Annotated in this window: 50 protein-coding genes, 1 pseudogene and 1 riboswitch; of the genes and pseudogenes, 12 read left to right on the top strand and 39 right to left on the bottom strand. The window is 45.8% G+C overall.

Annotated features, from left to right (window positions below):
• Window positions 1–193 precede the first annotated feature (193 nt).
• Both CBF27_RS04845 and CBF27_RS04840 read right to left on the bottom strand, forming a co-directional pair.
• Complete coding sequence (locus CBF27_RS04845) at window positions 194–688, bottom strand: YtxH domain-containing protein (protein WP_126812957.1); 495 nt, start codon at window positions 686–688, stop codon at window positions 194–196.
• A gap of 17 nt (window positions 689–705) precedes the next feature.
• The gene (locus tag CBF27_RS04840) at window positions 706–1,140 is read right to left on the bottom strand and encodes a DUF948 domain-containing protein (protein ID WP_126812955.1); all 435 of its coding nucleotides are present in this window, start codon (window positions 1,138–1,140) and stop codon (window positions 706–708) included.
• 124 nt (window positions 1,141–1,264) lie between these two features.
• On the opposite strand from CBF27_RS04840, the gene CBF27_RS04835 reads away from it, so the two are divergent.
• A complete protein-coding gene (locus CBF27_RS04835) occupies window positions 1,265–2,158 on the top strand; it encodes a mechanosensitive ion channel family protein (RefSeq protein WP_126812953.1) in 894 nt (297 codons plus the stop codon).
• Between the two features lie 42 nt (window positions 2,159–2,200).
• Here the strand turns inward: CBF27_RS04835 and CBF27_RS04830 are convergent, their stop codons facing one another.
• The 21 genes from CBF27_RS04830 to CBF27_RS04730 form a co-directional block, all read right to left on the bottom strand.
• Complete coding sequence (locus CBF27_RS04830; RefSeq protein WP_126812951.1) at window positions 2,201–3,343, bottom strand: N-acetyldiaminopimelate deacetylase; 1,143 nt, start codon at window positions 3,341–3,343, stop codon at window positions 2,201–2,203.
• A 26-nt stretch (window positions 3,344–3,369) separates the two neighbouring features.
• The gene (gene cbpB, locus CBF27_RS04825; RefSeq protein ID WP_126812949.1) at window positions 3,370–3,873 is read right to left on the bottom strand and encodes a cyclic-di-AMP-binding protein CbpB; all 504 of its coding nucleotides are present in this window, start codon (window positions 3,871–3,873) and stop codon (window positions 3,370–3,372) included.
• Between the two features lie 140 nt (window positions 3,874–4,013).
• Window positions 4,014–4,532, bottom strand: coding sequence for a metallophosphoesterase (locus tag CBF27_RS04820; protein WP_126812947.1), 519 nt, complete (start codon window positions 4,530–4,532; stop codon window positions 4,014–4,016).
• Window positions 4,510–5,883 (bottom strand): ribonuclease PH, encoded by a 1,374-nt coding sequence (gene rph / locus CBF27_RS04815; RefSeq protein ID WP_126812945.1) that lies wholly within the window; start codon window positions 5,881–5,883, stop codon window positions 4,510–4,512. Before rph ends, CBF27_RS04820 begins: the two co-directional genes overlap by 23 nt.
• 16 nt (window positions 5,884–5,899) lie before the next feature.
• Window positions 5,900–6,703: a glutamate racemase gene (gene racE / locus CBF27_RS04810; RefSeq protein WP_126812943.1), complete on the bottom strand. Its 804-nt coding sequence runs from the start codon at window positions 6,701–6,703 to the stop codon at window positions 5,900–5,902.
• A gap of 113 nt (window positions 6,704–6,816) precedes the next feature.
• On the bottom strand, window positions 6,817–7,848 hold the full coding sequence (gene tsaD, locus CBF27_RS04805; RefSeq protein WP_126812941.1) for a tRNA (adenosine(37)-N6)-threonylcarbamoyltransferase complex transferase subunit TsaD: 1,032 nt from the start codon (window positions 7,846–7,848) through the stop codon (window positions 6,817–6,819).
• The gene (rimI, locus tag CBF27_RS04800) at window positions 7,848–8,309 is read right to left on the bottom strand and encodes a ribosomal protein S18-alanine N-acetyltransferase (RefSeq protein WP_126812939.1); all 462 of its coding nucleotides are present in this window, start codon (window positions 8,307–8,309) and stop codon (window positions 7,848–7,850) included. The genes tsaD and rimI (CBF27_RS04800) overlap by 1 nt, the downstream gene beginning before the upstream one ends.
• Window positions 8,296–8,841 carry a ribosomal protein S18-alanine N-acetyltransferase gene (rimI, locus tag CBF27_RS04795; protein WP_126812937.1) on the bottom strand — a complete coding sequence of 182 codons (546 nt, stop codon included), beginning with the start codon at window positions 8,839–8,841 and terminating at the stop codon, window positions 8,296–8,298. Before rimI (CBF27_RS04795) ends, rimI (CBF27_RS04800) begins: the two co-directional genes overlap by 14 nt.
• Window positions 8,825–9,553, bottom strand: a complete 729-nt coding sequence (gene tsaB / locus CBF27_RS04790) for a tRNA (adenosine(37)-N6)-threonylcarbamoyltransferase complex dimerization subunit type 1 TsaB (RefSeq protein WP_126812935.1) — start codon at window positions 9,551–9,553, stop codon at window positions 8,825–8,827. The genes rimI (CBF27_RS04795) and tsaB overlap by 17 nt, the downstream gene beginning before the upstream one ends.
• Before the next feature lie 169 nt (window positions 9,554–9,722).
• Window positions 9,723–10,226 (bottom strand): cupin domain-containing protein, encoded by a 504-nt coding sequence (locus CBF27_RS04785; protein ID WP_126812933.1) that lies wholly within the window; start codon window positions 10,224–10,226, stop codon window positions 9,723–9,725.
• Window positions 10,227–10,314: 88 nt separating this feature from the next.
• Complete coding sequence (locus CBF27_RS04780; protein WP_126812931.1) at window positions 10,315–11,322, bottom strand: LacI family DNA-binding transcriptional regulator; 1,008 nt, start codon at window positions 11,320–11,322, stop codon at window positions 10,315–10,317.
• Between the two features lie 15 nt (window positions 11,323–11,337).
• The gene (gene galT, locus CBF27_RS04775) at window positions 11,338–12,819 is read right to left on the bottom strand and encodes a UDP-glucose--hexose-1-phosphate uridylyltransferase (RefSeq protein ID WP_126812929.1); all 1,482 of its coding nucleotides are present in this window, start codon (window positions 12,817–12,819) and stop codon (window positions 11,338–11,340) included.
• Window positions 12,819–13,823 carry a UDP-glucose 4-epimerase GalE gene (gene galE, locus CBF27_RS04770; RefSeq protein WP_126812926.1) on the bottom strand — a complete coding sequence of 335 codons (1,005 nt, stop codon included), beginning with the start codon at window positions 13,821–13,823 and terminating at the stop codon, window positions 12,819–12,821. Before galE ends, galT begins: the two co-directional genes overlap by 1 nt.
• A 16-nt stretch (window positions 13,824–13,839) precedes the next feature.
• Window positions 13,840–15,003: a galactokinase gene (locus tag CBF27_RS04765; protein ID WP_126812924.1), complete on the bottom strand. Its 1,164-nt coding sequence runs from the start codon at window positions 15,001–15,003 to the stop codon at window positions 13,840–13,842.
• Between the two features lie 115 nt (window positions 15,004–15,118).
• The gene (gene nagB / locus CBF27_RS04760) at window positions 15,119–15,829 is read right to left on the bottom strand and encodes a glucosamine-6-phosphate deaminase (RefSeq protein ID WP_126812922.1); all 711 of its coding nucleotides are present in this window, start codon (window positions 15,827–15,829) and stop codon (window positions 15,119–15,121) included.
• Between the two features lie 168 nt (window positions 15,830–15,997).
• Window positions 15,998–17,809: a glutamine--fructose-6-phosphate transaminase (isomerizing) gene (gene glmS / locus CBF27_RS04755; protein WP_126812920.1), complete on the bottom strand. Its 1,812-nt coding sequence runs from the start codon at window positions 17,807–17,809 to the stop codon at window positions 15,998–16,000.
• A gap of 366 nt (window positions 17,810–18,175) precedes the next feature.
• Window positions 18,176–18,979, bottom strand: a complete 804-nt coding sequence (locus CBF27_RS04750; protein ID WP_126812918.1) for an ABC transporter ATP-binding protein — start codon at window positions 18,977–18,979, stop codon at window positions 18,176–18,178.
• Between the two features lie 12 nt (window positions 18,980–18,991).
• Complete coding sequence (locus tag CBF27_RS04745) at window positions 18,992–19,879, bottom strand: ABC transporter permease (RefSeq protein WP_126812916.1); 888 nt, start codon at window positions 19,877–19,879, stop codon at window positions 18,992–18,994.
• A gap of 21 nt (window positions 19,880–19,900) precedes the next feature.
• Entirely contained in the window at window positions 19,901–20,863 is a 963-nt protein-coding gene (locus tag CBF27_RS04740; protein WP_281273661.1) for an ABC transporter substrate-binding protein, read from the bottom strand.
• Window positions 20,864–21,318: 455 nt separating this feature from the next.
• A complete protein-coding gene (gene fumC / locus CBF27_RS04735; RefSeq protein WP_126812912.1) occupies window positions 21,319–22,677 on the bottom strand; it encodes a class II fumarate hydratase in 1,359 nt (452 codons plus the stop codon).
• A 121-nt stretch (window positions 22,678–22,798) separates the two neighbouring features.
• Entirely contained in the window at window positions 22,799–23,764 is a 966-nt protein-coding gene (locus CBF27_RS04730) for an asparaginase (RefSeq protein ID WP_126812910.1), read from the bottom strand.
• Between the two features lie 183 nt (window positions 23,765–23,947).
• A riboswitch (TPP riboswitch) is annotated at window positions 23,948–24,054 on the top strand.
• 51 nt (window positions 24,055–24,105) lie between these two features.
• Here CBF27_RS04730 and CBF27_RS04725 point away from each other — a divergent pair.
• The 4 genes from CBF27_RS04725 to CBF27_RS04710 are packed head-to-tail and all read left to right on the top strand — an operon-like array spanning window position 24,106 to window position 27,389.
• Window positions 24,106–24,864, top strand: coding sequence for an ABC transporter permease (locus CBF27_RS04725; protein WP_126813200.1), 759 nt, complete (start codon window positions 24,106–24,108; stop codon window positions 24,862–24,864).
• The gene (locus CBF27_RS04720) at window positions 24,857–25,870 is read left to right on the top strand and encodes an ABC transporter substrate-binding protein (RefSeq protein ID WP_126812908.1); all 1,014 of its coding nucleotides are present in this window, start codon (window positions 24,857–24,859) and stop codon (window positions 25,868–25,870) included. The genes CBF27_RS04725 and CBF27_RS04720 overlap by 8 nt, the downstream gene beginning before the upstream one ends.
• Window positions 25,870–26,619, top strand: a complete 750-nt coding sequence (locus tag CBF27_RS04715) for an ABC transporter ATP-binding protein (protein ID WP_126812906.1) — start codon at window positions 25,870–25,872, stop codon at window positions 26,617–26,619. Before CBF27_RS04720 ends, CBF27_RS04715 begins: the two co-directional genes overlap by 1 nt.
• Window positions 26,620–26,624: 5 nt before the next feature.
• Window positions 26,625–27,389: a TatD family hydrolase gene (locus CBF27_RS04710; protein ID WP_170175006.1), complete on the top strand. Its 765-nt coding sequence runs from the start codon at window positions 26,625–26,627 to the stop codon at window positions 27,387–27,389.
• 35 nt (window positions 27,390–27,424) lie between these two features.
• Here CBF27_RS04710 and CBF27_RS04705 read toward each other — a convergent pair whose 3' ends face one another.
• The 6 genes from CBF27_RS04705 to CBF27_RS04680 form a co-directional block, all read right to left on the bottom strand.
• Window positions 27,425–28,258, bottom strand: coding sequence for a carbohydrate ABC transporter permease (locus tag CBF27_RS04705; protein ID WP_126812902.1), 834 nt, complete (start codon window positions 28,256–28,258; stop codon window positions 27,425–27,427).
• Entirely contained in the window at window positions 28,255–29,172 is a 918-nt protein-coding gene (locus CBF27_RS04700; RefSeq protein WP_126812900.1) for a carbohydrate ABC transporter permease, read from the bottom strand. Before CBF27_RS04700 ends, CBF27_RS04705 begins: the two co-directional genes overlap by 4 nt.
• A 51-nt stretch (window positions 29,173–29,223) precedes the next feature.
• Window positions 29,224–30,522: an ABC transporter substrate-binding protein gene (locus CBF27_RS04695; RefSeq protein WP_126812898.1), complete on the bottom strand. Its 1,299-nt coding sequence runs from the start codon at window positions 30,520–30,522 to the stop codon at window positions 29,224–29,226.
• Window positions 30,519–32,144: a glycoside hydrolase family 43 protein gene (locus tag CBF27_RS04690; protein ID WP_126812896.1), complete on the bottom strand. Its 1,626-nt coding sequence runs from the start codon at window positions 32,142–32,144 to the stop codon at window positions 30,519–30,521. Before CBF27_RS04690 ends, CBF27_RS04695 begins: the two co-directional genes overlap by 4 nt.
• Before the next feature lie 360 nt (window positions 32,145–32,504).
• Window positions 32,505–33,176 (bottom strand): HAD family hydrolase, encoded by a 672-nt coding sequence (locus CBF27_RS04685; protein ID WP_126812894.1) that lies wholly within the window; start codon window positions 33,174–33,176, stop codon window positions 32,505–32,507.
• A gap of 7 nt (window positions 33,177–33,183) precedes the next feature.
• Window positions 33,184–34,344 (bottom strand): ROK family transcriptional regulator, encoded by a 1,161-nt coding sequence (locus tag CBF27_RS04680; RefSeq protein ID WP_126812892.1) that lies wholly within the window; start codon window positions 34,342–34,344, stop codon window positions 33,184–33,186.
• A gap of 163 nt (window positions 34,345–34,507) precedes the next feature.
• On the opposite strand from CBF27_RS04680, the gene xylA reads away from it, so the two are divergent.
• Complete coding sequence (gene xylA, locus CBF27_RS04675; RefSeq protein ID WP_126812890.1) at window positions 34,508–35,815, top strand: xylose isomerase; 1,308 nt, start codon at window positions 34,508–34,510, stop codon at window positions 35,813–35,815.
• Window positions 35,816–35,871: 56 nt separating this feature from the next.
• Window positions 35,872–37,350 (top strand): xylulokinase, encoded by a 1,479-nt coding sequence (xylB, locus tag CBF27_RS04670; protein ID WP_126812887.1) that lies wholly within the window; start codon window positions 35,872–35,874, stop codon window positions 37,348–37,350.
• A 105-nt stretch (window positions 37,351–37,455) separates the two neighbouring features.
• On the opposite strand, the gene CBF27_RS04665 is transcribed toward xylB, so the two are convergent.
• Entirely contained in the window at window positions 37,456–37,995 is a 540-nt protein-coding gene (locus CBF27_RS04665; protein WP_126812885.1) for a biotin transporter BioY, read from the bottom strand.
• An 81-nt stretch (window positions 37,996–38,076) separates the two neighbouring features.
• Window positions 38,077–39,054, bottom strand: a complete 978-nt coding sequence (locus tag CBF27_RS04660) for a biotin--[acetyl-CoA-carboxylase] ligase (RefSeq protein WP_126812882.1) — start codon at window positions 39,052–39,054, stop codon at window positions 38,077–38,079.
• Between the two features lie 129 nt (window positions 39,055–39,183).
• Between CBF27_RS04660 and CBF27_RS04655 the strand changes: the two genes are divergently transcribed.
• A complete protein-coding gene (locus CBF27_RS04655; RefSeq protein ID WP_126812880.1) occupies window positions 39,184–41,370 on the top strand; it encodes a GH92 family glycosyl hydrolase in 2,187 nt (728 codons plus the stop codon).
• Between the two features lie 75 nt (window positions 41,371–41,445).
• Here the strand turns inward: CBF27_RS04655 and CBF27_RS04650 are convergent, their stop codons facing one another.
• From CBF27_RS04650 to CBF27_RS04640, 3 genes are read right to left on the bottom strand one after another with little or no spacing between them, the layout of a single operon-like run.
• On the bottom strand, window positions 41,446–43,158 hold the full coding sequence (locus tag CBF27_RS04650; protein ID WP_170175005.1) for a sensor histidine kinase: 1,713 nt from the start codon (window positions 43,156–43,158) through the stop codon (window positions 41,446–41,448).
• A gap of 17 nt (window positions 43,159–43,175) precedes the next feature.
• Window positions 43,176–44,834, bottom strand: a complete 1,659-nt coding sequence (locus CBF27_RS04645) for a protein O-GlcNAcase (protein WP_126812876.1) — start codon at window positions 44,832–44,834, stop codon at window positions 43,176–43,178.
• A 4-nt stretch (window positions 44,835–44,838) separates the two neighbouring features.
• The gene (locus CBF27_RS04640) at window positions 44,839–45,912 is read right to left on the bottom strand and encodes a GntR family transcriptional regulator (protein WP_126812874.1); all 1,074 of its coding nucleotides are present in this window, start codon (window positions 45,910–45,912) and stop codon (window positions 44,839–44,841) included.
• A gap of 146 nt (window positions 45,913–46,058) precedes the next feature.
• On the opposite strand from CBF27_RS04640, the gene CBF27_RS04635 reads away from it, so the two are divergent.
• Window positions 46,059–47,384: a glycoside hydrolase family 125 protein gene (locus CBF27_RS04635; protein ID WP_126812872.1), complete on the top strand. Its 1,326-nt coding sequence runs from the start codon at window positions 46,059–46,061 to the stop codon at window positions 47,382–47,384.
• Window positions 47,377–50,082 (top strand): alpha-mannosidase, encoded by a 2,706-nt coding sequence (locus tag CBF27_RS04630; RefSeq protein ID WP_126812870.1) that lies wholly within the window; start codon window positions 47,377–47,379, stop codon window positions 50,080–50,082. The genes CBF27_RS04635 and CBF27_RS04630 overlap by 8 nt, the downstream gene beginning before the upstream one ends.
• Window positions 50,083–50,120: 38 nt before the next feature.
• On the opposite strand, the gene CBF27_RS04625 is transcribed toward CBF27_RS04630, so the two are convergent.
• From CBF27_RS04625 to CBF27_RS04605, 5 genes are all read right to left on the bottom strand, one after another.
• The gene (locus tag CBF27_RS04625; RefSeq protein ID WP_126812868.1) at window positions 50,121–51,542 is read right to left on the bottom strand and encodes a response regulator transcription factor; all 1,422 of its coding nucleotides are present in this window, start codon (window positions 51,540–51,542) and stop codon (window positions 50,121–50,123) included.
• Window positions 51,543–51,565: 23 nt separating this feature from the next.
• A complete protein-coding gene (locus CBF27_RS04620; protein WP_126812866.1) occupies window positions 51,566–52,195 on the bottom strand; it encodes a DUF624 domain-containing protein in 630 nt (209 codons plus the stop codon).
• Between the two features lie 61 nt (window positions 52,196–52,256).
• Window positions 52,257–53,735, bottom strand: a complete 1,479-nt coding sequence (locus CBF27_RS04615; RefSeq protein WP_126812864.1) for an ABC transporter substrate-binding protein — start codon at window positions 53,733–53,735, stop codon at window positions 52,257–52,259.
• A gap of 38 nt (window positions 53,736–53,773) precedes the next feature.
• Window positions 53,774–54,694 carry a carbohydrate ABC transporter permease gene (locus CBF27_RS04610; RefSeq protein ID WP_126812862.1) on the bottom strand — a complete coding sequence of 307 codons (921 nt, stop codon included), beginning with the start codon at window positions 54,692–54,694 and terminating at the stop codon, window positions 53,774–53,776.
• A gap of 13 nt (window positions 54,695–54,707) precedes the next feature.
• On the bottom strand, window positions 54,708–55,640 hold the full coding sequence (locus CBF27_RS04605; RefSeq protein WP_211334619.1) for an ABC transporter permease: 933 nt from the start codon (window positions 55,638–55,640) through the stop codon (window positions 54,708–54,710).
• A 393-nt stretch (window positions 55,641–56,033) separates the two neighbouring features.
• On the opposite strand from CBF27_RS04605, the gene CBF27_RS04600 reads away from it, so the two are divergent.
• Window positions 56,034–57,017 (top strand): FIVAR domain-containing protein, encoded by a 984-nt coding sequence (locus tag CBF27_RS04600; protein ID WP_126812860.1) that lies wholly within the window; start codon window positions 56,034–56,036, stop codon window positions 57,015–57,017.
• Window positions 57,018–57,064: 47 nt separating this feature from the next.
• Window positions 57,065–57,671: pseudogene (locus CBF27_RS04595) on the top strand (FIVAR domain-containing protein); the annotation flags it as partial.

Raw genomic sequence — 57,671 nt, 5'->3', positions numbered from 1 at the left:
TTCGCGCTCATGATTTTCATTTTTTTTACAAAAAAGACCGAACACTCGAATATTATACATGAAAACACAGTCCGTGTAAAACCTTCTTTTTTAGAACAAACAGCTCTGCTGCAAGGTTTCGACAAACAAAAAACAGAGAGCATGACACTCTCTGCCGTTTGTTTCACCAGCTGTTCACCCAGATCGCTGTCCTTTAGATGTTCTGTTGTTCATCTTCTTCGCTGATTTCTTCTTGGATGTCTTGTTTTTCCTCTTCTATCGCATCGGCAACGTCATCAGCAATCTCTTCCACATCCAGTACGATATCCTCGACTTGTTCCTCTGTTTCTTCTTTTAATTCAGCTGATGTTTGTTTGAAGTCTTCTGACAAGTCTTCGGTTTTATGCTTGAAATTAGCCAGGATGTCGCTGGAAGTTTCTTTCGCTTTATCAAAGGTTTCGTCCACTTTGTCAGCAATCCATTCATATTCTTTCGTCTTGTCTTTGGCTAATTTTGTCCACTCATTGCTTTTCTGAGTAGCCGTCTTCAAACAATTTGAAGCTTTGCCGTCGGACAGGTCATCTAACTGATGCAGCAAATCCTGTCTTGTTTCTTTTCCTGATTTTGGTGCCAACAATAATGCCGCAGCCGCTGCTGCAGCCCCGCCAATCACCGCACCAATCAAAAAGCCACATGATTTCTTGCCCATTTTAATTCCTCCTTGATTTAAACACTTGGTTTTCTTTTAAAGAAGCGGCCGGCAGTTTTGGCTGCTTTGGATGCAACTGTCGCTGTTGCCGCATTTTTACCCACAATACCTACTTTGGAAGCCATCTGTCTGCTGCTGCGATTCAAATCAGAAACACTTTCACTTAAATCCGCAACTGCATGGAACAGCGGATCTATGGTCTCGACTTTTTCCGATACATCTTCCAACAAAGCGTTGGTCGTTGTCAGCACTTCTTCCGTCTGGTGCAAAAGCACGTCGACATCCTTTGTCAAGATTGTCACAGTTTTATTGGTTTCATCCAGTAATTTATTGACCCTGCTGACAGCCCCGTTGATATTTTTATTTAATTGCGTGATAAAATAAATCAAGACAATAACAAAAACAACAAAAGCTACAGCGGCGATAAGCGCTGCTAATTCTGAACCGGACATATTTATCATCTTCCTTTCGACAAACCGCTTTTCTTTAGAATAACATTTCCTTAAAAATTTCTCAATTATTAATTAAAACATGATACAATAGACTGGCAATCTCAAGCAAAGGAGTTCGTTTTCTGTGTCCATATTACTTTCAACGACTGAGTCCGGTATCGTCAGCGAAACAGGCAAACAGCTGAATGCCTTTTCCAGATACTGGCAAAACATCGACTGGAACAATCTGATTTCCCTCGCTGTTTCAAAAACAGTCATCATTATTTTGATTTGTGTCTTATTGCTGATTGTCAGAAAAATCGGCACGAATATTCTGAAAAAAATGTTCCAAAAACATAACATCAAGCAGGACTTCAGCGAACGCCGTCTGCAGACGCTGTATACACTGTCGCATAACTTCTTCCAATATTTTTTGATTTTCGTCTGGGCGTATTCAGTACTGACAGTCATCGGCGTGCCAGTCGGTTCGCTGATAGCCGGTGCGGGGATTGCCGGGATTGCGATTGGCTTAGGCGCGCAAGGCTTCATTAACGATGTCATCACCGGCTTTTTCCTCATTCTTGAAAGTCAGCTTGACGTGGGAGACCATGTGATTATCGACAACATCGAAGGCACTGTCTCGACAATCGGGCTAAGGACCACGCAAATAAAAAGTTTTGACGGAACGCTTCATTTTATTCCGAATCGCGAGATACTGATTGTCAGCAATCTTTCCCGGGGCAATTTGCGCCTGGTCATCGACATTCGGATAAAACCCGATGAAGACCTGGAACACATCAAGCACATTCTTCAGACAGTGAATGAAGAGAAACTGGCTGACTATAGCGAAATCAAATCGCAGCCGAATGTCATCGGACTGGTTGACCTTGGCAACGGGACATTTGCTTTCCGGACGGAAATGTTCGTGCTGAGCGGGTCTCAAGCAAAGATTAAAACCGAGTTCATGACAGCTTACGTCACCGCATTGACTCAATCCGGCATTATGATACCTGAGTCGCCGCTGAATTTGAAAGTGTAAAAAAAACCAATGAGACTTTCTGTTCTCATTGGTTTTTTTACATTATATTGAGTCATCCCGCTTGGTAAAATAGGCAGCAAGCAAATCAACAGCCTGCTGAATCGAACGCTCATCCGGAGCCATCCGACTGTTGTGAAGACCATACGGACTGTCGACCCCCAACCAAAACATAGTGCCGGGTATCTTCGTCAGCCAGTAGCCAAAATCTTCACATGTCATGTTCGGTTCGCTCAAAATAAACGGATGCTTCCGTTCTTCGGCCACAAAGCGGATAAACTGCTCTGTCAAGTCCGGATGGTTGACGACCGGTTCATACCCGATACGGTCAAACCCGACGTTGACCCGGCATTGAAAGGAGTTGGCAATTCCGTCACCGATTTCGCGCATGCGCTGTTCAATCATATCATGTACAGCCGGTTTTAACGCCCGCGCAGTGCCTTTCAGCTGTGCTTCGCCGGTAATAATATTTTCAGCTTTTCCGGCGTGCAGTTCGCCGAATGTAATGACTGCCTCATCCATCGGATTGACATTGCGGCTCAAAATCGTCTGGACTTGCTGAATAAAAGCTGTCACTGCGATAATCATGTCATTTGCCTCATGGGGATGTCCGCCATGTCCGTCCGCACCGCGAAACTGTATGTTTAAAGTGGCATCGCCGGCAAACAGCGGCCCTGCTTTCGTACTGACCATACCTGCCGGCAGCCAAGGTGCAACATGCAGCGCGTAGATTTCATCAGGAAGCCAAGCATCGACAACACCGCTGTCGAACATCAATTTGCCGCCTGCGACATTTTCTTCTGCCGGCTGAAAAATAAATAAAATATCGTTTTTCAGCTCTGTGTGCACACAATAATCCAGCAAGCCCAATGCCACCGCCATATGGATATCATGGCCGCATGCGTGCATCCGTCCCTCATGAATCGACTCAAACGGCAGCCCTGTCTCTTCGGTCATCGGCAGACCATCTATATCTGTGCGCCAGCCGATCGTCTTGTCCGGCGCAGAACCTGAAACTTTGACAACGATACCTGTCCGCCACTTTTTAATCGTCAGTTTAGCTTGAGGCAGCCGGTTGATGGCTGACAGCAGAAATGCCTGTGTCTGATGTTCTTCAAGCCCTATCTCAGGTATCTGATGCAGCGCCCTTCTCAATTCAATCAGCGCTTTTTCCGACCAAAGAACCATGTATCATCCTTCTTTCGTTGCTTGTCTCAGCTGATTTTCTGAGCTTGTTTGACTTTTACTACCGGTGTCTTTTCAGTCACATGGTAACGGGTTTCAAGCTCGTGAACCGTATGGTTGACTGCTTTGAGGATTTCCCTCCGGGTGATGATTCCGGCGAAGGTATCGTTGCCGTCTGTCACAACCACAAAGTTATCATTCACAAGCAGGTTCAATACTTTTTCTATATTCACCGGCAGTTTGACTGCTGTCCGGCATTCTTCCATGACGTCTGCAACTTTAAAATCCGCCAAGCGCCCGGGTTCGATATCTGTCGTGTTGAACATGGCTTCCACCACCGCAGACAGACTGATCAACCCGACATATCTGCCTTCGCTGTCTAAAACCGGAATTTTACTATAACCGATATTGGTCAACACTAACAGTGCATGGTCCAGCGGATGCGTATCCAGAAGCGTAGCGACATTTTCACCGTCAATCATCAACGACTCTTCATTTTCAAGTAACAGTTCTTGTACCGCATTTCCTATCATCGGATTGCCTCCAATTTCATTTCATTCGTCCATCCCTATTTTACAATAAAATCAGCAGAAAAAACGGCATTCCAAGTTTTTTTGAGTTAAATTAGAAAAATCTTAATTACCTTCCGGGTGCCTCTCGAACGAACGCCGCGCTATTTTTTCAGAAACGTCCGTCGCAACTCAGCCGCTTCTTGATGATTTCTTGTATAGTAAGATACCTCATAACTGTCAGGCAAACTCTCAATAATGGCGTATGTCCTAAGATGCCGATATGCTCCGCGCGGCGACAAAATGCTGCCGGGATTCAAATACAGCACATCGCCCATCATCTCAACCCCTAATTTATGCGTATGACCGAACAGACAAATATCCGCATCGACTTCAGCTGCGGCAAACATCAAATCGCCTAATGTCATATTGACGCTGTACCGGTGGCCGTGTGTCAAAAACACTTTGTCCATGCCAGTATCTACCGTTTGTGTCAGCGGAAAATCGTCGGCATAATCAGTATTACCTTTGACCACATGGAAATGCTGCCACAAGTCATCCGTCGAAGATAATTCCGAATCGCCGCAATGAAACATGTAGTCAACTTTCCCCTGATATGTGTTGAGCAAATCGGTCAAAATGCCTCTGTCCCCGTGATTATCACTTACTACCAGATATTTCATGATTTGTTTCATCCTCCAGCCACTGCTTTAATTCCTGAGATAACTGTTGAATCGCTTTCGCCCGGTGGCTGATTTTGTTTTTCAGTACCGGCGAAATTTCCGCCACTGTTTTGTCCTCGTCAGGCAGATAAAACAGCGGATCATAGCCGAAGCCTCCGTCCCCTCTTGGAATACCGCTGATAAGTCCTGCCAATTCGCCGGTGGCAATCAACGAGTCTTTTCCGGGATAGGCCAGAGCGAGTGTACAGTGGAACCGCGCTGTCCGTTTGTCCATCGGCACTCCGGTCAGCTCGTGGAGCAATTTGGCGTTGTTTGCCGCGTCGTTTTTAGGCTCTCCCGCATATCTGGCGGAAAAAACACCCGGGTCCCCGTCAAGTGCATCCACCTGCAGACCGGAATCATCTGCCAACACCAGCTGATGCAGCTGATTGGCAATTGTTTCAGCTTTCAGACGGGCATTTTCTTCAAACGTCGTTCCTGTTTCTTCCACTTCAGCAATTTCCGGATAATCCAGCAGTGTTTTGACAGTGTAGCCCTCTGCTGCAAAAATGGCTTCAAATTCTTTGGCCTTACCCGGATTTTTAGTTGCTATCAGCAGTTCTTTCCCAGCTGTTCGCGGCTGTTCAGCCGGTGCTTGAAGTACTTGTCTTTGTTTCTGAATCAACTGAGTGATACCCCGCTTTCCGAGAGCCAGCATTTCTGCCAGCTGTTCATTTGAAAACGTCGCTTCTTCGCCAGTTCCTTGAATTTCGACAAAATTTCCGGATTCGGTCATGACCAGATTCATGTCCACATCTGCTTGAACGTCCTCCTCATAATCAAGGTCCAGTACACACTGGCCATCAGGCAGCATACCAACGCTGACTGCTGCTAACCATTCCTTGATTGGATCCTCAGTAATTTTTCCTTGCCGCAGCAAGTAGTCGACAGCCAGTTTTAAGGCGGCAAAGGCACCTGTAATGCTTGCCGTCCGTGTTCCGCCATCTGCCTGAATCACATCGCAGTCAATGATAATGGCGCGTTCACCCAGCTTGGACAAATCAATGACTGCTCTCAGCGAACGGCCGATCAAGCGCTGTATCTCCATCGTCCTGCCGGAAAGCTTGCCGCGGCTGCTTTCACGGCGATTGCGGGTAGCTGTCGCGCGCGGCAGCATACTATATTCAGCTGTAACCCAGCCGGTCCCGCTGTTTGCTAAAAACGGCGGCACCTTTTCTTCAATAGACGCTGTACAAATCACTTTTGTCTCGCCAAGGGCAATGAACACCGAACCTTCCGGATACTTCAGCACATTGACGTCAAGTGTGACAGGTCTCAACTCATCAGTTTCTCTCTTGTCATGTCTTGTCATAAGCTCCCCCACCATTTTATAAATCTATTTTAGTTACATTCAATTTATCCAGACCAAGCCAGTCTTTTGTGATTGTTTCAAAAATATTTTTCGACCCCGTCGTAAAAAAACGGTGGTCCGGCAGCTGCTCGGCCGGCTTCGCTGACAACTCGTAATAATCAAGCAGCATACTGACTTCGCTGATTGCTTCAGCTCCGGAATCAATCAAAGTGACGCCGCTCCCCATTTCCTCCTGAATCAGCGGACGCAGTAAAGGATAATGCGTACAGCCGAGAACCAATGTATCAATCGCTGTATCTTTCAGCGGTTTCAATGTGTCACGGACAATTTTACGGGCTATTGGGCTTTCATACTGTTTACTTTCAACGATTGGCACAAACTTGGGACACGCCTGCTCCAAAACCGTTGTTTGGGGAGACTTCTGCTGCAATGCGGTCGAATAAGCACCGCTCGTGACAGTGATCTCCGTGCCGATGACTCCGACTTGATTGTTGCGGGTCGACTTCAAAGCTGCTCTTGTCCCCGGAGAGATGACACCCAAAACAGGGATAGGCAGACTGCGTTTGATTTCCGGCAAAGCGACGGCCGTTGCCGTGTTACAGGCAATCACCAGCATCTTCACCTGATGGCGCATCAAAAAACGCGTCATTTCCCAAGTATATTCGAGCACCTGCTCAGCCGGTCTGGGACCGTACGGACATCGCGCAGAGTCGCCGAGGTAATACAGCGTTTCGTTCGGCAGCTGCTTCAATGCTTCCCGAACAACTGTCAGACCGCCGACTCCGGAATCCATAAAACCAATGGGCGCATTATTATTCATAGATACTCTCTCCAACCATTCATAAAATATACATCTATTTATTTTCTCTTTTTTCCCGGTTTTTTTCAAGCGATGCTGCTGATACCGCAAAAAAAGACGATTTACCGACTGCTTTAACACAAAGTCGCTCCCGGAACAGCATTCAAATGACCGTCTGCAAAACGCTGTTTGTCTGCCTCTACGAAGGCGGCTGCACCAATCATGGCAGCATTATCGCCGCAAAGCTTCAGCTCAGGAATGACCAGCGTCACTTCCGGCAGACGTTCGGACATGACTGCCGCCATGTGTGTCCGCAGCCCCTTGTTGGCGGCGACACCGCCGGCAACGACGAGCTGTTTAACCTGATACGCTTCGCACGCGCGAACTGTTTTGCCGACGAGGACATCAATCACACTCTGCTGAAAACTCGCAGCCAAATCCTTTTTGTCCAGTGTCTGCCCTCTTTGTTCTGCATTATGCACCAGATTGATAAAGGCGCTTTTCAAGCCGCTGAAACTGAAATCATAATTATCTTCTTTCAACATGGCTCGCGGAAAATGGTAAACATCTTCTCCCAAGTGCGCCAGTTCATCAATTTCCTTGCCGCTTGGATAACTAAGGCCCATCACACGGCCGACTTTGTCATATGCTTCCCCCGCCGCGTCATCGCGTGTTTCGCCGATTATTTGATATTCCCCGTGCTCAGGCATCAATACCAATTCCGTATGACCGCCGCTGACGAGCAGTGCCATCAGCGGAAATTCCAGCTGATGAGAAAACTGGGCCGCATAAATATGGCCGGCCATATGGTTGACCGGTATCAGCGGCAGTTGATGAGCCCACGCAAATGCTTTGGCCGCCGTGATACCGATTAACAGCGCCCCGACCAGGCCCGGTCCAAACGTCACAGCAACCGCCCCGAGGTCAGCAGCGTCGACGCCGGCTTCTTCAAGTGCTTCTTCCATGCAGAAAATGATTTGCTCCACATGATGGCGGCTGGCAACCTCGGGAACGACGCCGCCGAACCGTTTATGGCTCAACACTTGGGAAGCCACAATGTTCGACAATATCTTCGTTGCGTCCTCAACTACCGCCACACTCGTTTCATCACAACTGCTCTCCACAGCCAAAATAAGTTTCCGTTCTTTATTGTTAAATAATTCCATTATGTCACTTCCTGTATGTTCAAAGACATCAAAACGGCATCCTCCACCGGATGGTGATAATAACCGCTTCGGCTGCCGATTTTCTTAAATCCATTTCTTTTATAAAAATTGAGTGCCGCTATGTTTCCTTCCCTGACTTCAAGGAAAAGCGTCTGGACAGCTTCCTGTTTTAAAAAAGAAACACACTCGGCCATTAATTGTTTGCCTAGTCCGAGCCTTTTATAGGACGGCAACACGGCGAAATTCATTATCTCGCTTTCGTCAAGTACTGTCTGAATGCCGAGATAGCCGACGACAGCCCCTGCTTTCAGGACAAAAAAATAATGACTGCCATGTTGCAACAAATGCTCTAAAAACTGCTTTTCTGTCCAAGGAGAACCCGTCGGATAAGCTTCAGCGCTAACCAAAAAGAGCGCCCTTGCAAATGCCGGCAAATTGCCGGCTGATTTATTGAAATACACGGCGGGTTGCCCCCTTCAAGCGGCAAACCATATCCAGCGCATCCTCAAAATTATCGTGGTAATATCTTTTCTTGACACCGCGTGTTTCAAACCCCAGCTGACGGTACAAGTTTTGCGCCGTTTGATTAGACTGTCTGACTTCCAGAGACAGGGTATCGCACTCTTTTTGCAGCGCGTAACGGCCAATCTCCAGCATCAACAGCTTACCGATGCCTTTGCCCTGATATTGCCGCATAACGGCAATATTGGTGATGTGCGCATCTTTTTGTCCGATACGCAATCCCACAACGCCGACAATCATCTGTTCATCCTCAACCACAAGATACAGGCTGGTTTTTATGCGGTTGATTTCCATCCAGACAATGGAGGTCCCCCATGGAGACCTGCCGCTGTAAACATCTTTCAACAACGCGATAATCCCCCGCACATCCTGCGTCATGGCACGCCGAATCGTCAGCGTGCGCTGATCGAGTGTGACTGTTTTCTGGTGATACTCGTGTGCCACTGAGAAAAAATTAAGTTCTTTCAACATAAGACGTCAGCTCCTCGTGATGTCCCTCCAGCCATTTTTCTTCTGCTTCCACGCGTTTCAAATATTCAGGTGTAAAGCCGCCGATATTTGCGACCACCTCGGCATCGTCCGCCAATTCCAGCATGGATACCGGCTGAACCTGATGCAGCACTGTCTGGTTCGGTAAACTGTCAGCGGGGAAATCAAGTAAAATATCCCCTGCAAATTGCGGCGCATCTCTCCCGATAAACCGGACAGAGTCAACCGGCTGCTTTTTCAACAACTGCAGCCATTCCGCCAACGACACATGACGGTCAGGCAGCACATTGACCAGCTGTCCCTGCTGCCACTGATAGGCACCTGTGTATATGTTTTTCCGCCGGGCATCCATCAGCGGTACAATCAAGACGTCCTCCGCAGCCGAATCGGTGTTTGCTGCCAGCACAGCCAGACTGGACACGGCCAGCAGTTCAGCATCCAGTGTCCACGCCAATGTTTTTGCAGTAGTGACACCGATTCTTAATCCTGTATAAGAACCCGGTCCTTTCGCAACAATAATCCGCTCGATTTCTTGCGGCTGCCAGCCAGCTTCCTTCATAAGAAAATCAATCGCAGGCATTAAAGTCACACTGTGATTTTTACTGGAAGACACATAGCTTCCAATGAGTTGCCGGTCTATGCCAATACCAACCGCCATCAGCTGATTGGATGTATCAATCGTCAAAACTTTCACTGCACACTCTTCCCTCTAAATCATATTCTGGTTTATTGTAGCATAGATGACGCCTGTTTTGCCATCTATATGAAAACCGGTATCTCCCTCAAACGCCACTCTGTCAGACCGCCAGTCTGCTTGCTTTGCCCCATATGCGAAGCAGACAAGCAGCACCGGTAATTCTTGTTTATCTTTCTGGCAGTTTGTCGTAAGCCAGCCGTTTGATGAGCGGTGCCAGTTCAGAGTTTAGTGCCAGCAGTTGCTTCTGTGTGAACAATTCAAAGTCTGCATAGTCAAACCCCGGCGACACCATGCAACTGACTAAAGCAAACTGGCCGTTTTCTACACATGAACCAAAAATCGTCTGCGCCGGTACGACTGCTTGAAGCACTTCCCCTTTTGCCGCATCCGGGCCGAGTCTGACCGTCCCGTGACAGCCATCCGGATAAATCATATGGACTGTTAATGCGTCGCCTTGATGAAAATACCATAATTCATCTGCTGTCAGGCGGTGGAAACGGGAAGGATTTTCTTTGGTCAGTAGAAAATATATGCTCGTAGCTAGCGGTCTGACACGTCCATCTGCTGTTTCATGCGTCTGCGGTGACTGGTATATTTCTTTATAATATCCTCCCTCTGGATGAGGCTCCAGCTGCAAGGTGTCAATCCAGTATGTCGGGTCTGTTGTCATTTTCTCATCTCCTGCTCGTTGCTTTCTTTGCCTATTATAACAGGACTGTCAACCGGCCGCATCACTCTAAAAAAAAGCCAAAGGAAACTTACGCTTCCTTTGGCGGTGTACTGACGCTGTCTCTTGCAATCAACTCTGAACCAACAGTTATCTTTCGCGGAACCGGCGAATCGTGGGTGATCAGTTCATCCATCGTACTGACCGAAAGTTCTCCCATCCACTCAGTGTAGACACGGATAGTCGAGAGTGCCGGCTGCAAGTATTTGACGACACTGATGTCATTGAATCCCATCACGCTGATATCCCGCGGCACAACGTATCCTTCTTCCTGCAGCCCCCTCAAAATACCGATAGCCATGGCATCATTTGACACGAATAACGCTGTCGGAAGCGGCTTTTGTTCGTGGAGCAGCTGCTTGATCAGCTGGTATCCGCCGTCCACAGTAAAATCCGACTGATAAATAAACTGTTCATTGAATAGACCCAAACGCGTTAAAATTTCCTTGAAATAAAAGAGCCGCTTGTCGGTGACTCGCTCCTTCAGCGCCTTCGTAGCCTCGATACCGGAAACGATACCGATTTGCGTATGCCCGTAATGAAGAAAATAATCGACCACCAGCCGCATCGCTTGTTCGAAATCAACGATAATGGAATCGTAGCCCAGTTGCAGTGCATCAAAATCAACAAAAAGCAGCCGATTATGACTTTTGGTCAACCTTGACAATTCATTTGTATCCAATTTCCCCAAAGCAATGATGCCGTCCAAATAGCTGAAATCTGCTGCGTCATTGGACAGGGGGACTTTTTCGATTCGGTAACCCAACTCTTCGGCCTTTTTTTCGATGCCGAGACGGATTGCCAAATAATACAAATCTTCCAGTTCTTCTTTTTCATCATACCATTGAAACAGCCCGATATGCCCTTTTCGTACCGGCTGGTTTTTCAAATGTTTCGTGTAGTTCAGTGATTCAGCAACTTCAAAGATTCTCTTCTTGGTCTGCGGTGCCACCGAAATATCCGGGTCGTAATTCAACACGCGCGAAACAGTTGCCGGAGAAACATTGGCTTTCTTAGCAATATCCTTGATGGTTGCCATCTGTTATTCACCTCTTTATAATGTGCTGATAAACCGTTGAAACCCTTGCTGTCCCGACTTGTCGCGCTTAAAAACACCCGCGTCTTCGAGCACGCGCTCAAAAATCTTGCCGACTTCCTGTTTTATCACTGTCTCGGCATTTTCCTCTGTGATTTGATACTCTGCCTGCATCCGTTTGGCCCAGTCCAAATGATAAGCGGCGATGTTGTCTGATTTTCCGAGCAGGTAATCCCGAACGTCGCTTAATTCTTTCGCCAGACGCGGCGGCAGAACAGCCAGGCCCATGACTTCTATCAGCCCGATATTTTCCTTTTTGATATGGTGGACATCTTGATGAGGATGGAAGATGCCGTCAGGAAATTCTTCAGAAACATTATTATCCCGCAACACCAAATCCAATTGGAACTTGCCATTCACCATACGCGCAATCGGGGTGACCGTGTGATGCGGTGTACCATCTTCGGAATATGCGCGAATCGACAAGGATAAGTCAGAATAACGGCGCCACTGTTCTGTGATGTACTCTGCAGCATTGACCAAGTCCTCACTGCGTTCCCCTTCCAACCGAATCACGGACATCGGCCATTTGACGATTCCAAAAGAGACTGCCGGAAATAGCGCCAAGTCAAAAGTTGTCTCCAATTCAGCAATAGCCATCGGGAAGGTGTGATGGCCGCCCTGATAATGATCATGGGAGAGGATGGACCCTCCGACAATCGGCAAATCCGCATTGGAGCCGACAAAATAATGAGGGAGCACCGCCACGATTTTAAGCAGTCGCTGAAACGTGCCCCTATTGATGACCATCGGCCGGTGCTCTTCCGACAAGAAAATCGCATGTTCATTATAATAGGCATAAGGTGAGTACTGAAACCCCCAGCTCTCGCCGTCAAGATTCATCCGGATAATCCGGTGATTCGTTCTGGCAGGATAGTCCGCTCTGCCTTTGTAACCTTCATTTTCAAAACACAGCTGGCATTTAGGGTAATTGACAGTCTCCAATTTTCTGCTTTGAGCAATCTCTTTCGGATCTTTCTCCGGTTTTGACAAGTTGATGGTAATTTCCAGTTCCCCATAAGTTGAAGGAGTCTTGTACACAATGTTTTTAGCAATCTGACGGGTTTTAATATAATCATTTTGCCTGCTCAATTCGAAAAAGTAATCTGTCGCCTGCTTTTTATCTTTTTCATAATGTTTGGCAAATACTGCATTGACGACTGACGGCGGCGGCGTTAACAAATCCATCAGCTGGCCTTCCAGTATCTCCCGCTCAGCCAATGTGCCGGAAATCACCTGATTAGTTTTGGCCCGTTCGACCAGCCGGTCAAGCAGCTCCAACGACGAACACGGCGTCACAGACGGTTCCGCCGGTGTCTGTTCATGCTCGCCAATCAGTGCCAGTACTCTATTTTGCAAGTAGATTCTGTCCATTTCCATCCATCCGCCTGAACGAATTGCCAGAGTGACAAAATCGGCAACGGTTTGACTTATCGACATTATTTCCCTCCTGATTGCTGCTCGTAGCCTGCCGGGTGCGACTGATGCCATTTCCAAGCTGTGTCAAAAATGGTATCCACATTCGTGTATTGCGGACGCCAGCCAAGCACTGTGACTGCCTTTTCCGATGAAGCAACCAAGATGCTCGGATCGCCTGCGCGGCGCGGCCCGATTTCCGACGGGATATCTTTGCCGGTGACCCGTTTGGCTTGCTCCACCATTTGTTTCACCGAGAACCCCTCACTGCTGCCGAGATTGAAGACATTGCTTTCATTCGTCTGCTGCAAATACTCCAGCGCTAATATATGTGCTTCGCAAAGATCAACAACATGCACGTAGTCGCGGATACATGTACCGTCCGGCGTGTCGTAATCATCGCCGAAAATGGTGATTTTTTCCCTTTGACCCAGTGCTGTCTGTAAAATAATCGGCACAAGATGTGTTTCAGGCGTGTGGTCTTCCCCGATAGTTGTATCGAGGCTAGCACCTGCAACGTTGAAGTAGCGCAGCGCCACGTATTTGATGCCATAAGCAGCGTCGCACCAGTGCATCATTTTTTCCATCATCAGCTTGCTCTCGCCATACGGATTTTTAGGCTGTGTCGGTGTTGTTTCAACAATCGGCGTTTCCTCCGGCTCGCCGTAAGTAGCAGCGGTCGAGGAAAACACAATGCGGGTCACACCGAATTCTTTCATCACTTCCAATGTGATTTGCGTACCGTAGACGTTGTTATTGAAATATTTTAACGGGTTCTCCACCGATTCACCAACCAGGGAACTCGCGGCAAAATGAACCACTCCCTCGATTTTTTCCCGGGTAAACACTTCCCGCATAAATGCCTTGTCACGGATATCGCCATGATAAAATCTGGCTGCCTTATGCACTGCTTCTTTATGCCCCGTCAACAGATTATCAATTACAATCACATCATAACCTTTGTCAATCAGTTGTTTTACTGCATGGGAGCCGATGTAGCCGGCACCTCCTAAAACTGCAATTGTCATTATTATTTCCTCCTCGTTACGCAATTCTGCCTGCACCATCATGTGTTTCAGCGATATAGAAATCTGCCGCATAGCCGATATCATGCAAATAGGCCGCACCGACTTGTTTGATGAACTCATCAAGATTCTGTTTATCAACCAGCGCAATGGCACAGCCGCCGAAACCAGCACCTGTCATCCTTGCTCCCAGCACACCCGGCTGCTTCTGAGCCGTAGCAACAAGCGTGTCCAGCTCAATCCCCGTCACTTCATAATCATCCTTTAACGACTGGTGTGACGCATTTAACAGCTTGCCGAACGCGGCCAAATCATTTTTTTCCAACGCTTGCTTGGCTTTCAGCGTGCGCTGGTTCTCGGTCACCGCATGGCGGGCACGGCGCTCAAGCACCTGATCACCAATTAAATCCGTATGGGCTTCAAAGGTTGCTTCGTCCAACTCGCCAAGGGCTGATATCGAGAGTGTCGTTTGCAGACGTCTTAATGCTTCTTCGCATTCGCTCCGCCGCTCGTTGTATTTTGAATCGGCCAGTTCGCGCCGCTTGTTCGTATTCATGATGACAACAGCCTGATTTAAAAGTTTGAACGGTACAAGTTCATAATCCAACGTATTGCAGTCGAGCAAAATCGCTTTGTCCTTTTTGCTCATACCGATGGCAAACTGGTCCATTATACCGGAGTTGACCCCGATAAACTGATTTTCAACTTTTTTCCCTAGCTGGACCAATTCCAGCATGTCGATATTAAACCCCGTCAGGTCACTGACAATCACACCAGTCAACAGTTCAATAGACGCCGACGAGGACAAACCGGCACCGTTGGGGATGTTGCCGTAAAAATAAATATCAAAACCATTGGCAAATGAATAGTCTGCTTCAAGAATGTACGTAAACATCCCTTTGATATAGTTGGCCCAATCATGCTCCGGCAGATAATCCAATTCATCGAAGGAAAACTGGATGATACCGGAATCCGGGAAATTCTCTGAATAGACTCTGAAATAATGGTCAGAACGTTTGCGTGCCACACCGTATGTCCCGTTGGTAATCGCGCAAGGGAAGACATTGCCGCCGTTGTAATCTGTGTGTTCACCGATAAGATTGATTCTGCCGGGCGAAAAATAGACGCCGTCATGGTCCGCATCGAATGTTGCGTTAAACTTCTGTTTCAATTCTTCAATCATGCTGTCATCCTCCAAAAACAATTTAGTAAATTAATAATAAAATATTTAGTAAACTTTTTCAAGCAAAAAAACGAACTTTCCGTCATAAACATACGAAAAGTTCGTTTCATCTTATTTATTTAGATAATAATTTTGCCGCCTCAGCATCAACAATGACTGTCACATCAGCATGATTTTGCAGAACGCTTGCCGGTACATCTTCTGTCACCGGACCTTCAACCATATCTTTGATAGCTTGTGCTTTTTTCTCGCCGAAAGCCAGCAAAATGATTTTGCGCGATTGCATGATGGATTTAATTCCCATCGAATACGCATGTGTCGGAACGTCTTCGATTTTCTCAAAGTTACGACTATTGGCTTCGATTGTGGAAGGAGTCAACGCAACTTTTTGAGTTGTCGCATCAAATGATGCTCCAGGTTCATTGAACCCGATATGGGCATTCTCGCCGATGCCAAGTACTTGGATGTCGATTGGGTGTTCAGCAATGACTTGGTCATATCGTTTGCACTCTGCCTCGGCATCTGTCGCCAGTCCATCCGGCAAGTAAGTATTTCTGAACGGTTTTGCATTAAATAAATGCTCGTGCATGAAATAATCGTAGCTTTGCGGGTCTGACGCTGCCAAACCGACATACTCATCCAAGTTCACCGAATCAATGTTTGAAAAATCCAACTCGCTGTCAACCATATTTTGATAAAGGGTTTCCGGTGTACTTCCCGTTGCCAGTCCGAGTGTCTGAACTTTCCCGTTTTCTATGTTTTCTTTAATAATATCGAACGCTTTTTTTCCGCCTTCGACATTATCCTTCACTTTGATAATCTCCATCACAATTCCTCCTTTGGTATAGTCCAATTATAAAATAGTTTCATTGATTTTTCAAGAAATCTTATGAAATACTTTTAAAAAAAACAGCCGTTTATCACTCCCTCCCACCGACAGGACTGCATGCTAAAAACACCTGCCTTTTTTTATAAAAGCAGGTGAACATCACTATTATTCGACAGTGACGCTTTTAGCCAGATTTCTCGGCTTGTCGACATCCAGTCCTCTCTGCAGCGAAGCATAGTATGCCAGCAATTGCAGCGGCACAACACTGACCAGGGAGCGCAATAGCGGATGCACGCTTGGCAGGACGATATCATCGCCTTCGGATGCCAGTTCTTCTGCAGCCACTACGATTGTTCTCGCACCGCGGCTCGCCACTTCCATCAAATTGCCGCGTGTGTGTGCAGCAGTCGCCTGATTTGTAATCAGCCCGAGCACCGGGGTTCCTTCTTCAATCAATGCAATCGTGCCGTGTTTTAATTCGCCGGCAGCAAAACCTTCCGCATGAATATAAGAAATCTCTTTCAGCTTCAGCGCGCCTTCAAGTGCCACAGCGTAATCCAAACCGCGTCCGATATAAAACGCATGGGCATGATTCAAAAAGTACTCTCTGCTGTAGCGGTCATACTCATGTTTTTCTGAAATGAGCTGGTCCATGCCGTTGGCCACCAGCCCCATTTCATATGCCACATCAAACCGGCAGGCAGCCTGAATACCTTTCTTGACACCTAGTGCTCTCGCCAGAAAAGTCATGACAGCGATTTGCGATGTATAAGCTTTTGTTGAGGCAACGGCGATTTCCGGTCCTGCATGCAAAAGCAGTGTGTCCGTGGCTTCACGGGAAAGTGTCGACCCGTTGACATTCGTGATAGTCAGGGAGTCATACCCTTTTTTATTGACTGTCACTAAAACTTGCCGGCTGTCAGCTGTCTCGCCAGATTGGCTCAAGAAAATAAAATACGGTTTTTCCGACAAAATCGGCATATGGTAACCGAATTCGCTCGACAAGTGCACTTCAACCGGTATCTCAGCCAATGTTTCAATGATTTCTTTACCGACCAGACCAGCATGCCAGCTCGTACCGCAGGCAACGATATACAACCGATCACTTGCCAATATCCGTTCCAGCAGCTGTTCGTCAATACGTGTGTCGCCAGATATCGTGGTATAAGCATTAATCAGTTTCCGTATAACTGCCGGCTGTTCATCAATTTCCTTCAGCATATAATGGTCATAGACGCCTTTTTCGATATCCGTTGCATCAATTTGGGCTTCAAACGGCTCCCTGTCCACTTGGTTGCCGTCAGCATCAGTGATTGTCACGGCATCTTTTGTCAGGACAACTCGTTCGCCGTCAGCAATTTCAACAAAGCGGCGTGTTTGGCTTAGCACAGCCATTGCATCACTGCACGTGACATGAAAGCCGTCGCCCAGCCCGATTAAAAGCGGCGATTTGTTTTTAGCAAGCAGCAAGCGGTCAGGCTGCTCCATATCAATCAGGGCAAACGCATAAGAGCCTTTGATCACAGCCAAAGCTGCTTCAAATGCCGCCAGCCCGTCACCCGTCCGAGCAGCAAATACGTCTATTAATTCCACTACGATTTCCGTGTCAGTTTCACCGTGAAACACCGCATCACTGAGATATTCTTTTCGCAGTTCTTCAAAATTTTCAATGACTCCGTTGTGTACCAGTGTAAACCGTCCGCTTTTAGAGACATGGGGATGCGCATTGGCTTCGCTGGGCTCGCCGTGTGTTGCCCAGCGTGTATGGCCGATGCCGACCTCTCCTGCATCTGACGCCGACAGTTTCTTTTTTAAATCAGCAATTCTGCCTTTGGCTTTTCTCATAATCGTTTCCTGTTTGTCCGTCACAAGAAAAATCCCCGCAGAATCATATCCCCGGTACTCTAACTTTTCCAATCCTTGAACCAATATCGCTGCGGCTTCCTGATTGCCGACTACGCCTACTATTCCACACATTTTCCATTCCTACTTTCCTGAAAAAATATGTTTCTATCTGCGTGACCCATACTTTGTCACCGCCTTTCAGCGATGGTTTACTATCAGTCTGTAGAGTGCAGTCCCTAGAGCTACCCGCCGAGTTGTTCGATAAGCTCTCTCCTCGTCACCTGTTTCCAGGCCTGGCGCTATTCCGATTTTTAAAATTGGTATAGTCAACTCCTTGTTCTTTTTATTTCATAGAAACACCTAAAATATTAACATCCTATACGTTTCGTGTCAACACCTTACCGCAAATGGTATAGTTGTTATTCAGAGAAAAACGCTTTCAATATTGGTATAATGCAAAACAGGCAACGAACATTTTTTTGTTCGTTGCCTGTTCATTTATCCCAACACAAGGGAATCTTCTGTTAATTGTTCGTGGCTGCTCTCCTGGAACAAATTGATGAGTTGCGGAACAGTCAGCTGCTGCTTCTCTTCGCCCGACACGTCCACGACAATATTGCCGTGATGCAGCATGATCAATCGGTTGCCGTAAGTGATGGCATCTTCCATGTTATGGGTAATCATCAGCGCCGTCAGCTGTTTTTCCTCGATTAGTTCTTCGGTCAGCTGCAACACAAGCCGGCTGATTTTCGGGTCGAGCGCAGCCGTATGTTCATCAAGCAGTAAGAGATGCGGTGTCTGGATGGTAGCCATCAGCAAAGTCAGTGCTTGGCGCTGACCGCCGGAAAGCCGGCCGACTTCTGTCTTTAGTCTGTTTTCCAAGTCCATATCCAGTTTGGCGAGCTGTTCTTTAAAAAAAGGCAATTTTTTCTTGGGAACAGATTTTTCCAAGCCGCGTTTTTCACCGCGTTTATACGCCAACGCCAGATTTTCTTCCACTGACAAGCGGGTGGCCGTTCCCATTCTCGGGTCTTGAAAAACCCGTCCGATAAAGGCAGAGCGTTTCGGGACATTCCATTTCGTAATGTTTTTGCCGTTCAGCCATATCTCCCCGTCATCCGCAAAAAGCGAACCGGCGATAATATTCATCAGTGTTGATTTGCCTGCGCCGTTGCCCCCGATAACTGTTACAAAATCATGTTTGTTCAGGGAGAGATTTAAATCTGTCAGCACTTTGTTCTCATTGACCGTCCCTAAGTCGAATCCTTTATGGACAGCTTTCAATTCAAGTATTTGCGACATTGGTTTCCCTCCTTATCTTTTCGCAGCTTGTTTGTGTTTGGTGCCGTTCGGTTTCTTAATGAGCGGCGTTGCCAGCGCCAGTGTCAAAATGATTGCCGAAAACAGCCGCAAATCATTCGGGTTGACGAACGACAGGTTCATGACCCAAACAATAATCAGCCTGTAAATAATCGACCCGGCGACTGTCATCAGGAAACGGAACACCAGTGTGACATTTTTCAATAATACTTCGCCAACGATGATGGAAGCCAAACCAATCACGATTGTACCGATCCCCATGCCGGAGTCGGCATAGCCGTTGTTCTGCATCATCAATGCACCGCACAGGGCAATCAAACCGTTGGACAGCATAAAGCCGTAAACTTTCATTCGGTTTGTGTTGATGCCGTTTGCTAAACTCATTTCCTCGTTATCGCCTGTAGAGCGAATCGCCAGTCCCAGTGATGTCTGAAACAGAAAATACAACAGCACGACCACAATGGCGACAACAATCAGTCCAACTGCCAGCGCCGCCTGATTGTTCGTCATTCCTTTATCCAGAAAGAAAGTCATCAGAGTCCGGTCCGTCAGCGCCAGTCCGATGTTCGATTTGCCCATTACCCGTAAATTCACGGAATACAAGCCGGTCATAGTGAGAATCCCGGCGACGAGTGAAGGGATTTTCAGGGCCGTGTGAAGCAGACCCGTCACACATCCCGCCGCTAAGCCGCACAGAAATGCCGAAATTGTTGCCAATACGGGAGAATTGCCCGTAACAATCATGGCTGCCGACACTGAGGCGCCGAGGGTAAAAGACCCTTCGGCAGTCAAATCCGCCATGTCCAATATACGAAAAGTGATATAAACACCGATTGCCATGATGCTCCACAAAAGACCTTGAGAAATACTCGAAAGAATCATTACTGTCTCCCCTTTTTTACGCTACTCGGGCATCTTGATGCTTTCGACATCGATACCCAATGTTTTCGCCATGTCCTCATTGATGTGCAAGTCAAGTCCTTTTGGTCGTTCAACTGCCAGAGACCCGATTTCTTCGCCTTCAAACACTTTGACGGCCATGTCAGCAGTCTGTTTGCCTAGTTTGTAGTAGTCAATCCCGATTGTTGCCAGTGCGCCGTCGTCAACTTGACCGATACTTCCCGGAACGACCACAACTTTCTTTTCCTGAGCGACTTTGCCGACAGTCGTCATGGTTGAAGCAAAGTTGTTGTCCGTCGGCACAAAAATCCCATCGACCTTTGCACTCAACGTCTCCATCGCCTGTTGAACTTCTGTGCTGTTGGCAACGGTCATGACTTTCGGCTTAATGCCCAGCTTTTTAAATTCAGCCGCCGCCATTTCAGACTGGATACGCGAATTATCTTCGTTCGACGTATAAATGATGCCGAATTTTTTCTCTTTGCCGACAACATTCACTAACAGAGCGACCTGTTTGTCAATCGGTCCCATGTCGACTGTTCCTGAAACATTACCGTTTGGTTTGTCATTGTCCGCGACGATGCCGGCTTCGACTGCGTCAGTTACCGCGGTGAACAAAATCGGGATGTCTTGTGTTTCCTTCATCACGGACTGCGCAGCCGGGGTCGCAATCGCCAAAATCAAATCATTCTTATTGTTGACCAGCTTTTCGCCGATTGATTTCAAATTGGCCTGGTCGCCCTGCGCATTTTGTTCGTCAATCGTCACGTTGTCTCCCTCGTAGCCGTGCTCTTTCAAGCCATCGATAAATCCTTTGCGGGCATCATCCAGCGAGGCATGTTCCACATATTGGATAATGCCGATTTTTTTCTCTTTGGCCGAGTCGCCGGAATCTCCTCCCTTGCCGCAGGCAGCCAGCAACAAGCCGCCTACTGCCAAACTTCCCAACAACATCCAACGCTTCATTGTTTTCTTTTTCATACTTTTTTCTCCTCTCGTTTTCGAACGGAAAAAACGCCTGCCCAGTAACACTCTTTCTGAGCAGACGTTCTGACAACCAGTTATTCAACCGGTCAAACAAACAAAGCCACCCAGAAAATCATTCTATGGTGGCATCATCTTTTCCATCAGTAATTGCTTTAGCCATCATAGATACAAACGTTCACTGTTTGTACCCACGAAATCATGGCTACAAACAGACTCTAAAGTAGCTAAAGCTATAAAAACAATGTGGTTGCCATACGCTGCATGCCGCTTTATCCTGCTTTGTCATCTGTTCTCCCTCGCAATCATTTTGTTGTGTTTCATTTTAATATGACTAGTGAAAAAAGTCAATGATAATTTAGAATTTTCAGAAAATTTGTGCGGATACATTAAAAGGAGGCAGCAAGCTGTCCTCCTTCTAATCTTTTTAAACACGTTTAAATCATTTCTTCCGGCACAACCCATTCATCATACTGTTCACCGGTTGCATAGCCCAATCTGATGACTGCTTCTTTCAAAGTCAGTCCGTCTTTGTGCGCCAGTTTAGCCACGTCCGCACTTTTTTCATAGCCGATATGCGGGCTCAATGCTGTGACCAGCATCAGCGAACGCTGGACACCTTCAGCCATCACTGACCGGTTGGCAGTCAATCCGGCCAAACAGTGAACCCGGAACGACGCCATGGCTTGGCTGAGAAGAGTCACGGACTGCAAAAAGCTGTCAATGATGACCGGCTTATACACGTTCAGCTCAAAGTTGCCTTGACTGCTTGCGACCTGAATCGTCACATCGTTCCCCATGATGCGCGTGGCAACCATCGTCAAGGCCTCTGCTTGAGTCGGATTGACTTTGCCCGGCATGATGGAGCTGCCCGGTTCATTTGCTGGAATCGTCACTTCGCCGAAGCCGGCACGGGGACCGCTCGCCAGCCAGCGGATATCGTTGGCAATCTTCATCAAATCGGCAGCCAGCGACCGCAGCGCACCGTGTGCAAACGACAATGCCGAATGACTCGTCAAACCGTAAAATTTATTGGCTTCAGGCACAAAATGCCATCCTGTTTGGCGGCTGATTTGCGCACACATGTCTTCATCGAACAAATCAGGAGCATTCAACCCCGTTCCGACGGCGGTGCCGCCAATCGCCAAGGAACGCAAATGGTCGCTGCTTTCCCGAATAAACTGTTCCGCCTTTTCAAGCATCACTCGCCAGCCACTGATTTCCTGGCCAAAAGTCAGCGGTGTGGCGTCCTGCAAATGTGTCCTGCCGATTTTGATAACTGTCTGGTACTGCTCTTCAAGTTGCGTTAAAACCGACAGCCATTCATCGATTTCCGGGAGAAGCTGGTCAACAATTTGACCATAAGCGGCAATATGCATAGCTGTCGGAAATGTATCGTTTGAACTTTGCGACATATTGACATGGTCGTTCGCATGGACATCGCCGCCCTCCTGACGGCAAAGAAACGCGATGACTTCATTGACATTCATGTTAGTTTGCGTACCGCTGCCGGTCTGGTAGACTTTCAGCGGAAACTGGTCGTCCCATTTGCCTGACAAAATACTGTCGCACGCCGAAACAATCAGCGCACTTCGCTTGTCGTCCAGCTGACCGTTTTCACGGTTGACGATTGCGGCCGCCCGTTTGATTTCCACCAGACCGTAAATAACATCCAATGGCATCCGCTCGCTGCCGATTTGAAAATTACGCCGGCTGCGCTCTGTTTGCGCGCCCCAGCATTTCGAATCGTCTACCTCGATTTCTCCCAACGAATCTTTTTCTATCCTGTATCCCATTAATTGGCCTCTCCTTTTCAAGCATTGTTTTTCCCGCCAAACAGACGGCAGTATCTCTTTCATTGTACATAAAAACGAACCGTTCGTACATACTCCTTGCGTTTTCAAGTAATAACCGGATTTACACCGTCATAAAATCAATCAGTGCCTCACCGGAAAGGCCGGCGTTTATCCCGATAATCAATCTGATACGCGCCTTTTGCCCGGTCAATCCTTTCACAAACATCACGCCCATCTTCTTCAAACCGACACCGCCACCTTGATAATCATAAATATCCTCCGCCATGCCGTTTGAACAGCGGGACACCAGTGCAATGGGAATACCGCTATCAATCAACGCTTGAACAGCAGGAAGCGTTGACGGCGGCAGGTTGCCGGCACCAAACGCCTCAATCACCAGACCGTCTACTTTTTTAGCCAAACACATTTCGAACATCGTCCCGTCCATGCCGGCATATGCTTTAAGGAGCGGAACGGTCCCCGCCACGGTCTCAATGGCATAGGTCTGGCGTTCCACCGCTTCTTTTACAAAATAAACACCGTTTTTGGAAATCAGGCCGACTGGTCCGAATGTCGGTGTGCGGAATGTGTTGACATTGGTGGTGTGCGTTTTGGTGACAAACTGAGCTGAATGGATTTCATCATTGAACACAACCAGCACACCTTGATTTGCGGAATCAGCGTTTGCAGCGGTAATCACGGCGCGGATAAAATTATACAAACCGTCTGAACCGATTTCATTGCTTGAGCGCATGGCACCCGTCAGCACCACCGAGATTCGTTTCTCCAATGTCACATCAAGAAAATACGCCGTCTCCTCCAGTGTGTCTGTCCCGTGCGTCACGACCACACCGTAAAACCCTTCTTCTTGGGCGCGGTCGATGCGTCTTTTGACAGCCAGCATATCTTCCAGCCGGATATGGGGAGACGGCAAATTGAATATTTCTTCTTCAAAAAGCTGAATATCGCTTGGAAGCAGGTCTTCTTTCCCCAACAAAGGATTCTCAGCTGAAAGGGTCACTGTTCCATCTGTTTCCTGCTTCATGGAAATCGTGCCCCCTGTATGAATCACCAATATCTTTTTCATAGTACCCTCCTGTTCAACTGACGAGCCGCTCTCGCCGTTTTGCCAAATTCAGTATATCAAAAAAGCGCCGGATTTTGATAATTAGAGCAATTACTAAAGAGATTCTCATCAGCTTTTCATTCTATTGACACCTTGCTGCCGTTGACCCCGCCATTGAATAGTGATACACTACATTGGTAAAATGAATAGCATTTGGGGAGGTCGTGTAACGGCCTGAGAGTAAACTGTTAGTTTTGACCCTTTGAACCTGTCGGTTAGTACCGTCGTAGGGAGAATGAGTGTTTTATGTTGTTTTTTCGACGAAGACGGGTGGTCTTCGTCTTTTTTTATTTGGAAAGGAGTTGATTATCATCAAACGTTGGCTATATCCCATTGTCAGCCTGCTATTATTAATTGTTTTATGGGAGGTGATTGGCCGGCTACTTCAGATACCGCTGTACATTCTGCCTGTACCTTCCCAAGTTCTCCTTTCCCTGTACCAGGAAAGAGCTGTTTTAGCCGTACATGCTTGGGTGACGTTGAAAGAAGCTGTTATCGGTCTGGCAGTTGCGACGCTGCTGGCTTTCATCGTCTCACTGCTGATGGACCGCTTCAACGGGTTGCGGCTGACCGTTTATCCCCATCTGGTCATCTCGCAGACGATTCCCGTTATGGTACTCGGACCGATTTTCTCCATCTGGTTCGGTTTCGGTCTGACGCCGAAAATTCTGATGGTCGTTCTCATGTGCTTTTTCCCAATGGTTATTTCTTTTACAGACGCGTTGTTTCAAGTGAATCAAAAACGGATTATCCTGATGAAAACTTACAACGCATCAACTTGGCAGATATATCGTCTGGTCAAGATTCCCATCGCCGTCCCGGGACTGCTTTCGGGCATGCGTGTCGCCGCGACTTACTGTGTCGGAGGGGCAATTATCGGCGAATGGCTGAGTGCTTCAGCCGGGCTCGGCTACTACATGATACGTGCCAAAAACGGCTACTTAATGGATAAGGTGTTCGCTACGATTGTTGTCGTCATCTTGCTGAGCCTGCTGTTGAACCTGCTGGTGTTCGTACTTGAAAATTTACTGACAAAGAAAAGGATGATCGCAAATGGATAAACTAAAAAAATATATTTTGCCAATCGGTCTGTTACTCAGCTTTTTGCTTTTGACAGGCTGCAGTTCTGAACCGTCTTCTTCCGGTAACAAAAAAAACAAACAAATCACTTTGATTTTGGACTACATCCCGAATACAAACCATTCCGGCATCTACGTCGCCCAAGAGAAAGGTTACTATGCGGATAAAGGGATTGACCTGAACATCATCGAACCCGGAGATGACAGCACCAGTCTAGCGCTTCTGGGAGCCGGAAAAGGCGAGTTTGCCCTGAGCTATCAAGAAGACTTGACCTATGCCACAGCATCAAAAAATCCGATTCCCGTCAAAGCTGTCGCCACTGTTTTACAACATAATACGTCTGGTTTTGTCGCGTTGAAATCTTCGGGCATCACATCACCAAAAGACTTTGAAGACAGAGTCTACGCCGGCTGGCAGTCGCCCAGTGAGGAAGCGACATTGAAAGCTGTCATGACGAAATCGGGAGCCGACTACAATAAGCTGACGACCGTCGGTGATGCCGGTGCGGGCACAGGTGATTTAGGAAAAAATGTGGATATCAAGTGGTTCTTTGAAGGCTGGGATTATACCAAGGCTGTCATGGATGGTGTTGAACTCAATTATATGCCGCTGAACAAGCTGGATGACCGTCTGGATTTTTACACACCTATCCTGCTGACAACTGATAAACTGATTGATTCCGATCCTGAGCTGATTCAAGACTTTGTCGATGCCACCAAAAAAGGCTATCTTTACGCCATTGAGCACAGTGATGAAAGTGCCGAAATACTGCATCAGGCATCACCGGATCAGGATTTGGCCTTTTTAAAACAATCACAAGCTTTCGTATCAACCCATTACACTGACACGCCGGAATCATGGGGTGTCATGTCCCAAGATGTTTGGGATAATTACACTGATTTTATGGTCGAATACCAGCTCATTGACCACAAAATACCGGCCGAGCAAATGTTTACCAATCAATTCATTTCAAAGGAAGATAAATAATGACACTGGTTATCACAGATGCTGGTCTGACATTGTCTGACAAACAAATATTCCAGCATATCAACCTCACTGTCGAACGCGGAGAGTTCCTCTCCATCATCGGTCCCAGCGGGTGCGGAAAATCAAGCTTACTGAATGTATTAGCCGGATCGCTGCTGTTGACCGAAGGAGAAGCGTCTGTGGACGGTCAGGTGATTTCAGGTTACAATGGCCATTTTGCTTACATGCCGCAAGAAGACCTGCTGTTTGACTGGAAAACAGTTTTTGAAAACATCACTTTGTACCAGACGATACATCACTTGCCCATAGACAATGATGAGGTGATGCGCTACTTGGATATTTTCGGATTGACCGACGCAGCCGATGCCTATCCGGAGGAACTCTCCGGAGGCATGAAACAGCGCACGGCTCTGCTTAGGACATTGCTTGTCGAGCGGGAGTTCCTTCTGCTTGACGAGCCGTTCGGCGCTCTTGACATCATTACGCGCAACGGCTTGCAGGATTGGCTGAAAACAATCAAAGACCAGCTCAACCGGACAATCATCCTCGTCACCCATGATATTGACGAAGCGCTCTATCTTTCCGATAGAATTGTCCTGATGGGCGGTTCGCCCTCCCATTTTATATCAGAAATCGACCTTGCCGGACAAAATCAGACAAGAGAATGGCTCAATTATCAAGGGGAACTCCGCAACAACATCTATACCACCATGCTGGCAGGTCATCAAAAAGCTTCTGAAAGGAGGTGACCGCCTTGCCAGAACACTTGCCACTGGTCGACGCTCATTGCCATTTAGATGAGAATGATTTGCTGCTGGAGATTCTTAAAAATCAGCAAATCCCCAGTATCATCAATTGCCAAACAGTTGACGAATACAGGAAAAACCGCCAAAAAACCAAGTATCTGCCTTTTCTGCATCTTAGTGCAGGCATTCATCCGTGGGACGCGGCTGTTGTTTCCTGGGAGGAGATGCTGCCGATACTGGCAGAAGCAATGATTATCGGCGAAATCGGGATGGACTCGTTGTGGACAGATGTTGCATTGCCTATTCAGGAAGACGTTTTTCGCAAGCAGCTTGACTATGCGTCGCATGCACAAAAACCTGTCATTCTGCATACCAAAAATCAAGAGCAGCACATTGCCGAAATCATCCGTGATTATCCCAACCGCTACCTTGTCCACTGGTATTCAGCCGATGACTTCTTAACTGAGTTCATTGACTTGGATTGCTACTTCACGATTGGTCCGTCATTGCACACAGACTCTGCTGTCCGGCAAGTAGCCGAAACAGTGCCGGTCAACCGCCTGCTGATGGAGTCTGATGGTTTATCTGCCATCAGCTGGGCCACCGGTCAGCAAAAGACAGTTACACCGCAGCAATATCTTTCGCTGCAAACTGATAACCTTGTGAAACTCAGCCGCCTGCGCCAAATGGAGCCGTTACTGCTGGCGGAACACATGAGAAGCAATCTTAACCATTTCATCTCTGCCAACCACGATAAAGACGCTGCCGACTAATTGCCCGGCAGCATCTTTATCAGTAAACACCTTGTTTATTCTTTTATCCCGCCGGCAGTGACGCCGCTGATGATGTATTTTGATAAAAAAAGATAAATGAGAATCAGAGGAATGATGCTCAGCGAAATACCTAAATACATACTTCCAAATTCAGTTCGATAAACATCGGTTTTTAACAATTGAATCAGCATCGGTAGTGTAAATTTTTCTGTGTCATTGATTAAAATCAGCGGCATCAAAAAATTATTCCATGATGTGACAAAAGAAAATATTGCCATTGTTGCCAGACCTGGTTTCATTAAAGGTAACATGATACGATGAAAAATTGCAATCTCACCGGCGCCATCCAGTCTTGCCGAATCTGCCAAGTCCGGATGATAAATCGTTTCTAGATACTGTTTTAAAAAAAAGACTGTTGAAGGTGCAGCAATCGACGGTAATATCAGCGGGATAAAATTATTCAGCAGCCCCAATTTACTGACAAACTGATAGAAACCAATCATGCTAATTTGAGTAGGAATCATCAATAACGCTAAAATAATGGCGAAAAAGATTCGTTTCCCTCTGAAATGATACGCAATAATGCCATATGCGGCCAGCGCAGAAAAATAAACATTCAAGACCGTAGAACAAGTGGAAATAATCAAACTGTTTTTAAATCCTCCAAAAACATCAAAGCCTTTATTCATTAACACCTCCCAATTATATGCTAAGTTCGTACCAGGGACGAGTGATAACCCTTGCTGAATTTGTTCTGCCGACCTTGTTGAATTGACCAGCACAACCCAGAAAGGAATTAGACTCAGCAATGTTAAAATTCCTAAAAAAACATAAATAAGTAATCTCTTTGATTTATCGACAGCAATCATTGTTTATCACCAACTTTGCTTTTTTCTCTGAAAAAGTTAAACAGTAGGGTGCTCAATAAAATTGAAATCAAGAGCAGTATCACCGATGCAGTGGCCGCAACATTAAAATTCCTGCTTCCTGTAAATGCCTGTTTGTAAATATACATTGTAATTGTCAGAACACTGTTGGCAGGATTGCCATTGGTTAGCAGAAATGGGATATCGAACATCTGTAATCCCCCGATTAATGATGTCACCAGTGTGTATAAAATTATCGGTTTTAAAAGCGGGAGTGTGATTTTTCTAAAAATCGCCCCGTCTGTAGCACCGTCAACCATCGCAGATTCAAACAGTGATTTGTCAATACTTAAGATGCCTGAAATGAGGACAATGGTCGTCTGCCCATACCACATCCAAAACTGGATAAACGAAACTATCAATCGTGTTGCACCCACACTTCGGAAAAATTCAAACGGCTGTTCCAAAATTCCTAACTTCGTGAGAATCAAATTCATTGGTCCAACCGGATAACTGAACAACGCGTAGAAAAGGACTGCAACTGAAGCAGCAGTAATGATATTGGGCAGGTAAAACACCACTTTGAAGAAACCAGTTCCTTTTAATTTTAATTTGATATTTGTGAACCATGCAGCAAGTAATAAGGATAATCCTATTTGAGGAATAAAATTCACTGTCCATAAAATGAAAGTGTTTTTGATTGAAGTGCGAAACATTTCATTATGTGCAATATCCAAGTAATTTTTTATGCCAACTAAATTTGCTTCGTTATTCCAACCTTTTAAATCAGTAAAGCTTAAAAAAATCGTGTATAATATTGGGTAAAGTTGAAAAATTAAAAACGCCAAAAAAAACGGCAGCAAAAATAAATACCCATATCGGTTATAGTTTTCAAAGCTCTTTTTCGTTCGTTTCATCTTTTCCTCCTGCGAGTATAAAAAGGGTTGAGATTCAACCCTTTTTATTGATTAATCGATTTCTAAATCAGGATAGGCATCACCGACAGCTGCTTTGAAATTATCGATAGCTTCATCCTTGGAAACTTCGCCTTTTGAATAGGGAGTCAAACAATTATCGTTAAATAAACTTTCTATTGTTTGGTCATACTCAGTCAAGATGGTCGCGTTTATGTTTTCAACCATTTGAGAAAATTCATAGTAATGGTTCTGACCACCTAGAAACTCCTCGCTAAAATCATCTTTAATCTCATTAACTACTGTTTGGCTAGAAACAAAGTCGCCAGTATCCTTGGCCCATTTTGTCAGAAACTCTTCATCAGTTGTCAAGTATTTGATCAGTGAAGCTGCTGCTTCTTTCTTGTCTGATGTTTCAGTCACTCCGATCCAGGTACCGCCCCAAAACCAGGAAGCTGCTCCTTGTACCATGCGCCAATCACCTTCAGTAGTTGCAGCTTTGTCTGATGAAACCGCATTCGGTTTTAACCAATAATGAAGCCCCCAAGTCGGCAGGCTGTACCCGAAGATAGAATCGCCACTCATTCCCGAAAACCATGCTTCCGATTGCCCTTCAGTATCCTGAGTCAATTTTTCTTCAACAAATTTTTTCGATAAATCCATCAAATCCAGTAAACTGTCATCAACAACAAGTTTGTTGTCTTCGACCCAGCCATGTTCCCGCTGACCAAAAAATGGTTTTGCCAAATCTTGAATTCCCGAAATCATATACACACCGTTATTGCTTTTTTCGCTGATTTCTTTCGCAGCGTCATAAAATTTGTCATAATCGGAAATTCTTTCTTGGACTTGCTCAGGGGAGTCAGCTCCAAGCAACTCCTTTGCCAAAGAGTCTCTGTAATAAAATGCCCCTGGTGCTGCCTGCCATGCCAAAGCTCTTAAAACACCATCTTTTGACGTCCCCACATCTTTGACATATTGAAAGGTGTTTTCAGATGCTTCATCTAACCCTAGGCTTCCTATATCGGCCATCATTCCCGATTCAACATATTTTTTGACAAAAGCAGATTCAAGTGCGATGACATCCGGTGCATCTTTCGATCCTAAAACCGGATCAAGTTTGGTTTCGAATTGTTCTGAAGGAATAGCTACAACTTTTACTTTAAAATCCAAGTCTTTGTGCGCTGGCAAATAATAATCATTAATCATCGTTGATAACTCGTCAGTGAATGTCCAAACTATCAATTGGTTGTCTTTATCAGCAGTGCTGCCTGAATCTTTTTTCTCTCCGCCGCCGCAAGCGGCCAGCCCTAAACCGAGTACACATAATCCTGCAAGCATGAATTTTTTCATTTTATATTCTCCTCTTTCTCTTTGTATTCAAAGAAATCAAAATCTGCTTCAAGACGCCTTCCCGTAAGGTCAACACAGAACATGCCAGTGAATGCCCCAGTGAAGAACCCTCCGTAATTTTTTGCTACAAAATCATCCGAAAGAATCAGACTATCAAATAGATAAGCTATCTTTTGCCATATTTTGCCATCAAAAGAGTAAGCATACCAATAAACCTCTCCAGATACAGCTGCCTTTAAATAAACACGGTCTGATTCTGGTGGAACCACTATTTCCTGCCCTTTAATAGGTGATGTCACTTGCCCATCCACACTCAACAAAATATCAATAATTTTTCCTTTTTCTTCATCAAATGTCACATGCAAACTTGACCAGTTATTGGAATTATAATAGTTTGTCAAACCGGCAAATTGCAAAAAACAGTCCGGCTGGTATTCAATGCACGTTGTTGCCTCAAAAAACAAACTTTCCCATCTTCTTGCGACCAACGCATTATAAAAAAGCGATTTCAAAGATTCTCTTCCGAAAAGACGCAAATAGCCTGGTCGGTCTTCAAGACTGCCTATCTGATTTGTAAAAGGAATCCGCAATGTTTGTAAGTCAGAATTTAAGCAGACTTCGTTAAAATCATATAATTGTACAGGTGTGCTATTAATTGTTTGCTCAGGCATCTTAGGTGATGGCACATCTACTTTTGGAAAATTTCCACCTTCCACATAAGGCCAGCCATTTTGCCAATAAAGTTTTTGGATAGCTGTCTCCCTTCCAAGTGGACAATATCCACGATCAGGCAGCAATGAGCTATTTTCTCGCCTCACTGGCCTGGCTGTCAAGTGCACAAAATACCACTCATCTGTATGTGTGTGTACGATTGACCCATGGCCCGCTTTTTGAAGATCGATATGCGGATGTGACCACGAACTGATCAACGGATTGTCCGGATGAACCTCATAAGGCCCATGGATACTTTTCGAACGTGCTAGTGTAGCAGCATGCTCATATTGGGTACCGCCTTCTGCTGTCAATAAATAATAATAACCGTTCCATCTGTATAGATGAGGGGCTTCTGTCAACTTAAGATTGGTGCCTTTAAAAATAATTTCCGGCTTTCCTGTCAGTCGCCTTTTTTCATGACTATATTCCTGCATGACAATCCCGTAAAAACGATGATGACTAGCTCTGTAATCCCACACCATGTTGACGAGATATTTTTTTCCGTCATCATCATGAAACAGCGAAGGGTCAAAACCCGAATTGTTTAAGTGAATCGGCTCAGACCACGTACCGTCAATTGTCTCGCAAGTTACCAAATAATTAGCTACGTCCTTCCAGCTATTTCCATCAACTACTTTCACGTCTGAATAAATCAACCAAAACTGACCGTTGCAGTAACTTAAATCCGGTGCCCAAACACCGCCAGAATCAGGATTGCCTAACATATTCAGCTGGCTGATGCGATTAAGTGGCGTACTCACCAACTGCCAATGTTTTAAATCTGTCGAATGATAAATTCTGACACCTGGGAACCATTCGAATGTAGAAACAGCAATGTAATAGTCTTTGTCAACACGACAAATGCTAGGATCTGGATTAAATCCTTTTAAAATCGGGTTACGTATCATTGAAAGACTCCTTCCTCAAATGTTAATTGGTACGGTAAACTAACTTGTTTAATCATAATAAAGTTTACAGATATAGTCAAGCGCTTTCTTAGTTGTTAAATAACATTTTATAAAATTTATTCATTAATTATAACAATGTTGTTTTAAATATACTTATTACAAATACTGCCTTAAAAATATTTATCATTTCAAAAAAATACTCGTTATAATAACAAAAAAATAGTAGATATACTGATTTTTTGTAGTTTAAAAAACCTATTTTACCATCAATAAAACAAAAAACTTTTTCCGTTTCCTGACAGATAAAACTCCCTTCTCTGTCCATAACGGAAAAAGTTTCTTTATGGCTTTTTCAGCACATTAAACCAGTTTCAATAATTCTTGAAAACTTGATACGTGACAATCTACGAAAGACGATTGCTTTAAATCGCCCCTATCCAGAAAGCGTGACAGACGTACTGTTGTCATCCCGACTTTTTTAGCGCCAGTCAGCTCTTCATCTCCTCCATCACCTACAAACAAACTTTTTTCAGCAGAAACAGCAAGCTCTGACAGCGCCGCATGATAAATCGCCGGCTCAGGTTTCATCATTCGATGGTTACATGAGAACACTGTGCTATCAATAAGTTCTGCCAAATAAGAGGAAGACCAGCCATCAATATCAATCACATCAGCATTGCTGATGACTCCCAGCTTCAGCCCGCGTTTTTTCATCTCCAGTAATACGTCGATCACATCAGGCTCCAGCATTCGCAATGTGCCGGCCATCCGCTGCTGCCGAATAGCCAAGACATCCTCCACCAGTCGAGGACTTGTCGGCAGTTTCAACCTAGCAAGAATGGCTTCTATCATCTCGTGGGAAGAGGCTAACTGACCTGTCGCCCGCTCGATATAAAGTTCAGACGCTTCTGCGGAATGCTCCCACTCTTCTCGTGAAATACGCAAGTACTGCCACTCTGTGCGGCTCGTTTCCAGAGGTTCCACCAATGTGAAAAACAAGTCGAAGAAAACAGCTTCAAACTGTTTCTCCATCTCTGTTTCACTCCTCCTTTACCAGATTCAGTTCATCTATTTCTAAAAATTTCTTGATGCTGTGCGCCGCTGCGCCGAACAACGTAGCCTCATCGCCTAAAGATGAATGAACCAGCCGTGTCGTTTTCTGCATAGAAGGTTTTAACGAATGATGAATAAAGTCGAGCATTTCGGGAATACGTCTGAATATGGAGCCGTTAATAAAGATGACGTTCGGTGAATAATGGCAAATCAAATTATTGATGCCGATGGATAAATCAAAACACATCCCATTAATCAGTTTAACCGCATAATCGTCATTGTCGCGATAAGCTGCCACAAATTCATCCAGTGACACTTCTTTTCCGACGTGTTGTGCGTACTCGTTCAATACCGCTTTCTGAGAACAATACTGTTCCAGACAGCCGTGGTTGCCGCACGGGCATATCTTGCCTTTCGGGATGAGGGTCGTGTGCCCTATTTCTCCTGAATTACCGTCTTTGCCTTTATACAGCTCTCTGTTGATTATTACCCCGGCACCTATACCGCTATACACATTGACACTGACAAGCATCTTCTCATTGGTCGAAAAAGTCGCTTCCGCCACAGCACTTAAGTTTGCTTCATTTTCAACATACACGTGAAAATCCACTTTCTCTTCCAGTGCTGCCACCAAATCCATGACATCAAGGTCGTAGTATGGCGTGAAAATGATTTTGTTGTTATTAACCGTCCCGTGAATCGCAAGCGTCATGCCGACAATACCGAACTCAGTCATCTTTTCTGCAAGTGGCTGATAATCGTCCACTAGGTTCATGACATATTCCACCACTGTTTGCTGGTTGATGTAAAAACCTTTTTCTTTTTTTGCCTGATATACTTCACCGTTAAGAAATGTCAAAGAACTGGAAACATAATTGTAGCCCAAATCAACATTAATCGAACAGCCGGCTCGTTTGTTAAACCCTAAAATTCGCGGCTTTCGTCCGCCGACTTTAGAACTTTCGCCAGACCCTAACTCATGCACCAGTTTTTTTTCAATCAAACCGGCTGTGATTTCTGACACCGTTGCTTTATTGAGGTTCGTTATCTTGGACACCTCGGCTCGAGATATCTGTTCATACTTAATAATCTGAGATAAGACGGTTGCCTCATTTTGTTTGCGAATTGTGTACTTGTCCACTATCATTTCATAAACACTCCCAACACTTACTTCTGTTAGTTTATCATGCTAACACATATTTGAAAAGAATTTCCGTGAAATTAGAATCTCTGTTGACAAAAAGATAGAGATGATTTATCATTTGTTTGTACAGTAAACTTACTACAAAAAATTCAGGAGGTTATTAATTATGGCGTATTTTCCGTCAATAGACAAAGTAAAATTTGAAGGGAAAGAAACGAGTAACCCGTTTGCTTTCCGACACTACAATCCGGACGAAATAGTTTTCGGTAAACCGATGAGAGAGCATCTGCGCTTTGCGATGGCATGGTGGCACACATTGACACAAGACGGCACAGATCCGTTCGGTGCCCCGATTAACGAGCGCACATGGCTGTCTGAAGATCCAATGACAACTGCTAAAAATCGTGTGGACGCTGCATTTGAAATTTTGGATAAATTAAGCATGGACTTCTTCTGTTTCCATGATGTGGACATTGCACCACAAGGAGACTCGTTGCAGGAGTTTTTCGACAACCTTGACGTGATAACTGACCTGATCAAACAAAAAATGGACGAAACCGGCAAAAAACTGCTTTGGAACACAGCGAACATGTTTACACATCCCCGTTTTGTTCATGGTGCAGCCTCCTCTTCCAACGCGGAAGTATTTGCCATCGCTGCGGCACAAGTCAAAAAAGGCATTGACATCAGCAAAAAACTCGGCGGTAAAAATTATGTGTTCTGGGGCGGCCGCGAAGGTTATGAATCTTTATTGAACACTGACATGATGTTGGAACAAGACAACATCGCCCGTCTATTCCACATGGCAGTTGATTATGCAAAAGAGATCGGACACGAGGTGCAGTTCTTAATCGAGCCAAAACCGATGGAGCCGTCAAAACACCAGTACGACTTTGATGCGGCAACGACGATGGCATTTCTGCAAAAATACGGGTTGACCGATTACTTTAAGCTAAATCTCGAAGCCAACCATGCAACATTGGCTGGTCATACGTTTGATCATGAAATGTATGTTGCCCGCTGTTATGATGCACTTGGCTCGCTTGACGCCAACCAAGGCGACATGCTGCTCGGATGGGACACGGATGAGTTCCCGACTAACATTTACGATACAACACTGGCCATGTACCAAGTTCTGGAAAACGGCGGTATCGCACCGGGAGGCATCAACTTTGATGCCAAAGTCAGACGGACTTCCTTCAAAATGGAAGACTTGATTCTCGCTCATATTGCCGGGATGGATACGTTCGCCCGCGGTTTGAAAGCCGCAGCAGCCTTAAAAGAAGACGGCTTTTTCGACAAAGAAATCAGCCGCCGCTATGCAAGTTATCAAAGCGGCATCGGCAAATCCATCGTCGACGGCAACGAAAATTTGACGTCACTGACAGAGTATGCACTGGCACATGACCATGTGGAGAATGAATCCAATCATCTGGAATTGCTGAAATCACGTTTGAACGACTACTTAGTGTAAAAAATCAAAAGCTATCTTTCTTCTGAAGGTAGCTTTTTTATGAACGGAGAGAGACCATGAGTTATATTATCGGGATTGATGTGGGGACCAGTTCGTTGAAAGGTATCCTCGTCACGAAACAAGGGAATGTCGTTGCAACTCGTCAGCAAGAATACGGACTGGAAACTCCCCAGCCGGGATTCAGCGAACAGCATCCGGCTGTTTGGACTGATGCGCTGGTCAGCGTTTTGAAACAACTGCTTACGGATGTTCCCGAAGCAGCTCAAAAAACGGAGGGCATCAGTTTTTCCGGGCAGATGCACAGCTTAGTTTTGCTCAACGATGAGGGAGAAATTTTGCGCAATGCCATTTTGTGGAATGATGTCCGCACCACGCCGCAATGCGAAGAAATCACTCGCACACTCGGCGATGAGCTGATTGACATCACCAAAAATAAGGCCCTTGAAGGATTTACATTGCCGAAACTATTATGGGTAAAAGACAACGAACCGGACATCTGGCAAGACGTTGCCCGCTTTCTGCTTCCGAAAGATTATGTCGGATTCTTTTTGACTGGCAATCAGCAAATGGAGTACTCAGATGCTGCCGGAACGCTTTTATTGAATACCGGAGAAAAGGAATGGAGTCAAAAGATTTTACAGGCGTTTGACATTCCGGAAAAGATTTGCCCGCCACTGGTCGAATCAAGTGATTGTATCGGCTACATTAAAACTGGTTTGGCAACAGACATCGGCTTTGACACGCCGGTGGCTGTTTATTCCGGCGGAGCTGACAATGCCTGTGCGGCGCTGGCGGCAGGTATCACTTCCAGCGGTTTGGCTTTAGCCAGTATCGGGACATCGGGCGTCTTTTTATCCTATGAAGACGACCCAAAAGGCAGCTACGGCGGTCACCTGCACTATTTCAACCATGCAGACAAAGACCGTTACTATTCCATGGGGGTGACACTGGCCGCCGGGCATAGTTTATCTTGGTTCAAGCAGACATTTGCCAGTACGAAAAGCTACGATGAACTGCTGGGAAATATCAGTTCGGTACCGATTGGTTCTGACAATCTGCTGTTCACACCTTACATTGCCGGGGAACGAACACCTTACACTGACAGCCATATTCGCGGCAGTTTTGTCGGCATATCGGTCGGACATACGTTGGACCACTTTGCCCGCGCAGTTATTGAGGGCATTACCTTTTCTTTAAAAGATTCTCAAGAATTAATGAAACAGTATGCAGGGAAAACATTTGACGCCATCGTCTCCGTCGGCGGCGGCGCTAAAAACCAGGACTGGCTGCAAATCCAGGCGGATGTGTTCAATACAAAAATCGTCACTCTCGCCAGTGAACAAGGTCCGGCGCTCGGGGCCGCGATGATTGCGGCTGTCGGGGCAAACTGGTTTGACAGCATGACGGACTGTAGTCGTGAGTTCGTCGCTTACGACAAGGAATACTTGCCTGATGATAACCACGTCTCGGCATACGACACATGCTACCGGCATTACCGTAAAGTTTATCCGGCAACAAAAAATATCTTCAACTAATCTGAAGGAATGACAGAAACAGCTAACCCGCAAGCTTTCTAGCAGCTTGCGGGTTAGCTGTTTGTCGTTAGACTTTTAACATATTCCTGTTGTCGCGGATGAATATCACCCTGTGATTTTATGATAAAGTTTATAACGACTCATTTTTGAACTAATGAGACCAATCAAGACAATCTTCAGTACTGCTGTCGGTAAAAACGGCAGCACACACGCGGCAAATGCGGCCGGCAATGTACTCGATGTGGCAAAACTGAAATACAGCATGCCTGCCAGGAAGTTCAAGGTTGCTCCGGCGGTAAGCCCAAGATAAAGAGACAATTTTGTTTGTTTTTCTGCGCCTAATGCTGCACACCATGCCATCAATGGAAATGATAAAATAAAGCCGCCTGTCGGACCGATTACAACGCCAAAGCCGCCTGAAAAACCGGCAAAAACCGGCAAGCCTGTCATCCCAAGCAAAATATAGACAAAGACAGAAAGGAGCCCGTCGCGCCTGCCGAGCAGAATACCTGCAAATGGAATGATAAATGTCTGCAGTGTCATTGGCACACCGTAAGGCATCGGAATGCTGATTTGTCCAATCACGACAATTAAAGCTGTAAACATGGCAATTCTTGTGATATCTTTTATGTTGATAGTTGTCATAATCCCCCTCCAATCTGCTTAAAGTATAAAGTGAAAAAAAAGCATTGTCAACCATTTTTTTTAAAAGGTTGACAATGCTAATTAAATTTTAATGCTGATTTCTTCTGAGTTAAGTACTTTTATTTCCCCTCCCTGCGTTTCCACAACGAGCTGTCCCTGTTCGTTAACATCTCTTGCGGTCACTAAATAAGGTTCCGAAGAAAAATCATTGACCACTACTGACTTGCCAAGCAGCGGCATACGTTTTTTATAGGCGGCAACGATTTGCTGGTCGTCCCATGAGTAACTATTGGCAAGAAACCGATTGATTATCCCGGCGGCCAGCTGGTTACGCGGAAGCTCAGACAGGTTCTGCTGAAACAGTGTCCCTGCCCGCTGCTGAATGTCCGCAGGAAACCCTTTTTCCGGCGTCGTTACATTTAGTCCAATACCGACAACCACCCACTGCATGCCGCCGGTTTCTAAATCGGTGACAGCTTCTGTCAAAATGCCGCAAATTTTCCGTCCGTGCAGCAGCACGTCGTTGACCCACTTTATTTCCGGTTTCTCCCCAGTTGTTTCTTCAATGACCTGAGCCACAGACACTGCCGCAACAGCAGTAATCAGTGTCAGATTTTGAAATTTAAACTGTTTGGGATTAAGCACGACACTGAGATAGATACCGGACCCCGGAGGTGAATAAAACGTTCGGCCGCGGCGCCCTTTCCCCTCTGTCTGACTGTTGGCAACGATGACCGTCGTCTGGCCGGAATGGTCTATCGCATCTTTTTTAGCAAGGGTATTGGTCGATTTCACTTCATCATAGACACGCAAATCCACATCATCATCCACTGTCAGATATGTCTGAATCCCTTGCACTGACAATAAATCATCACTTTGCTTCAATGAATAACCTTGATTTGGTTTACTTTCGATTTGAAAACCTTCTTTTTTCAATTGGTTGACGGCTTTCCAAACAGCATTTCTTGAAATACCCAGTTCTTTGGAAATCAGCGTACCGGACACACTGCTTCCTCTGTTTTTTTCCAAAAAATGCAGCACACAGTCCTTAGTTGTCATATTCTTTTACCTCTTTCATTTCAATCAAAACTGTATAAGCTGACACATTATTATAGCATAAAATATTATGTTGATTTGATATATCTTTTATTGTATTATTTATTAAAAGATATATCAAAGGAGGTTCACATGCTTCATTCAATTGATACACGTCATGGTACTGACAATAACCGCCACTACTCAAACGGCAATACACTCCCGATTACAGGTGTCCCTTTTGGGATGAATTATTTCTGCTTGCAGACCACTTCGGAACAAGGCAGCTGGTGGTTTCACCCTCATCACAGGACCGTACAGGGGATTCGCCTGACACATCAACCAAGTCCCTGGATGGGTGATTTTTCCCACTTGTTGCTGTCGCCAGTCGCCGGCAGTTTGTCTTCAACGGATTTGCTGATGCAGCAAGGGTCTTATAAACCAGAAGAAGCCGCCTGCCATCCCCATTATCTCAGTTATTATCATATCAGGTATCGTATCCGTTGTGAACTCGCACCGTCGACTTACGGCGCGCACCTCAGGATGACTTATCACCAGCCTGATAAAGAAAAAAAACTGCTGCTGACGCTCCCCGGACGGTTTGCGGTCCGTTACTCGGCTGACGACCATTGCCTGAGAGGTCATATCATCAATTACAGCGGATGTGAAGACCCGGATTTTAAGATGTATATTGCAATGCAGTGCGTGACACCGGCTTCATTGTCTGAAAACGGACAGAAAGCCGACGAGCTGCAAGGGGAAAATGGCAGTGTGATGCTGACATTTGCCGACAGCGGGCACGCGGACGAACAGCAGGTAACTGTTATTTTAGCAACTTCCTTCATCAGTCAGGCACAGGCCGATTTGAATTTGGCGCGACTGACACAAACGACTTTTGACGAGCAAACACTGCAAGCTGAACGCTTGTGGCTGAATCAGCTTGAAAAAATCACGGTCACAGACAGGGATAAATCCCGCGTTGACCTGTTTTACCAAATGCTTTACCGCTGTTTTCTCTTTCCTCAAAAAATGTATGAATTAGATGCACAAAACCGGCCGATTCATTACGATACATTTTCAAAATCCGTGCAGGACGGCTATCTTTATACCAACAATGGTTTTTGGGACACGTACAAAACAGTGTATCCTCTCTTCTCGCTGATTGCCGTACCCGAATACGAAGAAATGCTTGAAGGCTTTTTAAATAGTTACCGCCATACCGGTTTCCTGCCGAAGTGGCTGTCGCCCGATGAACGCGGTCTGATGCCGGGGACGCTGGTAGATGCTGTCATTGCCGATGCGGCTGTGAAAAACATCCGTGCTGATTTGATGCCGGAATTTTTGGAAGCAATGTTGACCGGTGCAACCACGCAAAGCGGACATCCTAATTACGGCAGGCAGGGAACCCGCGATTATTTGGCACTGGGTTATGTACCGAATACGTATCATGAAAGTGTCAATCACACGCAAGACTATGCTTACAGCGATTTTTGCATCGGTCAGGTAGCCTCTTCGCTGGGCAAACAGGAGCTGGCAGAAGCTTATTACCGCTCATCGCAGAATTACCGTCATCTCGTAAGTCAAGAAAGCGGACTGATGCGCAGTAAAACACCGGACGGTAATTTCTCAGAGCCGTTCAGACCGACAAGCTGGGGGAAAGATTACACGGAAGGCAGTGCATGGCAAAACAGTTTTGCTGTTTTCCATGATTTTCAAGGACTTATAGAGGCCCATGGCGGTGAAGCGGCATTTACCGAACACCTGACAGAGTTGTGTAACACACCCGCCTGTTTTGAGGTTGGCGGTTACGGGTTTGAAATACATGAGATGAGTGAATTTGCAGCGTTTGATTTTGGACAAATTGCAATATCGAACCAGCCGAGTTTCCATCTGCCTTATTTATTTCATTACGTCAAACAACCACACATCGGCAGTCATCTGCTAAAAGAGCTGATGACCAGAGCGTTCCATCACGGGTATGACGGATATCCCGGGGATGAAAATAATGGCAGCATGAGCGGCTGGTTCATTTTCAACAGTCTTGGATTTTATCCTGTGACACCAGGCACTGCTGAATATGTTTTGGGAATCCCCTTATTTGACGAAGCGGTGATTCACCTTTCTAACGGCAATCGTTTGAACATAAAAGCCCGGCAAAATGTCCCGCAATATCATTATGTCAAGCGGATTTACCGCAACCAGACCGAGCATTCTCCGCTGTTCGTCACTCATGACGACCTGATGACCGGCGGCACATTGACGTTTGAGTTGTGTCTGGTACCGCAGACCCGGCCGTTTCAAGAAAGAGACCTGCCCTTCTCGCTCACGTCCCGCCAGTAACGCAAACAGACTGACTCCTGCCATTCAGCAGAAACTCAGCCTCCGCCCGATCAACTGGACGGAGGCTGAGTTTTATTAAAGCTGGTTATGAGTGCCGGGGGAATCCGGTAAAATGATACGGATAGTAATCAGCAGACCGCCCAACTTGCTGGCGGAAAGTGCCATGCTGTATGCATCGCCGAAAAAGGCTTTCAACCGCTCATTCACATTTGTCAAACCGATTGATTGGCCGTTGATGTCGTTTTGTTCCAGCATACGCGTCAGCCGCTGCCGCTCTTCCTCAGCCACTCCTTTGCCGTTATCTTCAACCAATATGTAGGCTGCTCCGTCTGTGCGATAAGCGGAAAGACGAATCGCATTGTCCTTGCGTTTGTAGTCGATGCCGTGCACAAAATAGTTTTCAACAAGAGGCTGCAAGCTGAACTTCGGCAGTTCAAGCCGGGTCAGCGACTCCTCGATAGTGAAGGAATAGGCAATCCGGTCAGGATAACGCATTTGATACAAGTACACGTATTTTTCGCAAAAAGCCAGTTCTTGTTCCAGCGTCGTCGTTTTTTCAGAAGAAATATTGTTTCTCAGCAGACTGGCAAAAGCATACACCACATCAGCCAATTCGTCCGCATCGATATTGACCGCGTACATCCGGATATACTCCAGTGTATTGTATAAAAAATGCGGATTAATCTGCGCCTGCAAGGCTTTCATATGGGCATTTTTCTGTTCGATTTCCAGCTGGTAAATATCTTTGATATTCTTTTCAATTCGATCAAGCATCATGTTGACATTGTCGGTGATTTCAATCAGCTCGCCGACCCGCTTGTTGGGCACATCCAGCCGGCCGCTCATGTCATCTTTTGCGATTTTGTTCAATTCGGCATTAATGTGGCCAAGTGTTTCCACATAATCATCAAACGTCATCCGCAGCGTGACAATCAGAATGATAATCAGTGCTAAATTAATCAGCAGTACCAGCCAGATACTCCTGAATGCATAAGTGACTACTGCCGTACGCGGAACGTAGGCAATGGTTGTGACGCCATATGTGGAGCTGTACGAATGAGACAGGTAATTATCATTGGTATATGTGCCGAAGGGATCGCTCACGCGTTTTTCTGTTGTTATTTTACCGTTTGCATACTGCAGCAGTGTGTTGTCGTTTTCCTTAAAGGCAATGATTTCGACATCTCGATGATCGCCTAAAATCGTTTCAATGTCATTTAGCAAATACTCCGGGTTGAAATCCATTGTCATGACTCCGACACTGCTTGATGTATCGGAATCAATCAGACGCTTGGCCAGCTGGATTTTCCCTGTAGTTGTCGCTAGTTTCTTCCTTTTTGTCCCGTCTTTTTTTTCCTGAGTGGCATAAAAAGCTTCCGTCTCATTGTCCAGAGAAATCCCGATGCCGTACACGTCTTGATAGTTTAATAAAATCTGAGTGGAAAAATTCGGCAAGTAAAATTGGGTGTCCCTGTTGGTCTGATTGAATTTTTTTAATGAGTAAGCTAAATAACCGGCATTGTCGAGCTGAAAATATTTCATCAAACTATCGATTTGTTCCGGCGGATTGACCAGCTCCCGCGCCGTTCTGGAAATAATCTGGTCACTGTCGCTGAAAAATTGTTTGGTCCGGTACGCGACACGTTCCACATCATTGTTTATTTCTTTGTATTTCTGCGACATACTTGTGACACACACAATGATGGAAAACAGCACAATGACCACTATCATAATATAAGAGTAGATACGCATCAGCCTGCGCATCACTAACCGCTTTTGTCCTTTCATGTCTGTCCCTCTTTTTGTCATTCCCCTCTTTTTTGTGCCAAGAACGTCATCGGGATATCAGTACCGATACGGCAGGAAGCTTTTGACAATTCTTTTTGCAGCTGCGTCATTATCGGCACGTCATCGGCTAAAACGGCTTGCCACAGCTTATCATCTTGCTTGACCCGTTCAAACCACGGCGCTGCCTTTTTTTGAAACTCGGGATTAGGCAGTTTTTCAAGACACTTGACCGCTTGCAGCAGTTCTGCCAAATATCCAGACAGTGCCGGGATATCCTGTTGTGACAATTTTTGCTGAACGGTGTGCGGGACACTGCCGCGAGTGTATCTGTTCTGATTGTGCCAGCAGAAAATCCGCAGTGCATCGGCCAGTTCAGTGCTTTGTGTATACTCGGACAGGACGTGCTGCCACGAACTTTCTGGCCGGTACGCCGTACAGTCCCACAAATAATGGCTCATATCTGCAATCGTCAGCTTCGACAACTCCCATTGAATCATCGGGTTGGACACGACCCCCAGTACGTTGAAGGCTTCATCGGCCATTCTCGGGGTGCGATTTGCGTAAGGACTTAAAAAAAGCCGCTGTTTGTCATCCAGATAGTCGTTGACCGGAATATTGTCCCAGATGATAAGCTGACGCCCGTAACTTTCAGACATGACCATCAGCTCTTCAGTTGTGATTTGACCGGCCAGCGTGGCTGGTCCTGTCCAGAACAAAGCAATATGCTGCGGCAGTTTCTGGGTAAGCAGTGTCAGGTATTCAGAATCGGTGCTGTTGTCATACTCAGTCGGACAGACAGCCAATGTGTAGTCATCCAATACCCGCTGCAAATAATCATCGACCCGTTGTGCCAAATATGCATGCGCATAAGCCGAGTGGCCGAAACGGACACGGTTTTTACCAGTCAAAACATAATCAATATCGTCCATCAGCAAGCCGAAGCGGCGGACACCCAAGTTGACGAGCTGTTCAAGTTTCGCTTCGAGCACCCGCATATCATCCTGTTCAGTAAAGGCAATGTCATTGCCCGGACTGATCATGTACCAGAAATCAATGTCAGCCTGTTCAGCCGTTGCCAGCAGCTCCCGGAAATGTTCCAGATACGTTTCGGGATAAGGTTCACGCCATAGTTTCCGCTGATAATCATCGTCTTTTGGCGCGTACATATAGGTGTTCAGCCGATTGGCCGCCATAAACCGCAAGCAGTCCAGTCTCTCCTCTTTCGTCCACGGTTCACCGTAAAATCCTTCAATGACGCCTCTGATTTGAAACGAAGGACTGTGGGCAATTGTCACGACCGGACAGATAACCGCTCCGTCTTCCTTGATTACCAAACGCATAAACGCCTCCAGCGCATACCGGAACCCTCTGAGATTATTGGTCGTGATCGTGACTTCGCCTGTCTGTGCCACAATTAAAGCAAAGGCGTCCGGTTTCATGTGCCTGTCATAATGATGGGTCACAACTAAATCCGCGGAATCGGCTTCGTCTGTGTTCAACCAGCGTAACAGCGGGGAAGCGTCATTTTCAGCAATCATCTCCTGATGTGTTTGGAAGCGATAAAACCGGCCGGAAAACAGGACGTCCAGCTGTTCCTTTTTAAAAGACAAATATGCTCCTTTGAAATATACTTCTTGATACTCTTCCATTATTTTTGCAAGTGCTGTCTGCGACATGACACTACTCCTCTCTAAAACTGCTTTCTCTGATGATTAATTGGACAGGTACTGTGTGGACAGTTTGGCTTATATCGCCGCTTTCGATTTGGGCCAGCAGCAAGTCCGCTGCTTGTCTGCCCATCTGGTGAAAATCTTGAGACACTGTTGTCAGACCGGGCTGCACCAGGGCTGCTGCCTGAATATTGTCAAAACCGACGACGGCTGCTTCATCTGGTACTGCAACGCCGGTTCTTTCCAATGTGCTCATCATTTTAATGGCCAGCAAGTCGTTTTCCATAATCAAACCGGTCTTTTCGAGGCGTGCGGCATTTGTTTGAATCAATTGGACTATCTCTTTGCCGAAATCTTCTTCATTTAGATTGCCGGTAACTGCAAAATCAGCTGATGCAAGCTCATGGGCGTATACAGCCGATAAATAGCCGAGGTAGCGCTCCCTGACTGAGGAAACATCAGATAAATTTTCAGTATGAACAAAGCAGACATGCTGGCAGCCTGCCGCAATAAGATGTTCGGCCGCCAATTTCCCGCCGGCAAAGTTGTCTGCAACAATTGCCGGGTAATCAATTGACTCGATTTTTTTATCCAGCAGCACTAAGGGATACTGATTGAGCCGGCTGTAAAACAAAAATTCAATGCTTTGACGCGTGCTCATCGGATAATAAATCATGCCGCAAAAATCCGACATCAGCCGGTACCAGTTGTCTTTGTCCGTATCCTGATGCGGCTGGATATTCAGCCGGTAAGGTGTTCCTTGCAGGGCAGCCAAAATACCTTCACTGTAATTGCCGAAGCCTTCGTTGTGACCAAAGGGTAGCATCAAAAGAATGTCATTGCTTTGTGAATCGGCCGTCTGTTGAAGCGGCTTCAAGACAAAACTGCCCTTCCCCCGCACCCGTTTGATCAGTCCTTCGTTTTCCAGTTCGACTAATGCCCGTTTTGAAGTGATGCGGCTGACGGCAAACATATCTGCCAGTTCAAGTTCGGTCGGCAACTGACTGTCCGGCGGAAATTCACCTGTGGAAATCCCGTCTTTCAGAAATTGATATATCTTTTTATATAATGGCTGCTGCCCCATATTGTCCCCTCTTTTCTTTATGTTCTATTTTATTTTACCATAATTTTTCTTACTTATTACAGATTAATAAAAGAACTGGACTTCTTATATGATATATCATATAATTATTTATGTAAATAATTGATATATCAAAAGGAGATGCTGATATGCCTTATTCTGAAATACCATTATCCGTCAGCCGGTTTATGGCAGACATTACTGAGCGCTGCGGTGAAGCACGCGCGCACTGGGCTAAAAATTTCAACGCCGCTTTTGCGAATACGCTGCTGACAACCGTCAAACGACTGGATGATGGCACGACATTTGTGTTGACTGGAGATATTCCGGCAATGTGGCTGAGAGATTCGACTGCCCAAGTCAGACCTTATTTGCCGATTGCCAAAAATGATGCAGACCTTAAACAAATGATTGCCGGTCTTGTTAAACGGCAGTTCAAATACATCAACATCGACCCGTATGCCAATGCCTTCAATGAAGAGGCGAACGGAAACGGTCATCAGACGGATCACACTGAAATGAATCCGTGGATTTGGGAACGGAAATATGAAATCGATTCCCTCTGCTACCCTGTCCAGCTGGCTTACCTTCTTTACAAAATCACCGGCGAAACAGAACAGTTTAATCAGGATTTTCATGACGGTGTCAAAAAAATTGTCGACGTCTGGACGGTGGAGCAAGACCATGACCAGTCGCCTTATACATTCCAGCGGGACACCTGGCGCCAGGAAGACACGCTGACCCATGACGGAAAAGGAACACCCGTCAAAAAGACCGGCATGACTTGGTCCGGCTTCAGACCAAGCGATGACCGCTGTACGTACGGGTATCTGGTGCCGTCGAACATGTTTGCGGTCGTTGCCTTGCATTACCTTGAAGATATTTATACGACGTTATTCGACGACCCGGAGCTGGTGAACCACATCCGCCGACTACGCGGCAATATCAAGCAGGGCATCGCTGATTATGCCGTTGTTTCGAACAAAGCCGGAGAGTCTGTCTTTGCTTATGAAGTGGACGGATTGGGGAATGCCAGTATCATGGACGACTCGAACGTCCCAAGTCTGATGTCGGCACCGTATCTTGGCTACTGCGACAAGGAAGACCCGCTGTATCTGGCGACACGCCGCACATTGCTGAGTGATGAAAATCCCTTCTTCTACGAAGGGCAATACGCCAAAGGCATCGGCAGTTCGCACACGCCGGAGAACTATGTCTGGCCGATTGCGATGGCTATCGAAGGGTTGACGACAAACGATAAATCCGAAAAGGAACGGATTCTGGATACGCTGGTTGCCTGTGACGGCGGAACCAACCTGATGCATGAAGGATTTGATGTCAACAACCCGGACAATTTCACACGCGAATGGTTCTCTTGGGCAAACATGATGTTTTGCGAACTGGTGATGGATTTCTTTGACATCACGATTGACTCGCACATGCCGGAAAATACAAAGGAGACAACTAATGACTAAGAAAAAAGTCTACATCATTTCACACAGCCACTGGGACCGCGAATGGTACATGTCTTACGAACAGCATCACATGCGTTTAATCCGTTTGATGGATGACCTGCTTGACTTATTTGAGAGCGACCCTGAGTTTCACAGTTTTCATTTGGATGGGCAGACCATCATTCTGGATGACTACCTGCAAGTCCGTCCGGAACGCGAAGCTGATGTCAGACGGGCAATTGCTTGCGGCAAATTGAAAATCGGTCCTTTCTATATTTTGCAGGATGATTTTTTAATCAGCAGCGAGGCAAACGCGCGTAATACAATGATTGGGCTGGAAGAAAGCCGCAAATGGGGCCAGCCTGTGATGCTGGGGTATTTCCCGGATACCTTCGGCAACATGGGGCAGGCGCCTCAGATGATGGTGGAAGCCGGTATCAAAACAGCGGCTTTCGGCCGGGGTGTCAAACCAACAGGCTTCAATAATGCTGTTATTGACAGCGACAAGTATACGTCGCAATTTTCGGAAATGTGGTGGCAAAGTCCTGATGATTCCAAAATTTTCGCCATCTTGTTTGCCAACTGGTACAGTAACGGTAATGAAATTCCTGTAGAAAAAGAAGCTGCCGTCCGCTTCTGGAATCAAAAACTGGCGGATGCCGAAAAATTTGCCGCCACCCCTCACCTGCTGATGATGAACGGTGTCGACCATCAGCCTGTGCAGAAGGATGTTACAGAGGCGATTCGTCTGGCAAATGAACTATTTCCTGACTATGAATTCATTCATAGCAGTTTTGATGACTACATTGAGGCAGTCACGGCAGATTTGCCGGAAAACCTGAACACTGTCAGCGGTGAATTGACCAGTCAGGAAACTGACGGGTGGTACACACTGGCGAACACTGCTTCCGCCAGAATTTATGTGAAACAAAAGAACACCCAAGTTCAAAGACAGCTGGAAAATATGACAGAGCCGCTGTCAGTGATGGCCTTTCAGGTTTCAGGTAGCTATCCGCATGACGAGCTGGACTACGCGTGGAAAACACTGCTGCAAAACCATCCTCATGACAGCATCTGCGGCTGCAGTGTCGATGAAGTGCACCGGGAAATGATGGCAAGGTATGAAAAGTCGCTGCAAGTCGGCAAGTTTCTGGCAGATGAAGCACTGCAGACACTACGCAAAAGCATTGACACAAGCGCATTCCCTGAGAACAGCAAGCCGTTTATCGTTTTTAACACATCCGGACATCAGCGTGATGCAGTACTGGAAACAACTATCGAATGGCAACGCAGACCGTTCAGCGAAGGATCTCCTTCCCGCTTGTTTGCTGAACTTGAAAAAGAATTGCCTGACTTGACAGCTGTCACTGTGTTGGACAGCGAGGGCAACGAACTGCCGTGCGAACTTGTTGACAAGCAGGTCCGGTTCAACTATGACTTGCCTGACGACCGGTTCAGGATTCCGTATATGGCCATCTATCTGACGATCAGAGTTTCGGTTGATGACCTGCCCGGCATGTCATGGAAAGCTCTGGCAGCTGTACCCCGTACGCCCGCGCAAAAACAGGCAGACCGGACGATAGTCGACGAATTCAGCTTCACACTGGAAAACAACTATTTATCAGCCGCTGTCAACGCTGACGGCCTAGTGACAGTGACTGATAAACTGTCCAACCGGACCTATACTGATTTAATGATGTTTGAAAACACAGGCGACGTTGGCAATGAGTATATTTACAAACAGCCTGAAGGCGGCAAAGCGCTGTATGCCCATCACTTCCCGACAGAACGCAAAGTGACAGTCAACTCCGCATTGACCGGGGAAATCCTTGTCACCCAAAGAATGATGATTCCGTCGGCCGCAGATGAGCGTCTGCTGAAAGAGCAAGAGTCTGTCGTCGAAATGCGCAGCCGGACTGCCCGGCGCAACGATGAGCTGGTGCCGTTCACGATTCGCACGGCAATTCGTCTGGATAAAAACAGCAGACAGCTGACATTCACGACTACCGTCGATAATCAAAGCAAGGATCACCGGCTGCGGGTACTGTTCCCGACTGATTTAGCCGCGGAAACACATTTAGCGGAAAGCATTTTTGAAGTGGTCGAGCGTCCGAATGATGTCAATGAAAATCATTGGAAAAACCCGGAGAACCCGCAGCATCAGCACAGCTTTGTCAATATCCATGACGCTGACGGCAAAGGTGTCACTGTAGCAAACTACGGCTTGAATGAGTATGAACTTCTCAAAAATCGGAAAACTGTTGCGGTGACCTTGCTGCGGTCGGTCGGCGAATTGGGTGATTGGGGCTACTTCCCGACACCGGAAGCTCAATGTCTGGGAGAACATACGGTGCAGTTCGCGTTCTCTTGTCACGGAAAAAATGATCTGTATGACACCTTTATAGCGGCTCAGCAGTTCCAAATCCCGCTGGTCGTCACACAGACTGACAGACATACCGGCACGCTGCCGGCTGCCCGCCAAACACTGGCCGTTGACAACACCCGCTATGCATTGACAGCGCTGAAACTGAACAAGGCAAACAATGACATTGTCACCAGAGGGTTCAACCTGTCAAACGCGGAACCGGCAGCCGTCCGAATCAGCATGCCGGGTTATCAGGCACACGAGGCAAATATGATTGAAGCGTTCAAAGATGAACCGCTCAAAGATACGCTTGCCCCGGGTAAAATCCACACACTCCGCTGGACAAAAAAATAAGTCACAAAAAACTGCTGAAGCGTCACGTTTCAGCAGTTTTATTCGTCCGCGGCGCATTGCGCCTGCTCGCGGAATTCTTTTGGCGACATCAGTTCAAACTTTTTAAATACGCGGTAAAAATAAAGCGGTTCGTACCCCACTTCAAGTGCGATTTCCTGAATGCTTTTACTAGTATCGCGCAATAATTCTTTGGACTGGCTAATCCGCATCTGATTCAACAAATTAGAAAAAGTCTGGTTCGTTTCTTTTTTCAGAACTTGCCCGAGATACATCACATTGACATGGAGCATCTCCGCCAAGTCTTTCAACAACAGATTCTCTGCATAGTGTTTCTTCAAAATTTTCAGCACGTCCCGCGTCAGCTGGCTATAATCGCTCAAAGAAACGGCATACTGATACTGCTTGTAAAGCGTCCAAAAATAAGCGGCCACTTCGGCAATACTTTTGAACTGCTGCACATGCCAGTAACGTTCTTCAGCACTTTGACTGGAGAACTCCGCTGACAGCCGCTCGATGGACTGGGCCAGCCTGACAGTATAATGTTTGACGAGATCCGGGTGCACATAGTACTGCGTAAACAGCTGGAACATCCGGTCCATGATGTCGGTCAACTGGTTCAAACGGCTGATGCCGAATGCTGTTTCAACCAGTTTTTCCAGTTCTTCAACCGGTACATCCTTTGAATAATCGGACAGGTGAACAAACCCTTCCTGACCGTAAAAACTATACGACTCAATGTGCATGCTCAGCAAGTCAAACGACTGTTTCAAGCCGGCGCCGTCTTCAAACACATCTCCGATAATCAGGTCAGACGCATCTTCAAACCGGTTGACAATCTTGCGGACGCGGCTCTCGTAAACAGTCCGGAAAATAATAAACACCAACTGCTTCTTCAAAGGAAACACCACATATTCAGTAGAGGCCGGCAGCACACAATCTTCTTTCAAAAACCAGACAGCAGGCAGCCTTTTTTTCATCTGGTCATCCCAGAACAGCTGGGAAAACAGCTCATCGTCCTGCACTTTACCGGCAAGCCATCTGAAAAAAACATCCGACTTCTTACTCTGCTCCGCCTCCATCAGCTGAACGTGCTCGTCTTTGACTCTGAGCAGCGTCCGTTTCAACTCGGCTTTATCAATCGGCTTGACCAGGTAATCGCTGGCCCCTGAGGCTACGGCACGCTTGGCATAGTCAAATTCTTTGTGACCGCTCAATAAAACGAAGGCGATATAAGGATAGCGCTGCTTGATGACATCCAAAAAATCCAAACCGGTCATCCCGTCAGCAAATAAAATATCAGAAACAATAATATCGACTGTTTCATCTTCCAGATAAGTCAATGCTTCTTCCGCAGAAAAAAAAGAGGCGACAATCTCAAAACCTAGTTCCCGCCAGTTGATTATCTTTTTGAGACCTTCTAAAATCATGTATTCATCATCAACAAGCATTACTCTTAGCATGATTTCCACCCTTATTGTATTGTTTACAGACGGACACTGCTGCCGTTACCAGCCTGTTTTTTTTCCAGCTCAGTCAACAGACGTTCACCGAATTTGGCCATGAACATGGCTGATGCCCCCGAGCTGATAAACAGAATAAACGCCGGCATCTTGATATTCAGCCAGACCATCATACCGCAAAACAAAAGCCATGCTCCCGTGCTTTTCCATTGATAGAAAAAAAGTATCAAGGAGAGCTTGACCGTATTGCCCAGTGAAATGTCAAAGTACCCGAATATGACCGGTACAAGCAAAAAAGAATAAAAAAGCAATAATAATAGCGCTGCGAGTATAAAGTCAATCATTAAAAAAACGATACCTGACAGTTGGCTGGAAGTCACCAGACTGAAGAAGATAAACAGTGACAGCAGCAAGTAGCCGACACTAATAATATTACCATATTTGAAAAACTTTTTTAAGTCATGCCACGCACAGCGGAAACTGATGTCGCGGTGCTCCCAGCAGGCTTGCAGACACTTGTCAACGATCGCAAACCAGGCAGGACCAATGCCCAGAATAATCCCTCCGCACAAGGCAACCAGCCAGAAATAACCGCTGAGTTTCATAAAAAAATAAAATTTGTCAATGCCGCTTTTTACCTTTTCTTCAATCATGATTATCCCCCATTTTTAGCTAAAGACGCCTGAATAGATTTCATTCAGACGTCCAGCATCACTATTTATTTTCCTTTAAAAAAGCGTCATATTGTTTTTGAACTTCTTCCAATACTTTGTCCATTCCAGCTTGTTTCAATTTTTCATTGAACTCTGGGATCGTCTCATCAGGGTCAAGGGTACCTGTATGCAGTCCTGACAAATATTGATTGGAAACGTTGGAAATATTCGCAATTTCAGTCTTGATTTTAGATGTGTCCAAGTTGAAGCCCAACAGCGGCGATTGTTCCGCATTGGCGATAACTTCATCTCTTTGTGCGACTTGCTCGTCTGTGACATTTTTATTGATATATATCTTAGAGTTGTCACCCGTCATCCAAGCACCGGAAATCACGTTTGTCGCATCATAGGCATCCAATACTTCCATGCGGTTGTTATCAAGTTTCTTCCAAGTTTCTCCTTCAAGTCCATAAACCATCGTCGTCAACAAGTCGCTATCCGTGTTAATCAGGTTGATTACTTCCAGCGCTTTTTCTTTTTTCTTCGAACTGCTGGAAATCACGTAGTTGGCTACACGGGCTTGCGTATTGTTTTTAACTGCCATAGTAATTGGAACAGAAACCAGTTCTCTGCCGGCTGCCTGTGTCAACAGCGAATCGCCATAGTCGAAAGGTCCCTGTGTTTCCAGACGGGCAAACCAAGTATTCTCTTTGAGCGCATATTCCTGGTTGCTGGTTGCCGCATCTTTAGGCACATAGCCTTTTTGATAGAAATCATGCATCGTTTTCAAGTCACGTTTCAATGTGTCGGACGAATCAAACGGATTGATGATTTTGCTTGTATCGCCGTGCAAATCGATACCAATCGGCAAATTATTGTCAAACACGTAGTCAATATCGCCGCCGATTCGGAAGTTCAATCCCGCAGCGATTGGCGTCAATTCAGGTTCTTTTTCTTTAATGACTTCCAGCAGCGGTTCAAGGTCTGCCAGAGTTTTAATCCCGGAAATATCCAAGTTGTGCTTATCAAGCACTGCTTTCGGGAACGTGAGCATGATTTGCGCCGAGCTGTTGGCATTGACACCCATTGCATAAAGTTTGCCGTTGATGGTGTTGCCTTTAATGTATGCCGGGTCAAGATTGTCATACGTTTCTTTAGCATACTTTGGAGCCAGCTCCGTTAAATCTGCATAGGCGCCTTTCTGGGCATTGGTCGCAAAGTTATCGGCGAATGCAATGTCATAATCTTCACCTGAAGACGTGATTACCTGCATTTTTTCTTCATAGTCTCCCCAGCCGATATACTGAATATCCAACTTCACATCCAGTTTGTCTTTCATCTTTTCGTTGACGTATTCCATGTACTTGTCGTAATCGGCCGGTTTGTCCCCTACTTTATACATCAAAATTGTTTCTGTACCGTCATCGCTTTTCCCGGCTTTTTTATTGTCCCCTTGAATTGAGCTGCAACCTGCCAAAACAACACCTGCTAGTCCGAGTACTGCTGCGGAAAACAACATTTTCTTGAAAGACCGTTTCATATAAAATCCCCCTAAATATATATTGATTTTTTTGTTGCCTATTCTTTTACTCCTCCAATTGTCAAGCCGCTAATAAAGTAGCGCTGGAAAAATGGGTAGCTGGCTGCAATTGGGACAGTTGAAATAACTACCATGGCCATGCGGGTCGCCTCTTTCGGTATCGTCTCCCCGGCGGCGGCCAAGGTGGCGCTCATTGCCGCATTTTTCGTCATGAAATCAATGTTGTTCTGAATTTTCATCAACAAATATTGCAGCGGAACCAAGTTATCGCTCTGGATATACAGCAGTCCGTTAAACCAGTCATTCCAATAAGCCAGAGCCGCAAACAGACTGATCGTCGCAATCCCCGGAACTGCCAGGGGAAGCACAATTTGCACAAATGTCCGCAGCTCGCCCGCCCCGTCAATCCGTGCCGATTCGATAATCGCATCCGGAACGGACCGCCTGAAGAACGTGCGCATGACAATGATATTAAACGGACTCAGCGCCAGAGGTAAAATCAACGCCCAGATAGTGTCTTTTAAATTCAGCATGTTGGTCATGACGATATAGTTAGGTACCATACCGGCACTGAACAACATTGTAATCAGCGCGAAAATTGTAAAGAACCGGCGATACTGGAACGTAGGTCTCGAAATGGCATAGGCATAAGTCGACGTGAAAACCACGTTGACCAGTGTGCCCAGCACAGTGACAAAAACTGTGATAAACAACGCCTGCAAAATTTTCCCCCGCAATGAATACAAATAGCGGTAACCGTCCAGACTCCATTCAGACGGCCATAACTGATACCCGTCAACTGCCAGCGAATGCTCGCTCGTCAAAGAAATAATGACAACGAATATAAACGGAAACACACAGGAAAAAGCAATCAGCGCAATAATGATATTAAAGAAGAGGTCAGTTTTTTTGCTGAATCCCCGCACATTCACTGAGGAAACTTTTTTTCTTTTTTTCATATCCTGTCCCTCCTTAAAATAGTGCTGAACTTTCGTCAAACCGACGGACAATCAGGTTGGTAATAATTACAAGAATACAGCCTACTACTGATTGATACAGTCCAGCCGCCGCTGCCATGCCCAAGTCACCCGTACTGGTCAGACCGTTATACACATAGGTGTCAAGCACACTCGTCACGTCATACAACGCACCCGAATTTCTCGGTATCAGATAAAACAGCCCAAAATCAGCTCTAAAAATATTTCCCACGGCAAGAATCGCCAGTATCGTTGCCAGAGGTACCAGCTGAGGCAGTGTCACGTGGCGAATCTGCTGCCACTTATTGGCACCATCCACTCTAGCCGCTTCATAATAAGTCGGATCAATCCCCATAATAGAAGCAAAGTAGATAATACTGTTATATCCAATCCCTTTCCAAACACCCATAAATACCAAAATAAACGGCCAATATTTTTTAGTTGTGAACCATTCTATCGGCTCACCGTTATTTGCAGTGATGATTGCATTAAACAATCCCTTATCAGGGCTTAAAAATGCATAAATGAAGTAGCTGATAATAATCCATGACAAAAAATAAGGCAGCAGCATAGACGTTTGATAGACTTTTATCAGTTTTTTTGAACGCAATTCACTGAGAATCACTGCAATCGTGACAGCCAGAATCAAATTCAGTATGATGAATGTGCCGTTATACAAAACAGTGTTGCGCGTAATGATAAAGGCATCGGACGAAGAAAACAAATACTTAAAATTGTCCCATCCAACCCACGGACTTTGACGCAGACTATCCAGAAACCCATGCGGACTGATGTGAAAATCTTTAAACGCGACCACGTTTCCAAATACTGGAATATAGAAAAAAACAATCAGCCAGACAGCACCGGGCAACGCCATTAACAGCAACGGCAAATTTTTCGTCAACGTTCTCAGTTTCCCTTTTTTCATCCCTTTCTCCCTTTCTCCATTATTTCTCAGGTCGTCTGTTCCGTTGCATCTCCTGAGCAACTAAATCGTACCATGCCAATTCAACGAAACAAATTGATAGAATATAGAGATTTTTGGGTTAATCTATAGTTTGTCCAGTGAATAAGAGAGCATATATCACTTATTTTTTTCGCATCATATTTATTATTTAAAAGAGATTGTAAATAAGTTTAAATACTCGTTTCGGAATCGTTTTCATGATCATAAAACGTTGTTTAGTAGAAACTGATGTGGTATATTAATAATATAAACACAATACCTATTAATATACTTAAAAAATCAATTTTAACGGTATTAATCGGTATATTTTTGGTTTTAGTGTTTTATTAAAGGTCCATAGAAAGGATGAAGTTTATGGGAAAGAAAAATTTTCTTAAGCATGCGCTTTCTCGGGAGAAACATAAGGTATTATTGAAAAAATCTAAGAAAGGATGGATAGCTAAAGGGATTACCCTGTCCTCTGCTCTCGTGTTAGGTTTGGCTTCACCAGTCACTACAGTCTTAGCAGTAGCTGACAGTCCCACAGATGAAACTGTTGAAGTAGAAAAAATTGAACCGATAGACAGTATGGACAGTATTTATGACGCAATTGAATCAGACAAAGCTGATGATGTGAGCGAATCAGACAGTGATGAAACATCAGCTAATTTGCAGGTTACTGAAGACAGTCAAGCTAAAAATGATGTCAGCACACAAGCCACAAACAAAGAGACGAGCAAAAAGGAAACAAAAGCTTCTGACAGTTCCAAAACTGATAAATCAACCAAAGATGTTCAAAAAACAACTGAAAAAAAATCTAACGTTGATAAAACACGTCTGCAGATTGCAGTTGACACGTATTCAGGGTTCAACGAAGATGACTATTATCTCCATACTTGGGCGCCATTCCACAGCAAATTGGGCTTGGCTAAAGGCGTACTGAACAAAGAGGATGCTACTCAAGCTGAGGTTGATCAGGCAACCAATAATCTAATCCAAGCAATGTTAAACTTAGATTTGAAAAAGCAAGATGGAAATAAAGTCAACAAAGACTTGCTAAAGAGCGTCATTGATATGAGCTCAGGTCTCGAAGAAGATGATTACATTTTCAACACTTGGGTACCATTCCAAAGTAAGTTAGGATTGGCTAAGGGTGTGTTAAACAACCCGAATGCCACTCAGGAGCAAATAGACAAGGCAGCTGACGATTTAGGTGCAGCATTCGGTAATTTGGAATTGAAACCGACTGTTGATAATAAAGTCGATAAAAACAAACTTCAGAATATCATTAATTTTGTTTCGGTTTCAGTGAAGACGACTATACGCTCAAGTCTTGGGCACCATTCCACAGCAAATTAGGATTAGCTAAAGGCGTACTGAACAAGATAGATGCCACTCAAAAACAAGTGGATAAAGCGACTGATGATTTGGCTGAAGCATTAAAGAACTTAGTACCAAAAACAGCTGTTGATAACAAAGTCAGCAAAGATTTGCTGAGAGATGTCATTAAAAAGAGTTCCGGACTAAAGGAAGATGACTACACTGTCAGTTCTTGGGCGCCATTCCAAAGCAAGTTGCAGAAAGCGCAATCTGTCTTGAAAGATGAGGATGCTACTCAAGCTGAAGTTGACAAAGCTGCCAATGAACTAGTCAAAGCGTTGAGCGGACTGGTGATAAAACCAGCTGTTGATAATAAAGTCAACAAAGACTTGTTGAAACAAGCAATCGGCATGGGCGATACGCTCCGCGAAGATGACTACACTGTCAGTTCTTGGGCGCCATTCCAAAGCAAGTTGCAGAAAGCGCAATCTGTCTTGAAAGATGAGGATGCTACTCAAGCTGAAGTTGACAAAGCTGCCAATGAACTAGTCAAAGCGTTGAGCGGACTGGTGATAAAACCAGCTGTTGATAATAAAGTCAACAAAGACTTGTTGAAACAAGCAATCGGCATGGGCGATACGCTCCGCGAAGATGACTACACTGTCAGTTCTTGGGCGCCATTCCAAAGCAAGT

The organism is Vagococcus acidifermentans (assembly GCF_003987655.1).
Lineage (GTDB): Bacteria > Bacillota > Bacilli > Lactobacillales > Vagococcaceae > Vagococcus_B > Vagococcus_B acidifermentans.
Note: the sequence above shows the minus strand (reverse complement) of the source record. Positions and strands in the feature narration are given on the sequence as shown.

Coding starts and splice junctions, on each gene's coding strand:
- CBF27_RS04630 (WP_126812870.1), top strand. CDS start 47,377: ATGACTAAGAAAAAAGTCTACATCATTTCACACAGCCACTGGGACCGC.
- CBF27_RS04660 (WP_126812882.1), bottom strand. CDS start 39,054: ATGACAACTAAGGACTGTGTGCTGCATTTTTTGGAAAAAAACAGAGGA.
- rph (WP_126812945.1), bottom strand. CDS start 5,883: ATGACAAGACATGACAAGAGAGAAACTGATGAGTTGAGACCTGTCACA.
- xylA (WP_126812890.1), top strand. CDS start 34,508: ATGGCGTATTTTCCGTCAATAGACAAAGTAAAATTTGAAGGGAAAGAA.
- CBF27_RS04650 (WP_170175005.1), bottom strand. CDS start 43,158: ATGAAAGGACAAAAGCGGTTAGTGATGCGCAGGCTGATGCGTATCTAC.
- CBF27_RS04605 (WP_211334619.1), bottom strand. CDS start 55,640: ATGAAAAAAGGGAAACTGAGAACGTTGACGAAAAATTTGCCGTTGCTG.
- CBF27_RS04730 (WP_126812910.1), bottom strand. CDS start 23,764: ATGAAAAAGATATTGGTGATTCATACAGGGGGCACGATTTCCATGAAG.
- xylB (WP_126812887.1), top strand. CDS start 35,872: ATGAGTTATATTATCGGGATTGATGTGGGGACCAGTTCGTTGAAAGGT.
- CBF27_RS04780 (WP_126812931.1), bottom strand. CDS start 11,322: ATGGCAACCATCAAGGATATTGCTAAGAAAGCCAATGTTTCTCCGGCA.
- CBF27_RS04740 (WP_281273661.1), bottom strand. CDS start 20,863: ATGAAGCGTTGGATGTTGTTGGGAAGTTTGGCAGTAGGCGGCTTGTTG.
- CBF27_RS04750 (WP_126812918.1), bottom strand. CDS start 18,979: ATGTCGCAAATACTTGAATTGAAAGCTGTCCATAAAGGATTCGACTTA.
- CBF27_RS04600 (WP_126812860.1), top strand. CDS start 56,034: ATGGGAAAGAAAAATTTTCTTAAGCATGCGCTTTCTCGGGAGAAACAT.
- nagB (WP_126812922.1), bottom strand. CDS start 15,829: ATGGAGATTATCAAAGTGAAGGATAATGTCGAAGGCGGAAAAAAAGCG.
- cbpB (WP_126812949.1), bottom strand. CDS start 3,873: ATGATAGGAAATGCGGTACAAGAACTGTTACTTGAAAATGAAGAGTCG.
- CBF27_RS04690 (WP_126812896.1), bottom strand. CDS start 32,144: ATGATACGTAACCCGATTTTAAAAGGATTTAATCCAGATCCTAGCATT.
- CBF27_RS04680 (WP_126812892.1), bottom strand. CDS start 34,344: ATGATAGTGGACAAGTACACAATTCGCAAACAAAATGAGGCAACCGTC.
- racE (WP_126812943.1), bottom strand. CDS start 6,703: ATGAATAATAATGCGCCCATTGGTTTTATGGATTCCGGAGTCGGCGGT.
- galT (WP_126812929.1), bottom strand. CDS start 12,819: ATGTCGATAAGTCAAACCGTTGCCGATTTTGTCACTCTGGCAATTCGT.
- CBF27_RS04705 (WP_126812902.1), bottom strand. CDS start 28,258: ATGATTGCTGTCGATAAATCAAAGAGATTACTTATTTATGTTTTTTTA.
- CBF27_RS04645 (WP_126812876.1), bottom strand. CDS start 44,834: ATGTCGCAGACAGCACTTGCAAAAATAATGGAAGAGTATCAAGAAGTA.
- CBF27_RS04720 (WP_126812908.1), top strand. CDS start 24,857: ATGGATAAACTAAAAAAATATATTTTGCCAATCGGTCTGTTACTCAGC.
- fumC (WP_126812912.1), bottom strand. CDS start 22,677: ATGGGATACAGGATAGAAAAAGATTCGTTGGGAGAAATCGAGGTAGAC.
- CBF27_RS04655 (WP_126812880.1), top strand. CDS start 39,184: ATGCTTCATTCAATTGATACACGTCATGGTACTGACAATAACCGCCAC.
- CBF27_RS04830 (WP_126812951.1), bottom strand. CDS start 3,343: ATGGTTCTTTGGTCGGAAAAAGCGCTGATTGAATTGAGAAGGGCGCTG.
- CBF27_RS04840 (WP_126812955.1), bottom strand. CDS start 1,140: ATGTCCGGTTCAGAATTAGCAGCGCTTATCGCCGCTGTAGCTTTTGTT.
- CBF27_RS04620 (WP_126812866.1), bottom strand. CDS start 52,195: ATGATTGAAGAAAAGGTAAAAAGCGGCATTGACAAATTTTATTTTTTT.
- tsaD (WP_126812941.1), bottom strand. CDS start 7,848: ATGGAATTATTTAACAATAAAGAACGGAAACTTATTTTGGCTGTGGAG.
- glmS (WP_126812920.1), bottom strand. CDS start 17,809: ATGTGTGGAATAGTAGGCGTAGTCGGCAATCAGGAAGCCGCAGCGATA.
- CBF27_RS04695 (WP_126812898.1), bottom strand. CDS start 30,522: ATGAAAAAATTCATGCTTGCAGGATTATGTGTACTCGGTTTAGGGCTG.
- CBF27_RS04665 (WP_126812885.1), bottom strand. CDS start 37,995: ATGACAACTATCAACATAAAAGATATCACAAGAATTGCCATGTTTACA.
- CBF27_RS04820 (WP_126812947.1), bottom strand. CDS start 4,532: ATGAAATATCTGGTAGTAAGTGATAATCACGGGGACAGAGGCATTTTG.
- CBF27_RS04765 (WP_126812924.1), bottom strand. CDS start 15,003: ATGATTGAAGAATTGAAACAGAAGTTTAACGCAACATTCGATGCGGAC.
- rimI (WP_126812937.1), bottom strand. CDS start 8,841: ATGTTGAAAGAACTTAATTTTTTCTCAGTGGCACACGAGTATCACCAG.
- CBF27_RS04615 (WP_126812864.1), bottom strand. CDS start 53,735: ATGAAACGGTCTTTCAAGAAAATGTTGTTTTCCGCAGCAGTACTCGGA.
- CBF27_RS04635 (WP_126812872.1), top strand. CDS start 46,059: ATGCCTTATTCTGAAATACCATTATCCGTCAGCCGGTTTATGGCAGAC.
- CBF27_RS04845 (WP_126812957.1), bottom strand. CDS start 688: ATGGGCAAGAAATCATGTGGCTTTTTGATTGGTGCGGTGATTGGCGGG.
- CBF27_RS04685 (WP_126812894.1), bottom strand. CDS start 33,176: ATGGAGAAACAGTTTGAAGCTGTTTTCTTCGACTTGTTTTTCACATTG.
- CBF27_RS04625 (WP_126812868.1), bottom strand. CDS start 51,542: ATGCTAAGAGTAATGCTTGTTGATGATGAATACATGATTTTAGAAGGT.
- CBF27_RS04745 (WP_126812916.1), bottom strand. CDS start 19,879: ATGATTCTTTCGAGTATTTCTCAAGGTCTTTTGTGGAGCATCATGGCA.
- CBF27_RS04700 (WP_126812900.1), bottom strand. CDS start 29,172: ATGAAACGAACGAAAAAGAGCTTTGAAAACTATAACCGATATGGGTAT.
- CBF27_RS04610 (WP_126812862.1), bottom strand. CDS start 54,694: ATGAAAAAAAGAAAAAAAGTTTCCTCAGTGAATGTGCGGGGATTCAGC.
- CBF27_RS04715 (WP_126812906.1), top strand. CDS start 25,870: ATGACACTGGTTATCACAGATGCTGGTCTGACATTGTCTGACAAACAA.
- CBF27_RS04785 (WP_126812933.1), bottom strand. CDS start 10,226: ATGACAACAGACCCGACATACTGGATTGACACCTTGCAGCTGGAGCCT.
- CBF27_RS04640 (WP_126812874.1), bottom strand. CDS start 45,912: ATGGGGCAGCAGCCATTATATAAAAAGATATATCAATTTCTGAAAGAC.
- galE (WP_126812926.1), bottom strand. CDS start 13,823: ATGACAATTGCAGTTTTAGGAGGTGCCGGCTACATCGGCTCCCATGCA.